The sequence below is a fragment of the Variovorax sp. YR634 genome, from assembly GCF_900106655.1.
Classification (GTDB): domain Bacteria; phylum Pseudomonadota; class Gammaproteobacteria; order Burkholderiales; family Burkholderiaceae_C; genus Variovorax.
The window spans coordinates 1-57,671 of record NZ_FNOL01000026.1 but is presented as its reverse complement, the minus strand read 5'-3'; the positions used below and the strand labels follow the sequence as shown (position 1 = coordinate 57,671).

Sequence of the window (57,671 nt, the reverse complement as noted above, 5' to 3'; positions counted from 1 at the left end):
TGTGGATGGCCTCGAGCCGCTTCACGATCACCTTCTGGCGCGACATCACGACCGCACCCTTGGCCAGCGTGGCCGTCACGATCATCGGCAGCATCTCGGGCGTGAGGCCGACCGCGATAGACAGCGCGAACAGCGCCGCCTCCCACCAGTCGCCCTTGGCAACGCCATTGATCACCAGCACCAGCGGCGCCATCACCAGCATGAAGCGGATCAGCACCCAGCTCACGCGGTTGATGCCTGCCTGGAACGCGCTGGTGCCGCGATCAGTGGCTGTCACGCGTTGCGCCAGCGCACCGAAGAATGTGCGATCGCCCGTGTGCACGATGAGCGCGGTAGCGGTGCCGCTGATCACGTTGGTGCCCATGAAGAGCAGGTTCTCGCGTTCGAGCACGCCCGCCGCGTGGTCGCCGCGATCGACGACGAATTTTTCCACCGGCATGGCCTCGCCCGTCAGCGCGGACTGGCTGATGAACAGGTCCTTGGCGGTGAGCAGTCGGCAATCGGCCGGGATCATGTCGCCGGCCGACAGCGCGATCACCTCGCCCGGCACCAGGTCGCGCATCGGCACTTCGACGCGCACCGTACCGGCGTGCGTGGTGTCGAAGCCCTCGTCGCCAGCGGCACCCGCCTTGTAGCCCGGCGCAGGCCGCAGCACGGTGGAGGTGTTGCTCACCATGGCCTTGAGCCGGTCGGCCGCCTTGTTGGAGCGCGACTCCTGCAGGAAGCGCAGCACCGTCGACAGCACCACCATGCTGCCGATCACGAGCGTGGCCTTCATGTCCTCGGTGACATAGGAGACCAGCGCCAGCACCGTCAGCAGCAGGTTGAACGGATTGCGGTAGCACTGCCACAGGTGCTGCCACCAGGGCAGCGGCTGCTCGTGGCGAACCTCGTTGCTGCCGAGGCGCTTGCGCAGCACTTGCGCATGGCCTTCGCTGAGGCCGCGCGGCGAACTGTTGAGCTTGAGCAGCATCTCGCCGGCATCGGTGCGCGAGGCGGTGCCCAGTGCCTTCGCGATGTCGGGCGGCATGCTGACGAAGGAGCCGGTGCCGACGGGCTTCGATCCCAGCAGCGTCTGCCAGCGCTCGAAGTGATGCAGCATGTGGCGGCTGCGCAGGAAGCTTTCGAAGAAAGACTTCAGGACGTTTTTCATGGGGTTCTCCTTCGGGGCGGCCGCCGCCCGCCCAGGGAGAACCTCCGGGCATCAATCAGCCAGGAGCAACCCTTTGCGAAGCGCGGCGGCGGGCCGCGTTGTTGTTGGTGCAATCGATCGAAGCGAAGGGGGCGCGCTACGGCGCAAATGAGAGGCTGGGTCCATCGTGTGCTCCCGGGTTGCTTGCAGGTTGAAAGAAGGGTTCGGAGCGCGGCTCAGCGGCGAGGCGCGCAGGCCGGCTGGAGCACCAGGAAGCTGCGGATGCGGCGCGTTGTCCAGAGCGCCGCGGCCTGGTCGAGCGAGGCATCGACGACGGGCGCGGCGTCAACTGCCGCAGGGTCGCGGGCAGGCGCGTGCGCCGACGGGCGAACGCGCTGCTGCTGTTCGTGCGGCTGACGACGAAGATGAAAGTGACGCATGACAAGGCTCCTTCGCAGTGAAGGGCCTCGTGCACGGACGCACGCAAGCTGACTGAAAAAGTCAGCGACGAAACGACGGGAATCGGGAGGAGGGAAACCGCTTGCCGATGAGGCAAGAGGGCCACGCTGTGTGCACACCGGCACGCAGCGCGGGAGAAGCCTGCGCTAGAGAGCCGGGTGTGTCACGCCTGCCGAGGCACGCGTCTTGTCACTGATCCAACTGGCACTGTCCACGCACGGGGCTCCGAAATGAAGATGCAGGATTGTTGCACTGCGGCACGAACAGCGTCAACCATTTTGGCCATGTCCCTCGATGCCAGTATGGTAGTTATCGCCTCACTGTTGCGGTTACGTCCAGCTTGTGCGGGCACCTGAGACGGTCGTGCAAACTGCGCGCCCTCACTTCACAGAACACCCGCGCTGACTTCATGCTGAATTCACTTCGCTTGAGCACACTGGCTTCGACAGCAGACGGCGCTGGTAGAGGCGAGGGAGGAATAAAACCGCTCAGGGAAGTGCCTCGATGCCGACTGCTGTCACCTTTCACGGTCTGCAGGACCATCAGACCAGATCGCTCGGGCGTGAAAAAGCCCGCTCGAAGCGGGCTTTGGGAATGTGGTCGTGAACTCTTACGCGGTCCACGCTACGGCAAATTCTTTTGCATGAAGTCATTATTGTTTTTCTCGTCGTAGTGACTTCGACGCGCTGGTGTGAGATTCAGCTTGCCTGGCCAGGCAGTGCTCAGGATCATTGAGCGAGGTCGCATTGTAGCCTCTCTACCGCATCCATCAGCCCGCGAAATCATCCAGCCGTTGTCGCATATGAAGAAACTGGCAATTCTGTTTATTTGCACCGGCAACATCTGCCGCTCCCCCACAGCCCACGTCCTGTTGATGCACAAGGCCCGCGCAGTGGGTTTCCACGTCGAAGTCGACAGTGCAGCCGTCTCCGACGAAGAGCGCGGCAATCCGCCCGATCCACGCTCCGTGGCCGAGGCCAAACGCCGCGGCATCGAGATGCACGCCCATTCCGCGCGGCAGGTCCGCAGGGCCGACTTCGAACGTTTCGACCTGATCATCGGCATGACTGCCCAGCACTGCGCCGCGCTGCGCCGGCTTGCGCCCGCAGGCACGGCCCACAAGGTGCACCTGTTCACCGAATTCGCCGAGGGCGTCGAAGGCGATGTGCCCGACCCCTGGTATGGCGGGCAACAGGCTTTTGTCGAAGTTTTCGACCTGATCGATCTTGGCGTCGATGGCCTGCTGACGAGGCTGGCCGCGCTTGCTACCAGCGCACCCGCACACCCAGCGACGCGTTGATCGAGCTCTTCAAGCGCGCCGCGCCGCCCGAGGCCCACAGCTTGCCCAGCTCCCCGTAGAGCGAGGTGCGCTCGCCGAGAGCGAGCGTCACGCCACCGGCCGCTTCGGTGCTGGTCGAGCCCGTTTCGCTGCGGATGGCCGTGCCGCCGCCGAAGTTCAGGAACTGCGTCACGTCGGCACCGCCGGAGGCGTGGAACACGTTGATGCGCCCATAGGGCTGCAGCGTCCCCGCGCCGGTGGCGATCTCGCCCTTGATGCGCACGCCTGCGCGCACGATGAGGCCGTCATGCGGGTCCTGTGTCACCGCGGCGCCGGAGATGCCCGTGTCGTCCATGCGCAGGCGCTGGTGAATGAGCTGCAACTGCGGTTCCACGATCCAGCCGCTGCCGATGCCGAAGGCCTTGCCCACCTCGATGGAGGCCAGCAGGCTCTTGCCCTTGCCCGAGCTGCCGAAGGTCGCGAACGGCTGCACGTTGTAGCGGTGCTGGCCGGCCTGCAGCACGGCATCGGCGTACCAGCCCTCGTCGCCGTGCCAGGTGGCGTAGGCGCCGAGGTAGCGGCTGCGCAGGTCGTTGGAACCCACGTCCAGCCCCTGGATGCCGCGCGCGAAGCCGTTCACGCGGATGTTGCCTTCGAGCTGGCCGACGTAGACGCCCACGTTCCAGCGGGTGTCGGCCCACAGGTCGGTGCCGGCCTGGAAGCCGTGGAGGCGACCCTTGCTCTGCGCGTTCGCGGTGCCGCGCTGGCTCGCGTCGATGTCGGCGCTGATCAGGCGGCCCCAGGCGCGGCGACCGCGAGCGCTGGCGCCGTCGGTGGCGAGCCGCGTGTCGTCGCCGCCGCGCAGGTGCAGGTTGCCCAGCATATCGAGGTTGCCTTGGCGCAGCTGTTGCGCCAGCGCGGCATACAGCGGCACTTCGATGCGGTAGGTAGGCAACCCGCCGATCCCGCCCGGCCCGCCCGGTGTTCCAGGAAGGCCGCCGGTGGTGGAGCGCAGGTACCAGTTCTCGCCGCTGCCGCTGGCATCCGCCGGATACAGCCGGTACTCGTAGGCGCCAGCGTCCACGTGGCCGCCGGCCAGCGAGAAGGCGTCCCTGGTGGTCTGTGCGGTGGTGGTCGCGCCGTTCAGGGCGCTGATCACCTCGATGCCGTTGCCGGTCGTCAGCGCGCCCAGTCCGCCGAGGTTGATGATCTGCACCGTGGTGCGCCCGCTCGCGGTCGCGCCGGCGCCGTCGAGCACCAGGCGGTCCGAGGGGCCGGTGGCATTGAGCACCGCGCCCAGTTGCAGGATGCCGTTGTTGCCCGTGTAGGGCCCAGTGACGGTGAGCGTGGTGCCCGGCGCGGCGCCGGCCAGCGAGACCGTGCCGCTGTTGGCCAGCGCGGCCACCGTCTGGCTGAAGCCGGCCAGGTCGAGCGTCGCACCCGCGGACACGCTGGTGGCGGAGGCAGGGCTCAACGCATTGGCCGCGCCCGCGCGCAGCGTGCCCGCGTCCACCTGCGTTGCACCGGTGTAGGTGTTAGCGGTGCCGGCCAGCGTCAGCGTGCCGCTGCCCTCCTTGACGAGCGCGCCGCCGCCGCTGACGGCGCCCGTGAGCGTGCCGTTGAAGGCACTGGTGTCGACCACCGCGCCGCCGCCGCCGGCGGCGAGCGTCACGTTGTTGGCGACCGTCAGGCCATCGGCCGCAAGACCGAGCGTGGTGCCGCCGGACATCGCAAGCGCGCCCGTGCCCAGTGCCGCATTGGCGCCCACGTCGATGCGGCCCTGTGTGAGCGATGTGCCGCCCGCATAGCTGTTCGCGCCGGTCAACGTGAAGGTGCCCGTGCCTTGCTTGATCAGGTCGCCGCTGCCGCTGAGCGTGCCGCCGAAGGTGGTGCTGGTGTTGTCGCCGCCGGTCGTGAGCGTTGCGCTGCCGAGCTGGAGTTCGCCGCCGGCCGCGCCGCCGCCGGACAGCGAGCCGATGGTCTGGTTGAAACCGTTCAGGTCCAGCGTTGCGCCCGCCGTGTTGGCCAGTGCGATCGGCGCGGTGGGATTCAGCAGGTCCGGCGCGCCGAAGCGCAGCGTGCCGGCTGCGACGGTGGTGGCGCCCGTGAGGGTGCTGGTGCCTGCGAGCGTCAGCGTGCCTGCGCCCGACTTGACCAGGCCGCCGCTGCCGCCGAGCGCGCCGCTGGCGGTGAAGTCCAGACCCGGATCGACGATCTCGATGCCGCCGCCCGCCGCGCCGATGTCCAGGTTGCGCGCGGTACCGGTGAACGCGGTGCCCGTCACCTGCAGGCGCCCGCCGTCCAGCGTCACATTGCCGGCGGCCGCGCCGAGGTTCACATCGGCGGAAACGGACAGCGTGCCGCCCTGTACCGCGGTGCCGCCGGTGTAGGTGTTGGTGCCGCCGAGAACCAGCGTGCCGTCGCCGGTCTTGGCGATGCCGGCCGTGCCCGCGACCGTGTTGTTCAGCGTGGCGGTGAAGCCGGCCGAGCCCGCGCCGCCGTCGCCGACGCGGATCTCCGCCTTCGCGCCGCCCCCTGCGCCCAGCAGCGTCAGCGCGTCGCCGGTCAGCGTGTAGCCGTTGCTCGCGAACTGCAGGCCGGTGGCCTGTACCGCGCCGCCGGTGTTGTCCACCGTCACGGTGCCCGGCGCGCCGGTGAAGATCGCGAAGCCCGGCTGCGGCTGCATCGGCAGCGAGATGTTGCCCACCGCATCGGTCCACACCGGCGAGGTGGTCGACCAAGTGCCGGTGCCGCCGCCCGACTGCGTCGGACTGGCCAGGCCATTGGCATTCCAGAAGTCCAGCGTCATGCCCGTGCTGTTGACGAGCGTGAAGCGCTTGTCGGCGCTGAGGTTCTGCAGGACCACCGTGGCGCCGCCGGGCACACCGCCCAGCGTCAGCGTGCCGCCGCCCGTGAGCGCGCCGCCGTAGTCCACGAGCCGGTACACACCGGGGCCGAAGCCGCCGGTGTCCGTCACGTTGATGGTGGTGTTGCCCGCGATGAGGAGGTTGCCGCCCACGCTCACGCTGTCGCTCTGGCCGGGCGTGGCGAAGTTGGCGCCGGGCGTGCCGAACTGATAGTCGAACACGCTGCCGTTGGCAAGCGACAGGCTGCCGCCGATGGTGAGCATGCCCATCGCGCCGGGGGTGCCCGGTGCCAGCACGGCAGTGTTGTTGAGCGTGACATCGCCACCGATGCGGCCATTGCCCGACAGCGTGGAGCCGTTCTGCATCGTGACCGCGCCGCTCCCGGTGGCGCTGCCGGTCGCGTTGCCCACCTGCAGCGTGCCGCTGGCGACCACGGTCGGCCCCGAGTAGGTGTTGGCGTTGTTCAGCGCCAGCGTGCCGGTGCTGCCCATCGAGATTCCCCCGGCGCCGCTGACCGTGCCGCCGAGCGTGATGTTCCTGGCGCCCGCGACACCCAGGTTGTCGTTGAGCACGACGTCGTTCGCCAGCGCCACGTCGGTGCTGGCGCTGAGCATCGCGGTGCTGGCCACCGTCAGCGCGCCGGTACCCAGGGCTGTGTTGTTGCCGACGCTGAGCGTGCCCGCCTGCAGGGTGACGCCGCCGCCGAAATTGTTGGCGTTGTTGAGTGCCAGCGTGCCGGTGCCGTTCTTGATGAGCGAGCCGGCGCCGCTCACCGTGCCGTCGAGCGTGAGGTCTGCTGCACCGCCCACCGTGAGCCCCGCGCCTGCCCCGAGCGTGACGGCGTTGGTCAGCGCGAGTGCACCGCCCGTGCTCGACAGCGTGGCGTTGCCCGTCACGCCGAGCGTGCCGGTGCCCAGCGAGGTGCTGGTGCCCAGCGCGAGCTGGCCGCCGGCCAGCGTCACGCCGCCGCCGAAGTTGTTGGCGCCCCCCAGCGTGACGGCGGCGGTGCCGTTGACCGCGAGCGCGCCCGCACCGCCGATGACGCCGCCCAGCGTGAGCGCATTCGCGCCACCCAGGCCCAGCGTGGCGCCGCCGTTCACCGTGACGTTGTTGCCCAGGGTAATGCCGGGTATGCCCGCGTTCAGGTTCGCGCTGCCGCTGACACCGAGCCCACCTGTGCCCAGCGCGAGGTTGTTGCCCACGCTGAGCGTGCCGCTGGCCAGGTTGACGCCGCCCAGAAGGCCGACGTTGGCGCCATTGAGGCCCAGCGTCGCCGTGCCGTTGTAGCCCAGCGCGCCGATGCCCGACACCAGCCCGCCGAGGGCGATGTTGTTGGCGCCGCCCACTGTCAGGCCCGCGTTGAGAACGACCGCGTTGCCCACGCTCACGTTCGCACTCGCATCGAGCGTGGCGGCGCCGTTGACCGTCAGCGCGCCCAGGCCCAGCGACGTGTTCGTGCCGATGCCCAGGCCGCCGGCCTGCAGGTTCACGCCGCCGGAGAAAGTGCTCGCGCCGCCCAGCGAGAGCTTGGCGGCACCGGTCTTGATGAGGCCGCCGAGGCCGCCGAGGGCGCCGTTGAGAGCCAGGTCGCTGCCGCTGCCGATGGTCAGGCCGGCATTGAGGTTGAAGTTGTTGGCAAGGCTCACGGCCGCGCCGGCCGTGAGCGAGCCGGCACCGCTGACCGTGACCGCCCCCGTGCCCAGCGCGAGGTTGTTGCCGACGGTGAGCGCGCCGCCGCCCAGGTTGAAGCCGCCGGCGAAGTTGTTCGCGCCGTTGAGCGTGAGTCCCGGCGCACCGGCCAGGCTCATGCCGCCCGCGCCACTGATCGTGCCGTTGAGCGTCAGCGCACCGCCTCCGCCACCCGCGCCGAAGTTCAGTGTGTTGTTGAGCACGACAGCGTTGCCGATCGTCACGCCGGCCACACCGGTCAGCGAACCGGCGCCATTGACGGTCAGCGCGCCCGAGCCGAGCGCGGAACTGTTGCCGAGGTCGATCGAGCCGGCCTGCAGCACGGTGCCGCCGCCGTAGTTGTTGCTGCCCGTCAGCGCCAGGGCGCCGCTGTTGAGCGTCAGGCTGCCGGCACCGGCAATGTTGCCGCCCAGAGTCAGGGCGCCCGCGCCGTTGAGCGACAGGGCGCCATTGAGCTGCACCGGGTTGGTGAGCGTGCCCGTGAAAGCGGTGTTCAGCGTGGCCGGACCACCGACCAGGAACAGGCCGGTGCCGAGCGAGCTGGCCGAGCCCAGCGTGAGCCCGCCCGCATTGAGCGCCAGCCCGCCGCTGAAGTTGTTGCTGCCGGACAGCGTCAGGGTGCCGGCCCCGTTCTTGATCAGCCCGCCCGCGCCGCTGATCGTGCCGCCGAGCGTCAGGCCGTTGGCGCCCTGCACGATCAGGCCGCCTGTCAGATTGACGTTCTGCGCCAGCGCCAGGCCCGGAAGCGACGCCTCGATGGCGCCGCCGTTGGCCGTCAGCGCCCCGGTGCCGAAGGCCAGCGGGTTGTCGAAGACCGAGAGACCGCCGTTGAGCGTGGTGGCGCCGCTCACCACCGCGCCGGTGAGCGTCCACGTCCCGCTGTTGACGGTCAGGTTCTCGAAGTTGAGGTACTGCAGGCCCGAGATGTTGCCGGTGCCGCCCGTGCCGGAGCCGGGTCCGGCGATGGTGTTCTGCAGCACGAGCGTGTCGCTTCCGCCGACGCCCGCATCGACCGTGCCCGTGGCGGCGAATGTGAGCAGGCCCGGTGGGAGGGTGAGCGTGGGAATGGCCACGGCAGGCAGCGGTATCAGTGGATTGCCGATCGACGACCCGGTCACCGCGACGAAGGTGTCGTTGCTGACTGTGGTGCCCAGCGAGACGCTGCCGTTGATGGTGCCCGCGTTGACGAAGGTGTTGCCGCCAGCGGTGGGACTCTCGAAAGCCACGCGGCCCGTGATCGTTCCGGTGTTCGTGAAGTTGACGTTGCCGCCGCCGTAGACGGCGACCGCGATCGAGTTGACCGGATCGAAAGCGCCCAGCACGCTCACGCCGATCGAGCCGCTGTTGTTGAACGTCGTGGTTCCGGCGTTGGCGATGACCGCCGCCGTGCCGAGCAGGCCGAAGGTGCCGTCGAAGGTGCCTTCGAGCGAGCCCGAGTTGTTCACCGTGACGTTGCTGCTGGTGGGCGCGATCAGGTTGCCGATGGTCAGGGCCCGCGCGAGCACGAGGGACCCCGCCGCATTCGCATCGATGGCACCCAGGTTGTTGAGCGTGATGTTGTTGCCCCCAAGGGCCATCGCGGTGCCGCCGGGCAGCGTGCTCATGATGCCGCCCGCCTGCACCGTCACGGCGAGGCCGTTCGCGTTGCTGAGAAAACTGTTCGGGTTCGGCGGCAGCGTGATCGGCACGCCGGTGCAACTCACCGTGTCGTTGTCGATGGGGGCTGCGGGTGTGCATGCCGCCGCCGCTTCGCCGCTGTGAAACTGCAGCGCCGCCAGCACCGCGAGGGCAGGGAGCACGCTGTGGCATACAGCACCGGTGCTGCCTCTTGTCCTTCCTGAACCACTGCGCTTCGTCAGTTCCGATGCGACCCGGAACTCCCCCGACCGATGATCAAAGATGACACGGTAGACATGGTTCACGGCTCGCCTCCAGCCTTGTAATGGCTGCGATTATTTGTATCGAGGCGTGTGAAATGAAAGGGTACTGAAAGGCTTCACGGAGCGCGAAGCCGCGGCGAATGAGGTCCAAGGAATTAACCGGCGGCGCTGGCCGGCGCTATGCGCAGAGTGCGCGAATGTCCGGCGGAATCGGTACCGCGCGGATGCCGCCGCCCTCGCGTTTCGCGGCGAAAATCCGCACCTCTTCGCATTCAAGGATCAGGTCTTCGCCGCGCGTCACGCGGTAGGTCTGCACGAAACTCTTGTCGCGCCACTCGGTGATGCGCACCGCAATCTGCAGCGTGTCCCCATAGCTCGCGGCCTTCACGAAGCGCGTGTGCGTGTCGACCAGCGGCGTGCCGATCACGCCCATCGTCTGGGCCGTTTCTTCCCAGCGCGGCACGCCGCACTCGGCAAAGAAGTGCCGCGATGCCGCATCGATCCAGCGGAAGAAGTTGGGAAACCAGACGATGCCGGCGGGGTCGCAATCGCCGAATTCGACGCGTGCGGTGTAGACGATTTCTTTGATGCTGCTCATCAGCCCATTCTCGTCGGCAGCCACAGGGCAATGATGGGGAAGGCGATCAGGATCACCAGCCGCACGATGTCGGTCACGATGAACGGCAGCACGCCCTTGAAGATGGTGGTGAAGCTCACGTCCTTCACCACGCTCTTGATGACGAACACGTTCATCCCCACCGGTGGATGGATGAGCCCCAGCTCCACCGTCATCACGATGATCACGCCGAACCAGATGGGGTCGAAGCCCAGGTGCACGATCACCGGGTAGATGATGGGCACGGTCAGGATGATCATCGCCATCGCATCCATCAGGCAGCCCAGCACCAGGTACATGAGCATGATGAGCGCGAGCACGCCGTAGCGGCCGATGCCCAGGCCGGTGAGAAATTCGGTGAGCTTCTGCGGGCTTTGCGTAATGGTGAGGAAGTAGCCGAACAGCAGCGCGCCGATCAGCACCGTGAACACCGCCGCAGCCGTGCGCGTGGCCGACAGCAGTGCCTCGCGGATCTTCGGGCCGTCGAGCTTGCGCCGCACCAGCCCGAGGATGAACGCGCCGCTCGCGCCCACGCCGCCCGCCTCTGTCGGCGTGAAGAAGCCGCCGTAGAGCCCGCCGATGACGAACACGAACAGCACCAGCGGCGCCCACACGTTCTTCAAATCCTTCAGGCGCTCCGACCACGGCTTGATCTCGCCGCCGGGCAGCCAGTCGGGCCGCAGTTTCACGATGATCGCGATGGTCAGCACGTACATGGCCATCGCGAGGATGCCGGGCACGATGCCCGCCATGAAGAGCTTGCCGATGTCCTGCTGCGTGAGGATGGCGTACACCGCCAGCACGGTCGAGGGCGGCAAGATCGCGCCCAGCGTGCCGCCCGCGGCAATCACGCCGGTGGAAAACGACTGCGGATAGTTGAAGCGCCGCATCTCCGGATACGCCACCGCCGAGAACGTGGCGGCCGTGGCTACCGACGAGCCGCAGATTGCCGCGAAGCCGCCGCACGCCACCACGGTGGCCACGCCGAGCCCGCCGCGCAGGTGGCCGATCATCGAGTTCGCGGCCTTGAAGAGCTCACGGCTCACGCCCGACACCGACACCAGCGCACCCATCAGCATGAACATGGGGATCACGCCGAAGGTGTAGTCGGTCACGGTGCGCATGGAGGTCTGGCCCACCAGCTTCAGCGCGGGACCGGGCCCGACGAGGTAGCTGTAGCCCACCACGCCGACCAGCCCCATCGCCATGCCGACCGGCACGCGCAACAACATCAAAACGAAGAGGGCGACGAAGCCCAGGATGGCAACTGCATCGGGGCTCATTCATCAGCCTTCTGTTCGGGGTGGATTTCTTCGAGCTGCTCGGGATGGAAGATCAGCCTGTAGGTGCGGATGGCGATCAGCAGCACCGCGCACACGTCGCCGGCCCAGGCCACCGCGTAGAAGGGCCAGGTCGGAATGTTGAGGTCGTAGGTCTGCACGTTGTCGACGTAGGTGCCGCGCACCTTGTCGAACAGCATGGCGGTCTGCACCGCCACCACGAACAGCAGCACCAGCGTGGCGAACACGTCGATCACGCGCTTCATGCGCGGGCCCGCAGCCGTCCACACGAGGTCGACCGTGATGTGGCCGCCGCGGTAGCTGGTGGCCGCGATGCCCCAGAAGATCAGGATGCCCAGCAGCATGCGGCCGAAATCGTATGCGTCGGGTATCGAGGTGTCGAAGAACTTGCGCAGCACCACGGCCACGAAGATGTTGAGCGCGACGATCCCCACGAAGATGGCGGCAAGCCATTCGATCGTGTTGATCGCGCGGTCCATATAGCTGGCGGACCGTGTAGCCATCGCTCAGAGCGCCGATTTGTATTTGACGAGGCTGGCCTTCAGTGCATCCATGATGGCCTTCGGGTCTTCACCCACCTTCTTCACGCTCTCGGCCCACTGCGCCTCCGAAGGCGCTGCCGCCTTGCGCCATGCATCGAGCTGCTCGGGCGTGAGCTTGTAGATCTCATGCCCCGACAGCGCCGCCATCTTGGCGTGCCCCGCAAACTCGAAGTCGGCCCACGGGCCGGCCACCTTCTGCGCCCATTCGCTGGTGCAGTGGTCGTCGATCACCTTCTTCTGCGCGGTGGACATGGCGTCGTACTTGCCCTTGTTCATCACCCACACGAAGGGCGTGACGTAGAGCGGTGCGTCCATGTGGTACTTCACCACCTTGTCGATGCCGAACAGGCCGATCGATCCCCACGGGAAGGTGATGGCGTCGGCCACGCCGCGCTCCAGCATGTCGCGCGACTCGGGCGCCGAGGCCTGCACGTTGGTGCCGCCCAGCGACGTGATGAGCTGGCCCACGGTGCTGGTGGCCGGGCGCACCTTCATGCCCTTGACGTCGGTGGGCACCGTGATCTTCTTGCGCGAGTGGAAGGTGCCCGGGTCATGCACGAACGCGAAGCAGTACTTCACGTCCTTCATTTCCTTGGCCGCGTAGTTGCGATACCAGGCGTCGATGGCAGCCGAGCCCTCCTTGCCGTTGGCGAACAGGAAGGGCAGCGACGCGCCCGCCATCACCGGGAAGCGCCCCGGTTGGTAGCCGGGGTTCACGTACGAGAAGTCGGCGATGCCGTCGCGCGCCATGTCGTAGTGGTCGAAGGCCTTGCCGAGCTGTTCCGACGGAAACAGGATGGCGGTGATGGTGCCGCCCGATTCCTTCTTGATGTCGTCGGCCCAGGCCTGCAGCGCGGGGTTGAGCGGGTGCTGCGCGGGCACCCAGCTCGACAGCTTGAGCTGCACGGGCTTGTCCTGCGCCTGCACGGCGGGCGTGCCCGCGACGAGCGCGGCGCAGGCTGCGAGCAGGGCAAGGGGCTGGATGCGGCGAGCGACGCGTTGCGGGCGTGGTTTGCCGAGGCGGCGGGGGCGGTGCGTGGTTTGCATGGTCTCCTTCGTTATGGGTAGCGTGTGAAATCGTCGGGTCCGGTGAGCCTAGGCAGGCGCGCGTGCGGGGTAAATGGAGGGTTTCCCGCGCGTGCTTTCCGGAGTTCGTTGTGTGGAGCCGTTCTGTTCGTCGAGCGAACGCGGCGTGGGCCGGTCGACATGGCGCGGCCCGAGCTCGCGTGCATGCGCGGCGCCGAGCAGCGTCATCGTGCGTTCGGTCTCCTGCGCGAGCAGTTGCAGCACCGACAGCGCGCCTCGCTCGCCGTCGCAGGCCAGTCCGTAGATGGGCGGGCGGCCGACGAGGACCGCACGCGCGCCCAGTGCGAGCGCCTTCACGACATCGCTTCCACGCCGGATGCCTCCATCCATGAGCACGGGGATGCGCCCGCCGACTGCATCGGCGATGGCGGGCAGCGCCGCGATGCTGGCCGGTGCCGCATCGAGCTGGCGTCCACCGTGGTTCGAGACCACGATGCCGTCCGCGCCATGCCGCACCGCGCGCCGCGCGTCTTCCGCGCCGAGCAGGCCCTTGACGAGCAGCGGGCCGTCCCAGAGCTTGCGCAGCCACGCGAGGCTTTCCCATGTCAGCGTGCGGTCCATGGTGCGCGAGAGCAGCGCGGCCTGCGTCTGCGCTGAGACCGGTGCGTCGTCGTCATCTGGCAGCAGATTCGCGAACTGCGGCATGCCACCGCGCGCCAGGCGCAGCAGCCATGCGGGGTGCCGCGCCATGTCGAACACCGTGCCGGGCGTGAGGCGCATCGGCACGCGGAAGCCGTGCCGCAGGTCGCGTTCGCGCAAGCCGCCGACGGGCACATCCACCGTGAGCACCAGCGCCTCGAAGTTGGCTGCGCGCGCGCGGCGCACGATGCGCTCGGCGATGGCGCGCTCGCCCATCACATAGAGCTGCATCCACAGCGTGGCGTCGGGGGCGGCGGTGCGCACGTCCTCGATGCGGGTGTTCGATGCGGTCGAGAGGATGAAGGGCACGCGCGCGGCCTGCGCGGCGCTGGCCAGCAGGGCATCGGCGCGCGGGCGCACAAGGCCGGCCAGCCCGATGGGCGCGACCGCGAAAGGCGCACGCCAGCGTCGGTCGAAGAGTTCGATACCGATGTCCATCGCATGCGTGTCGCGCAGGCACTCCGGAATCAGCGGCAGTGCTTCGAGCGCATCGCGGTTGCGCCGCAGGCAGCGTTCGTCCTCCGCGCCGCCGTCGACATAGTCGAACACCAGGCGCGGCAGCACGCGCCGTGCGCGGCGGCGGTAGTCCTCGACGTTGAGCAGCTGCGTCATCGTGGGCGCCTTCCGTCTCAGGCGCCGCCGGTCGGCTTGCGCTTCATCCAGCGGATGGGCTGGGCCTTGATGGGGCGTGCGGGCGCGCCATGTTCGACCAGTGCGGCATCGAGCGCCTTGCCCGCGTCGTCAGCCAGTGCGGCCGTGCGCGCGGCGGCCACGGCCAGCGCGCGATCGGCCGGCGCCACGCCGGGCTGTGCGGCGAGGTGGTCGGTCACGTGCAGCAGGTTGTCCTTGCCGCGTTCGTTGGTGCTGCCGTAGCCCTTGATGAGCCGCCCGCACAGCGCGAGTTCGTGGCCCAGCGTCCAGGCTTCGCGCGTGCCGGCTTCCACGGCGGCGAGCCAGCGTTCGATGAGCGCCTGTTCCTCGGCGAAGCGGCTGCCGCGGCGGCGCAGCCAGCGCAGCGAGGCCAGCAGCCGCAGCGAGGCCATGCCGAACACCGAATGACTGCCCACCTTCAGCGGCAGCGCCCACGGCGCGAGGCCGCGCGCCTGCCGGCCCCGGTCCCATGCCGTCACGCGGCGCGAGAGCGAAGGAGGCAGCAGCGCCGCGAACTCGGCGGCACCTGGCTTGAAGTGGTCGTAGACCTTCACGATGTCTTCATCGCCGGCCCGCACCTCCTGCCGCACCCGCTGTGCGCGGCTCGCGCGGCCCTTGAGCGCGGCCACGCGCACGATGTCGTCGAAGGCCATCCACAGCGCGAGCCAGCGCGCGGCCTCGCGGGTGATGGCAAAGCCATGTGCACCGGCCGGATCGGCGGCGCGCTCTGCGTCCAGCACGCGGCCCAGGCGTTCGGCATAGAGCGCGGCGTAGGCGGCGTCCTGGTAGTCGAGCACGCGGGCGTGGCCGAGCGTGAGCATGTCGTGCACGGCCGGCGGAAAGCGCCGCGCGAGGTCGGCGGGCAGGGCGCTGGCTGGCGGTGGTGCGTCGCTCGTGTCTCCGGCCAGCACGCTGCTGACGAAGGCGGCCTGTGCGCGCGGGGCGCTCACCGCGTCGAAGGCTGCCGCGAAGCCCCGCAGGCTGGCGGCGGCCATCTTGCCGAGCTTGTCCGGCGCGCTCGTGTCGCCGCCGCGCACAACGTGCTCGTAGGCCTCGCGCGGGAACGGAAGCAGCCCGCTGCCCGCGATGGCGCCGAGCATCACCGCGCTGACCACCGTGCCGCTGTCGCGCGCGATGGCGTTCATGTCGAACACATGGTGCTCGCGGCTGAAGGCCTTCACCACGTCGAGAAGTCGTTGCGCGTCGGTGCGGCCATCACCGGGCTCCATGCGCTCGGCCGTCGTGAAGATGCGAGCCGACGAACTGATGACCAGCGTGCGCAGCGGCGCGCTCATGCCGTTGCCGATCTGCCGCGCGGTTTCCAGCAGCTCCGACGAGACGATCGCGTCGAGCGCGCCCGGCACCGGGCTCAGGCTGAACACGGGGCGCTTGCCGCCGAGCTGCGCGAGCGGCACCGGGAACACTTCGAGGTAGTAGGTGGTGGCGCCCGTGCGCTGTGCCACGCCGGGAATCGACGTGCTCTGCGCCGCGTAGCCGGCGTGGCGTGCGATGTCGACCAGCCATTCGGTCAGCACGCCGCCGCCTTCGCCGCCGAGGGCGCAGACGAGCAGGGTGAGGGGGCGGTTCTGTTCCATGCCTTCGCTCCTCACGCCGGTTGCAGCGCGCGAACGACCGCACCGCGCAGCCCGTGCAGCAGTCGCTCATGCCACTTCGGGTTCTGCACCACCTCGGCCCGGTAGAAGCTCGGGCACAGCGTGGCCGCATGCGCATTCGCGCCGCACAGCCCGCAGCCCACGCAGCCGTCGATCACGGTGGCGACAGGGTCCACCTTCAGCGGATCGGGGTTGTCCTTGAGCGTGAGCGTCGGGCAGCCCGACAGGCGGATGCAGGCGTGGTCGCCGTTGCACACGTCCTCGTCGACGCCGTACTTCACGCGCACCACGCGCTCGCCCTTCTTCAGCAACCCGGCAATCCACGGCTTGATGCGGCGCTGGCGCTCCAGCTGGCATTCGCCCTCGGCGATCACCACCTTCAGGCCGTTGAAATCGCTGGTGAGCGCCTCGGTCAGCGTCTTGCGCATGCGCTCCACGTCGTAGGTGGTGACGGTGCGCATCCACTTCACGCCCAGGCCCTTGAGCGTGTCTTCTATGGTCTGGTTCTTGTCGACCAGGCTCTGCTGCTTGTCGACGGCGCGCTCCTTGATCTCGTCGTCGGGCGTCGAGATGATGTCCTGCGTGCCGGTGGCCGAGGTGTAGCCGTTCTTGAAGATCAGCAGCACCGCGTCGTCGCCGTTGAACAGCGCGCTCTGCACGCCCGTGAGCAGGCCGTTGTGCCAGAAGCCGCCGTCGCCCATTATCGACAGCGTGCGGCGGTTCATCATCGGCGCCACGCCCGCGCGGCTCGCCAGGCTCATGCCGTAGCCCAGGATCGAGTGGCCCATCGAGAAGGGCTCGAAGGTGCCGAAGGCGTGGCAGCCGATGTCAGCCGCGATGTGCACCGGGCCGGTCTGCTGCTGCGCGAGCTTCAACGCCGAGAACACGGGTCGTTCGGGGCAGCCGATGCAGAAGCTCGGCGGCCGGTTGGGCAGCGGCGCGCTCAGGCTGCGCGCAACGGCTTCGCGGCGCTCGCGGTTGCCGGCCAGCCAGGCCTGCGCCGAAGACGAGGCTTCGCTTGCCTCGATGTACTTCGCGGCAAAGGTGCCGATGCCGCCCGAGAGCACCTCGACGCCGTACTCGCCCGCCGACGGCAGCATGTCCTTGCCGTGCAGCGGCGTCTGGATGTCGCGCCGGCGCAGCAGGGTGGCGATGTCCTGCTCGATGTACTCGGGCTGGCCTTCTTCCACCACAAGCACCGCGCGCTTGCCTACGCAGAAGTCGGCGACTTGTTCAGGTACCAGCGGGTAGGTGACGTTGAGCACGAGGATCGGGATGTCCGTCTCGCCGAAGGCATCGGCCAGCCCCTGCTGTTGCAGGCTGCGGATCAGTGCGTTGTAGAGCCCGCCCTGCACAACGATGCCAAGGTCGGCGTGGCGCCGGCCCGGTATCAGTTCGTTGAGGCCGTGCTCGACGATGTAGCGCCGCGCTGCCGGAATGCGCTCGTCGCCCTTGAGCTTCTCGTGCCGGAAGGTGACGGGTGGATGTGCGAGCCGCATGTAGTCGAAGCCCGCCGGCTCCGTCATCAGCGCGCGGGTCGAAATGGCGGGCGCCATGTTGTCCTTGCATTCGAAGCTGCCGCGCACATGGCAGGTGCGGATGCGCAGCTCCATCAGGCAGGGCATGTTCGAGCTTTCGGAGAGGCGGAAGCCTTCTTCCACCATGCGCACCATCACGCCGAGGTCGGGCCGCGGGTCGAGCAGGCACATGCTCGACTTGAGCGCGTAGGCATGCGTGCGCTCCTGGATCACGCTGGCGCCTTCGCCGTAGTCCTCGCCCACCACGATCAGCACGCCGCCGGTCACGCCCGGCGAGGACAGGTTCGACAGCGCATCGGCCGCCACGTTGGTGCCGACGATGGACTTCCACGTGACCGCGCCGCGCAGCGGGTAGTGAATGGACGCGCCGAGCATTGCCGCGGCCGAGGCCTCGTTGGAGCAGGCCTCCACGTGCACGCCCAGCTCATCCATGTAGGCCTTGCCCTGGACCATCACGTCGAGCAGGTGCGACACCGGCGCGCCCTGGTAGCCGCCGACGTAGGCCACGCCCGATTGCAACAGGCCCTTGGTGATCGCGAGGATGCCCTCGCCGTGAAAGGTGTCGCCTGCGCCGAGGCGCAGCATTTCCACTTCCTTGCTGAATGAGACTTCCAAGAGATTCGGCTCCGATGTTCGTTGGGGGGGAGGGTTCGGGGTGCGCAGTGCCGGCACCGTGCATCCGCCGGTGCTGCACGCCGGAAGAGGGCGTTTATTTGGGAGGCGGCTTGGGCGCCGCGCCGGGAAAGCGCGCCACGTAGTAGGCGAGGGTGTCCAGGTCTTCCGGTGGAACGCGGCCCACCGCTTCGCCCATGGCCTGCGTGTAGCCCGGGCGCTTGCCGGTGCGGAAGCCTTGCAGGGACAGTTGCAGATAGTCCTCGTGCTGCTGTGCGATGCGCGGCACCTGCTGGCCGCCGCTCAGGTCGGCGCCGTGGCAGAGCAGGCAGCGATGTTCCTGCGCCAGCACCTGGCCGCGCGCCATGCGCGCCGCGTCGGCCGGCGCGGCAGGCGGCGGGGGAGGCACCGCGGGCAGGGTGGCGATGAAATCGGAGAAGCCGCGCAGGTCCTCGTCCTTCATGGTCTTCGCCACCGCCGTCATCGCGGGGTTGTCGCGCCGGCCTTCACGGAAGAGATACAGCTGCGTGATCGCATAGAACGAATGCTGCCCCGCGAGCACCGGCGTGCCTGCCATGTCGCTGCGGCCATTGGCGCCGTGGCACGAGGCGCAGAGCTCGGCGTAGCGCTGGGCGTAGCCGCCCTTTGTCGCCTGCGTGCCCTGTGCACCGGCCGACGATGCTGCCGCCGCCATGATCATTGCCGCCATCGCGTGTCGAAAGAGAAGGCCCGCTGGTGTCATCGGCCGCCGTAGCTGATGCGGTAGATAGCGCCGGCGTGGTCGTCGCTCACGAGCATCGAGCCGTCCTCCAGCACCAGGAAGTCCACCGGCCGGCCGAGGTAGGTGTTGTTCTCGACGAAGCCGGTCATGAAGGGCTCGACCTTCGCGCCGCCTTTGCCGTCCGGCCAGGCGACCGCGATGTCGGCGTACTTGACGGTGCGGTTCCACGGGCCGTGGCGTGCGATGAACATGGCGCCGCGGTACTTGGCCGGGAACATCTTTCCCTTGTAGAAGGTGAGGCCCAGCGCGGCGGCGTGCGGGCCGAGCAGCGCGGCGGGCTTCACGTAGTCGTTGCAGCTCTTGCCCCAGCCGAATTCGGAGTCGGCGATGTTGCCCTGGTGGCAGTACGGGTAGCCGAAGTGCTGGTCGGGCCTGGTCACCACGTTCAGCTCGTCGTTCGGCAGGTCTTCGCTGAGCCAGTCGCGGCCGTTGTCGGTGAACCAGAGGTTGCCGGTCTTGGGATCGAAGTCGAAGCCCACGGTGTTGCGCACGCCGCGCGCCACGGTCTCGATGCCGCTGCCGTCGGGGTTCATGCGGAAGATGCGCGCGTGTGCGTCGTCGGGCTCGCACAGGTTGCAGGGCGCGCCGACCGCGTAGTAGAGCTTGTCGTCGTGCATGCGCAGGTAGCGCCAGCTGTGGTCCTGCCCGCCGGGCAGCTTGTCGTTGAGAACCACGGGCGTGCCGGGGTTGTCCAGCTTGTCCTCGATGCCGTCGTAGCGAACGATCTGCTTGTGGGTCGCGAGGTAGAGCGCTCCTTTGTAGAACTCGATGCCGGTGGCGAACTCGGTCTTGTCGATGATGGTCCTGGGCTTGCGGTCGCCCTTCTCGGCAATTGCATAGACCTTGTTGCCCACGAAGAGCGTGCTCACGAACACAGTGCCCTTGGCGCCCTGGCGCAGCTCGCGCGCGTCGAGCACGCCCGAGGCCCAGGTCTCGACCTTGAAGCCGGGCGGCAGCTTGAACTTGGCCGTGGGCAACTGGTCGGCCGCGGTCGGAATCGGGAAGGAGGGCACCGGCGCCATGCGCGTGGCGGCTTCGTTCTTCGGCCTGCCCTTGGCCCAGCCCGGCTCTTCGGTGGGCGGCTGCTGGGCCCATGCGGTAACGGCTGCGCAGAGAAGGGCGGCGAGCGCCGCATGCGCGCGGAACGCGCCGAATGCACGAATCGGGGCCATGTCTTGTCTCCTTCTTGTCGTGGGGCTGTCCGGTCGCGGGGGCGATCCGGAAAGCGCCCGCCAGTGTGCGTGGCGCTGCTGCAGCGTTCAATAAAATAATCGAGCTAAGTAATATGAACGGCATGCATATGGAAACGCTCGACCTCAACCTGCTGCGGCTGTTCGACGCGGTCTACCGCGAGCGCAACGTGAGCCGCGCCGCCGAATCGCTGGGCCTCACGCAGCCGGCAGCCAGCCACGGCCTGGGCCGCCTGCGGCTGCTGCTTGCCGATGCGCTCTTCACCCGCGCCCCCGGCGGCGTGGCGCCAACGCCGCGCGCCGACCGGCTGGCGGTGGCCGTGCAGGCGGCGCTGAGCGTGCTGGAAGAAGCGCTACACGAGTCCGACCACTTCGAGCCGCTGGTGTCGCGCAAGACCTTCCGCATTCACATGAGCGACATCGGCGAGGGGCGCTTCCTGCCGGCGCTGATGGCGCGACTGCGCGAGTTGTCGCCTGGGGTGAGGGTCGAGACCATGCCGCTGGCGCCGGGCGACATCGCCACCGGCCTCGACGGCGGCAAGGTCGATTTCGCCTTCGGCTTCCTGCCGCGCGTGAAGGACACCCAGAGCACGCAGCTGCTGAAGGACCGCTACATCGTGCTGCTGCGAAAGGATCATCCCTTCGTGAAGCGGCGGCGCAGCGGGCAGGCGTTGCTCGAGGCCCTGCAGGAACTCGAGTACGTGGCGGTGCGTACGCATGCCGACACGCTGCGCATCCTGCAGCTGCTGAACCTCGAAGACCGGCTGCGGCTGACTACCGAGCACTTCATGGTGCTGCCGGCGATCGTGCGTGCTACCGATCTGGCGGTGGTGATGCCGCGCAACATTGCGCGCGGCTTTGCTGAGGAGGGGGGGTATGCCATCGTCGAGCCGCCGTTTCCGCTGCGCGACTTCACGGTGTCGCTGCACTGGAGCAAGCGCTTCGAGGCCGATCCGGGGAACCGGTGGCTCAGGCAGGTCATCGTCGAGCTGTTCTCGGAGAAGCCGTGAATTCGTGAGTTGGCGCGCGGTTATTCTTGGGTGGCCGCCGCCTCTGCGCCTCCCGTTGCCCTGATTGCTTTCGAATGTTCGTTTTGCTTCCCCTTTCCCCCGCACTCTGAAGACGCAGCCGGTGCAAGAAGTTCTTTCCCAGGCCGGCCCCGTGCTGGTCTTCATGGCCTGCGTGGCGCTCGCCACCTATGCGCAGAACCTGACCGGTTTTGCATTCAGCCTCATCCTGCTCGGGCTGGTGTCGGTGTTCCATATCGCCAGCGTGAGCGACACCGCCAACGCCGCCACGGTGCTGAGCCTGATCAATGCGTGGACGTATTTCCGCGCCCGGCCCGGCGTGGTGCCCTGGCAGCTGATGAAGCCGGCGCTCAATGGCAGCACGGTAGGCGTGATCGTGGGCCTGATGCTGCTCACATGGCTCAGTGGCGGGGCGGTCAACTGGCTGCGCGGGCTGCTGGGCGTGTCGATCCTGGGCTGCGCCGTGCTGCTGGTGCTGCAGGGCAAGCCGCTGCCGGTGGTGTCGGGGCGCACGAGCTTTGCCGTCATCGGCGGGTTGTCCGGTGTGCTGGGCGGGCTGTTCTCGAGCTCGGGGCCGCCCATCGTCTTCCATATGTACCGCCAGCCGCTGGATCGCGAGCTGGTGCGCCGCGCGCTGCTGCTGATGTTCGCGTTCAACTCGCTCGTGCGGCTGGTGATCGTGGTGCCGACGGGCCACTTCTCGTGGCATGCGGCGCTGCTCGCCGGGTGCGCGATGCCGGTGGTCTACGGGGTGACGCGTGTGCACCACCGGTTGCCGAACAAGCTGCGGCCGCGTACGCTGAAGTGGCTGGTCGGCGGCTTGCTCGCGGCGGCGGGCTCGACGCTGATCGCCTCCGCGTGGGTGGCCATCGCGCACGGCTGACCACCGCCTGGGCCACGGCACTGCCCGGTGTGTGGCCCGGTAATTGCAGAGCATGCGCAAGGGTTTCCCCGTACGTGGCATACCGACCCCCACATACGCGTTATGGGCCCCTCCGTATGCACGACGCCGAACAAGCCGCTAACGTCCATGACTGACCCACGACGGGTCCCCCACGAGCCCAAAAGCATGAGCACCGACAGCAGCAGTAGCAGCCAGATTCACCCGATCCGCTTTTTCCATCGCGGAAAGATCGTCGACGTCACCGGCGTCCACCCGACCCGTTCCGTGCTCGACTGGCTGCGCGAGGACGCCCGCTGCACCGGCACCAAGGAAGGCTGCAACGAAGGCGACTGCGGCGCCTGCACCGTCGTCATCGGCGAACTCGCAACCGACCCGAACGCCCCGGGCGCCGTTGGCGGCCTGAACCTGCAGACGGTCAACGCCTGCATCCAGTTTCTTCCCACGCTGCACGGCAAGGCCCTGTTCACGGTCGAAGACCTCAAGGCGCAGACCCAGTGCCAGGCCAAGGCACAGGACAGCAACATCGGCAAGAAGCACCCCGTGCACACGCTGCACCCGGTCCAGCAGGCCATGGTCGACTGCCACGGCTCCCAGTGCGGCTTCTGCACGCCCGGCTTCGTGATGTCGCTGTGGGCCACCTACGAGCACCACCAGGCCGAAGGCACGCAGCCCACCCGCCAGCAGCTGGCCGACGACCTCTCCGGCAACCTGTGCCGCTGCACCGGCTACCGGCCGATCCTCGATGCCGGCCAGCGCATGTTCGACCTGCCTTCGGTTCGCCTCGACACCCAGCCCGTGGTCGCAGCGCTCACCGCCCTGCAGAACGACGGCCTGGACCTGAACTACGCCGCCCCGCTCGGCGCCCGCATCGACCACTTCCACGCCCCCAAGACCCTGGCCCAGCTCGCCGCGCTGCGCGAACAGAAGCCACGCGCCCAGCTGCTGGCCGGTTCGACCGACGTCGGCCTCTGGGTCAACAAGCAGTTCCGCGACCTGGGCGACATCATCTACGTGGGCGACGTGGCCGAAATGAAGACGATCGAAGACCGCCCGAACAATGCAGGTGGCGAGCTCTACATCGGCGCAGGCGCCTCGCTCGAATCCGCCTTCGCCGCACTGGTCGAGCGCGTGCCCAGCCTGGCCGAGGTGTGGCTGCGCTTCGCCTCGCCGCCGATCCGCCACGCCGGCACCATGGGCGGTAACGTGGCCAACGGCTCGCCCATCGGCGATTCGCCACCCGTGCTGATGGCGCTCGACGCGCAGATCGAGCTGCGCCGCGGCGATGTGGTGCGCCGCATGCCGCTGCCCGAGTTCTATCTGGACTACATGAAGAACCAGCTGCAGCCCGGCGAATTCGTCCAGGGGCTGGCCGTTCCGCATGCCGCGCTGCGCCGCCAGATTCGCGCCTACAAGATCAGCAAGCGCTTCGACTGCGACATCTCGGCGCTGTGCGCGGGCTTTGCCATCGAGCTCGAAGCCGGCAGCGACACGGTGAAGGCCGTGCGCCTGGCCTTCGGCGGCATGGCCGCCACCGTCAAGCGCGCCGCGAACGCCGAGGCTGCTTTGCTCGGCAAGCCGTGGACGCAGGCCAGCGTGGCCACTGCCAAGCTGGCGCTTGCGCAAGACTTCAAACCGCTGTCGGACATGCGCGCGTCGGCCGACTACCGGCTGCAGGTGGCGCAGAACCTCATTCAGCGCCTCTGGCTCGAAACCCGCGCCGAAGACGCCCTGTCGCTGGAAGAAACCAGCGTCTGGAGCGTGATGCCCCACGCGACCCCGGCCACTGCCGCAGGAGTCTGACCATGAACAAGCCCATCGACGCCCGCCTGCTGCAGCCCTCCGAGGCCTTTGCCGACTACCTGACCAACACCGCCGCCCGCATCGACGTGGGCGCTGAAGCGCTGGCGCACGAGCGCGGCATGCGCGTGGGCATCAGCCGGCCGCACGAATCGGCGCACCTGCACGTTGCCGGCGAAGCGACCTACATCGACGACATTCCCGAGCTCACCGGCACGCTGCATTGCGCGCTGGGCCTGTCGCCGGCCGCCAATGGCCGCGTCACGGCGCTGTCGCTCGACGCCATTCGCGCCATGCCGGGTGTGGTCGCGGTCATCACGGCTGACGACATTCCGGGCACCAACGACTGCGGCTCGATCATTCACGACGACCCGATCCTGCTGCCCGTGAACGACGGCGGCGAGATCCGCTACCTCGGCCAGCCGGTGTTCGCCGTGATCGCCGAAACCCGCGCTGACGCGCGCCGCGCCGCCGCGAAGGCCAAGGACGCGCTGACCATCGAGGCCCAGCCGCCCGTGCTCACGCCGCAGGCCGCGCACGAACGCGGCCAGTACGTGGTGCCGCCGATGCACATCGTGCGCAGCGGCGGTGCCGCCAACGAAGGCGACGAGGTAGCGGTGCGCACCGCCATCGCCAACGCGCCGCATCGCCACAAGGCCACGCTCGACGTGGGCGGGCAGGAACAGTTCTATCTCGAAGGCCAGATCAGCTACGCCATTCCGAAGGAAGGCGGCGCGCTGCACATCCATTGCTCCACGCAGCACCCGAGCGAGATGCAGCACCTGGTGGCGCATGCGATGCACCTGCAGTCGAACGAAGTGCATGTGGAATGCCGGCGCATGGGCGGCGGCTTTGGCGGCAAGGAGTCGCAGTCGGCACTGTTCGCCTGCGTGGCGGCCATTGCGGCGCGGCAGCTGCAGCGCCCCGTGAAGCTGCGGCTCGACCGCGACGACGACTTCATGGTCACGGGCCGGCGTCACTGCTTCTGGTACGAGTACGAAGTCGGCTACGACGACGAAGGCCGCATCCTCGGCGCAGAGATCACGATGGTCTCGCGCGCCGGCCACTCGGCCGACCTGTCGGGCCCGGTGATGACGCGTGCGCTGTGCCACTTCGACAACGCCTACTGGCTGCCCAACGTGGCCATGCACGGCTTCTCGGGCAAGACGAACACGCAGAGCAACACGGCCTTCCGCGGCTTCGGCGGTCCGCAGGGCGCGATTGCCATCGAGAACATCATGGACTCGGTGGCCCGCGAGCTGAAGCGCGACCCGCTCGACGTGCGGCGCGTCAACTTCTACGGCAAGGCGGAGAACAACGTCACGCCGTATCGCCAGACCGTCACCGACAACATCGTCCACGAACTCGTGGCCGAGCTGGAAGCCAGCAGCGACTACCGCGCGCGGCGCGAAGACATCGCGGCCTTCAACAAGAAGAGCACGGTGCTCAAGCGCGGCCTGGCACTGGCACCGCTGAAGTTTGGCATCTCGTTCAACGTGAAGCACTTCAACCAGGCCGGCGCGCTGGTGCATGTGTACACCGACGGCTCGATCCTCGTGAACCACGGCGGAACCGAGATGGGGCAGGGCCTCAACACCAAGGTGGCGCAGGTGGTGGCGCACGAGCTGGGCGTGAGCTTCGAGCGCGTGCGCGTCACGGCGACCGACACGACCAAGGTGGCCAACACCTCGGCCACTGCCGCGTCGACCGGCGCCGACCTGAATGGCAAGGCCGCGCAGGACGCAGCCCGCCAGATTCGCGAGCGCCTGGCCGAGAGTGCGTCCGAGCGCCATGGTGGCAAGGCCAGCGAAGTGCGCTTTGCCAACGACAAGGTCGAGGTCAACGGCCGCACGCTGGCTTTCAGCACCGTGGTGGGCGAGGCGTACCTCGACCGCAAGCAGCTGTGGTCCGACGGCTTCTACGCCACGCCCGGCCTGAGCTGGGACAAGGACAAGATGCAGGGCCGCCCGTTCTACTACTACGCCTACGGCGCGGCGGTGAGCGAGGTGATCGTCGACACGCTCACCGGCGAGTGGAAGCTGCTGCGCGCCGACATCCTGCACGACGCGGGCAAGTCGCTGAATCCGGCGGTGGACATCGGCCAGGTCGAAGGTGCCTTCATCCAGGGCATGGGCTGGCTCACCACTGAAGAGCTGGTGTGGCACCCGCAAAGCGGCAAGCTCACCACGCACGCGCCCAGCACCTACAAGATTCCGACCGCCAACGACTGCCCGCCCGTGTTCAACGTGCGCCTGTTCGAAGGCCAGAATTTCGAAGACTCCATTCACCGCAGCAAGGCCGTGGGAGAACCGCCGCTGCTGCTGCCGTTCTCGGTGTTCTTCGCGATCCGCGATGCGGTGTCGGCGGCCGGTGGGCACAGGGTCGATCCGCCGCTGAAGGCGCCGGCCACCAGCGAGTCGATCCTCCGAGCCATCACCGCCGTGCAGGCGGTGGAACCCGCATCGGCCGAATGACAGCGGGCCGTGCTCGCACGGTCCGAGCTTCACTTCCACACCCGGTTTCGCCAAATGCTGCGCTGTATAACTGTTCGCACAGACAAGAAAGGTGTGAACAGCCATGAGAGACCAGGCGCTTTTCGACAAGATCGATCTTCATTTGATCCGGGTGCTTCACACCGTGCTGACCGACCGCAGCGTCTCGCGCGCAGCCATCCGCCTGGGCATGTACCAGCCGGCCGTCTCGGCCGCGCTGAAGCGCCTGCGCGAGCTGTCGGGCGATCCGCTCCTGGTGCGCTCGGGCTCGGGCATGGTGCCCACCGACGCGGGGCTGCGCATGATCGAGCCGGCTGCGAGCATTCTTCGCGCGGCCGAGATGCTGTTCTCGGATGCGCGGGGCTTCGAGCCGCAGTCGGCGGCCACCACCTTCCGCATCGCGGCCAGCGACTACATGGACCCGCTGTTCCTGCCCATGCTGGTGGCGCAGGTCAAGCGCGACGCACCGCTGTGCCAGATCGAGATCCACGCGCTCTCGCCCGACTCGGACTACCACGGCCACCTGGCACTCGGCCAGGTCGATCTGGTGATCGGCAACTGGCTCAAGCCACCGGAAGACCTGCACATGGCGCGGCTCTTCGGCGACGAGGTGGTGTCGCTGGTCAACAAGGACCATCCGGCGGTGCGCCGCGGCTGGGATCTGGAGACATGGCTAGCGGCAGAGCACATCGCGCCCACGCCCATGCACCCGGGCGGGCGCGGCATCATCGACCAGATGCTCGACGAGCTGGGTCGGCAGCGCAACATCACGGCGCGCTGCGCGCACTTCAGCCTCATTCCGGACATGGTGGCGTCGAGCCTGCTGGTGCTGACCACCGGGCGCCAGTACTGCGAGCGTTTTGCGTCGCGGCTGCCGCTGAAGATTCTCGATTGCCCCGTGGCGCTGCCGCGCCTCATGTACTACCAGCTCTGGCACGAACGCACCCATTCGTCGAGCTCTGCGCGCTGGCTGCGCGAATGCATCAAGGACGTGGCGGCTTCGCTGCGGCCCCCGGCTTCCGCCATACCCGGTGTATCTGGCGCCGCGGCGCGCCCGCCTGCCGCCCCTGAAACCCCGGATCCCTGAGAAAACCCCGTTCGCGCCGGCGTCGTGAGCGGGGGAACGATGAAAACCGCCACTACAACAGCTGGAGACAAGCGAAATGAGTACGTTGGAACAGGCGCCGAAAGGCGCCGAGCCCCGCATCCCGGGGCATGTCGAGTCCGCGCGTCCGCGTGCGGCTGTGGGCAGCGCAAGCGGCTCGGGCCTGCTTGAACGCATGTTCAAGCTCAGTGCGCACAACACCACCGTGCGCACCGAGGTCATCGCGGGGCTCACTACCTTCCTGACGATGGCCTACATCATCTTCGTGAACCCGTCGATCCTCGGGGACGCGGGCATGCCGAAGGGCGCGGTCTTCGTCGCCACCTGCCTCATTGCGGCGCTGGGCACGCTCATCATGGGCCTGTACGCCAACTACCCGATTGCCATGGCGCCGGGCATGGGCCTGAACGCCTACTTCGCCTACGTGGTGGTGCTGGGCATGGGCTACACGTGGCAGGTTGCGCTGGGCGCGGTGTTCATCTCGGGCTGCCTGTTCCTGATCGTCACGGTCACGGGGTTGCGGGAGCTTTTCATACAGGGCATACCGCAGTCGTTGCGAACTGCGATCACCGTGGGCATCGGCATGTTCCTGGCGCTCATCGCGCTGAAGAGCGCCGGCGTGGTGGCAGCATCGCCCGCCACTTTCGTCACGCTGGGCGACCTGCACTCGGCACCGGTGGTGCTGGCGACGCTGGGCTTTCTCATCATCGTGGCGCTCGACAAGCTCAAGGTGCGCGGCGCGATCCTGATCGGCATCGTCACGGTGACGGTGCTGTCGTTCTTCTTCGGCGGCAACAAGTTCCATGGCGTGTTCGATGCGCCGCCGTCCATCGCGCCCACCTTCATGCAGCTCGACATCCTGGGCGCGCTCAAGGGCGGCATCCTGAACGTGGTGCTGGTGTTCTTCCTGGTCGAGATGTTCGACGCCACCGGCACGCTGATGGGCGTGGCCAAACGCGCCGGCCTGCTGGTGCCGGGCAAGATGGAGCGCATGAACAAGGCGCTGCTGGCCGACAGCGGCGCGATCTTCGCCGGCTCGCTGCTCGGCACGTCGAGCACCACGGCCTACGTGGAAAGCGCTGCGGGCGTGCAAGCGGGTGGGCGCACCGGCCTCACGGCCGTGGTGGTGGCGCTGCTGTTCCTGGCCTGCCTGATGATCTCGCCGCTGGCGGGCTCGGTGCCGGCCTATGCCACCGCGCCGGCGCTGCTCTTCGTGGGCTGCCTGATGCTGCGCGACCTGGTCGAGCTCGACTGGGAAGACACCACCGAGGTGATCCCCGCCGCGGTGACCGCGCTGACGATGCCCTTCACCTACTCGATCGCCAACGGCCTGGCCTTCGGCTTCATCACGTACGCCGTGCTGAAGCTCTGCACCGGCCGGGCACGGGAAGTGCATGCGATGGTCTGGGTCATCGCCGCCGTGTTCCTGTTCAAGTTCGCCTATATCGGCGGACACTGATGCAATGAACTGAGCGAAGCGCCGTCGGGCGCCGATGGTCGCGGGAGCACGCTATTAAACTGATAGCTGTTCCCGCTTTGTTGCAGTTGAACGAGACAAATCCACGAAACCCGGCATGACAACCCCCAGACTCCAGCTCGCGAACATCACCAAGCGGTATCCCGCGGTGGTGGCGAACAGCGACATCTCCCTGGCCGTGCAGCCCGGCGAAATCCACGCCGTGCTCGGCGAGAACGGCGCCGGCAAGTCGACCCTGATGAAGATCATCTACGGGTCGGTCAAGCCCGACGAGGGCACCGTGATGTTCGACGGCCACGTCGTCAACCTGCGCAACCCGCAGCAGGCGAGGGCGCTGGGCATCAGCATGGTGTTTCAGCACTTCAGCCTGTTCGACACGCTCACCGTGGCCGAGAACGTCTGGCTGGGGCTCGACAAGTCGCTGCAACTGGCCGAGGTTGCGCGCAGCATCACCGCCAAGGCGAGCGAGTACGGGCTCGACATCGACCCCTCGCGCCCGGTGCACACGCTGTCGGTGGGCGAGATGCAACGGGTGGAGATCATCCGCGCGCTGCTCACCAACCCCAAGCTGCTGATCCTCGATGAGCCGACCTCGGTGCTCACGCCGCAGGCGGTCATCAAGCTCTTCCATGTGCTGAACAAGCTGGCCTCCGAGGGTTGCAGCATCCTCTACATCAGCCACAAGCTGCACGAGATCCAGGAGCTGTGCAGCGCCTGCACCGTGCTGCGTGGCGGCAAGGTGACGGGGGTGTGCAATCCGCAGAACGAGAGCACGCAGTCGCTGTCGCGGCTGATGATCGGCAGCGAGCCGCCGCCGCTGCAGCACCGGCCGGTGCATGCAGGCGCTGTGGCTTTGCGCGTCGACGGGCTGTCGCTGGCGCGCGAAGACCAGTTCGGCATGGACCTCGAGGGCATCTCGTTCGAGGTTCGCGCGGGCGAGGTCGTCGGTATTGCAGGCGTCTCGGGCAACGGCCAGCGCGAACTGCTCTACACGCTCTCGGGCGAGGACGTGCGCGCCGAGGCTTCGATGGTCCGGGTGTTCGACAAGCCGGCCGGCCGGCTGCGCCCGCGCTCGCGTCGTGCGCTCGGCCTGCACTTCGTGCCCGAAGAGCGGCTGGGCCGCGGCGCGGTGCCCACGCTGGGGCTCGCGCACAACCTGCTGCTCACGCGCAGCGATGCGGTGGGCCGGGGCGGGTGGATCCGCACCGGCGCGCTCGAGCGCCAGGCCAAGGCCATCATCGAGCGCTTCAAGGTCAAGGCCGGCGGGCCGCGCGCAGCGGCGCGTTCGCTCTCGGGCGGCAATCTGCAGAAGTTCATCGTCGGCCGCGAGATCGACGCCAACCCGAAGCTCTTCATCGTCTCGCAGCCGACCTGGGGCGTGGACGTGGGCGCGGCTGCGCTGATCCACGCGGAGATCCTTGCGCTGCGTGACGCGGGTTGTGCCGTGCTGGTCATCAGCGAGGAGCTCGACGAGCTGTTCAACATCTGCGACCGGCTGCACGTGATCGCCAAGGGGCGGCTGTCGCCTTCCATTGACCGCGCGGCCGCCACGCTGCCGCAGATCGGCGAATGGATGAGCGGCTTGTGGCAGACCTCTGGCAACAATGTCGGCCAGAAGGCGGAGGCCGCCCATGCTTAAGCTCGAACCCCGCCCGGAGCTGTCGCGCTTCTGGAGCTATGCCTCGCCGATCCTGGCGCTGCTGATTACCGTGCTGATCGGCGTGGCGCTGTTCGCTGCACTCGGCAAGGACCCGGTCAAGGGCCTGCTGGTGTTCTTCTATGAACCCATCAAGAGCGGCTACGCCATCGGCGAGCTGATGGTCAAGGCGACACCGCTGCTCATCATCGCGCTCGGGCTGGCCGTGTGCTTCCGCTCGAACGTGTGGAACATCGGTGCCGAAGGGCAGTTCGTGTTCGGTGCCATCGCGGCGGGCGGCGTGGCGCTGCTGGCCGACAAGACCACGGGGCAGTGGATCGTGGTGGCCATTTTGCTGGCCGGCATCCTTGGCGGCATGGTGTGGGCGGGCATCGTCGCGTTCCTGCGCGACAAGTACAACGCCAACGAAATCCTGGTGAGCCTGATGCTGGTCTACGTGGCCACGCTGTTGCTGGGTTACATGGTCTATGGGCCATGGAAAGACCCGAACGGCTACAACTTCCCGCAGACCAAGACTTTCGAGGCAGTCACGCAGATTCCGCGCTTGTTCAAGGGCTCGCGCGTGAGCATCGGACTGGTCATCGCGCTGGTGGGAGCGGGGGCGCTGTGGGTGTTCCTGTTTCGCACGCGGGCGGGCTTCGCGCAGCAGGTCGGCGGGCTGGCACCGGCGGCCTCGCGTTATGCGGGCTTCTCGGCGCGGCGCGCGGTGTGGATTGCGCTGCTGACTTCGGGCGGCGCGGCCGGCCTGGCAGGTGCGCTCGAAGTGGCCGGGCCGCTCGGCCAGCTCACACCCTATGTGCCGGCGGGCTACGGCTTCGCGGCCATCATCGTGGCCTTCGTCGGGCGGTTGCATCCGGTGGGCATGATCTTCTCGGCCATCCTGATGAGCATGTTCTATATCGGCGGCGAGCTTGCGCAGTCGCGGCTGGGCCTGCCCAAGTCGCTGACCGGTGTGTTCCAGGGGCTGCTGCTGTTCACGCTGCTGGCTTGCGACACGCTCATTGCGTACCGCATCCGGCGCAAGGCGGCCGCGAAGGCCGCCACCATGACCACCGCCTCGCTGCAGGCCAGCACGCCGATCACCGCACCCGTCGCGCGTGCCACCGAAGGGAGCCACTGAACATGGAAAGCTACGCACTCCTGCTCGGCTCCACGCTGAGCGCGGGCACCGTGCTCGCCATCGCGGCGCTGGGCCTGCTCATCAACGAGAAGGCCGGTATCGTCAACCTCGGCGCCGAGGGAATGATGCTGTGCGCAGCGATCGCCGGCTTCGCAACGGTCGTCACCACGCACAACCCCTGGCTCGGCTTCCTGGCCGGCATGGCGGCGGGCGCCTTGCTCGCAGCCTTCTTCGGCGTGCTGGTGATCTGGCTCAACACCAACCAGTACGCAACGGGCCTGGCGCTGAGCCTGTTCGGCGTCGGCTTCTCTGCCTTTGCCGGCATCAACTTCGTGCAGGCCAAGTTGCCGGAAAGCACGTCGTACGCGATCCCCGTGTTGAGCGACATTCCGCTCGTTGGCCCCGCATTGTTCCGCCATCACCCGATGGTGTATTTCGCGGTGGTGCTGACCCTGGCGTTGATCTGGTTCCTGTACCGCACGCGTGCCGGCCTGGTGCTGCGCTCGGTCGGCGAATCGCCCGAGTCGGCGCATGCGCTGGGCTACCCGGTGCGGCGCATCCGCTTCATGGCGGTGATTGCGGGCGGCTCGCTGTGCGGGCTCGCGGGCGCGTATCTGTCGACCGTGTATACGCCGCTGTGGGTCGAGGGCATGGTGGCCGGCCGCGGCTGGATCGCGCTGGCGCTCACCACCTTCGCCACCTGGCGGCCGGTTCGCGTGCTGCTGGGTGCGTATCTTTTCGGCGGCGTGTCGATGCTGGGCTTTCATTTGCAGAGCAGCGGCGTCGACGTGCCCTCGCAGTTCCTCAGCATGCTGCAGTACATCGCGCCTATCGTGGTGCTGGCGCTGATCTCGCGCAACCCGGCCTTCATCCGCGCCAACATGCCGGCTTCCATCGGGAAACCGTTCTACCCCGGCTCATAATCGCGTTTCGTTTTCCGCCAACCTGTCCTTTTGAGGATTTCCGACAATGAATGATCTGAACAAGCGCTCCCTGCTCAAGCTGGCCGCTCTCACTGCGGTCGCTTCGGCGGCCCTGATCGGCTGCGGCAAGAAAGAAGAAGCGGCAGCACCGGCCGCGGCGCCCGCGCCGGCCCCGGCACCTGCTGCGGCCGCTCCGGCTCCGGCAGCGCCGCTGAACATCGCATTCGCCTACGTCGGACCGGTGGGCGACGGCGGCTGGACCTTCGCGCACGACAACGCCCGCAAGGCGCTCGAGAAGGAATTCGGCGACAAGATCAAGACCACCTTCGTCGAAAGCGTGCCCGAGGGCGCCGACGCAGAGCGCGTGTTCCGCGACATGGTCGGCCAGGGCAACAAGCTGATCTTCGGCACCACCTTCGGCTACATGGAGCCCATGCTCAAGGTCGCGGCCGACAGCAAGGAAGTGAAGTTCGAGCACGCCACCGGCTACAAGACCTCGGACAACATGCGCACCTACGACAGCCGCACGTACGAGGGCGCGTACATGGCAGGCGTCATTGCCGGCGCCATGACCAAGAGCAACACGCTGGGCGTGGTCGGCTCGGTGCCGATTCCCGAAGTGCTGCGCAACATCAACAGCTTCACGCTGGGCGCGCAGTCGGTCAACCCGAAGATCACGACCAAGGTCGTGTGGGTGAACGAGTGGTTCAGCCCGCCCAAGGAAACCGAAGCCGCCACCGCCCTCATCAACGGCGGCGCCGACGTGCTGTTCCAGAACACCGACTCGCCGGCCGTGCTCAAGACCGCACAGGAAAAGGGCAAGCGCGCCTTCGGCTGGGATTCGGACATGACCGCCTACGGTCCCAAGGCCCACCTGGCCTCGGCCACCATCAACTGGGCCCCGTACTACATCAAGGCCACCCAGGAAGCGCTGGACGGCAAATGGGCCACCGGCCAGAGCTGGTGGGGCGTGAAGGAAGGCGCCATCGACCTCGTGTCGATCGCCGAAGACGTGCCGGCCGAAACCAAGGCCAAGGTCGAGGCGGTGAAGAAGGGCCTGAAGGACGGCAGCTTCGTGATCTGGAAGGGCCCGATCCTCGGCCAGGACGGCAAGGAAGTGGTCGCCAAGGACGCAGTGGCCGACGACAAGTTCCTGTCGGGCGTGAACTTCTACGTCAAGGGCGTCGAAGGCAAGGTGCCGGGCGGCGACAAGAAATAAGCTCGCCCCCAGGCTTCGCGCACTTCGTGTCGCTACGCCAACCCCCTACCGGGGGCGACACCTGAGGCCCGGCGGAGCCGGTTCCTCGGTGTCCGCGAATCGGCCACGTTCGCGAGCGAGGGCGCTTATACATTCAAAAGTTCTAACCTCCCGCGCGTTGCGCGGGTTTTCTTTTTTGGGGCGACCCAGTTGAAAAGTCCTCGCGTCCGCTACAGTAACAATTAGTGTCTAATTCGCGTTCCTGCCGCAGCGCAGATCGCGGCCGCAGCACGCTCCGGAGGACTCTCAACGATCCATCACGACGAGACTGAAATGCAGGATGCCGTCACCAACCCCACGCACGCAGTGTCGCAATCATCATTGCCGAATCCGTTGGAGATTCCGGGCTACGAGTTGCTTGAGGAGCTAGGCGCCGGCGGCTATGGCACCGTGTATCGCGCGCTGCAGAAGAACACGGGCACCGTGGTCGCAATCAAGGTCGTGAAGCTGCAGGTCGGCAGCCAGCGCGTTGCACGTTTCCACCGCGAGACGAAGCTCTGCGCCTCGCTGCACCACCCGCACATCGTCCAGTTGCTCGACAAGGGCGAGCAGGGCCCATGCGTCTATGGCGTCTTCGAGTACGTGCCGGGCGAAACGCTCACCAGCCTGATCCGGCGCAAGGGCGCGCTGACGGCCACCGAAACCGCTCACCTGATGGCGGAAGTGCTGGACGCGCTGGACTGCGCGCACAGCGCGGGCATCGTGCACCGCGACCTGAAGCCCGACAACGTGATGGTCACGTTCACCGGCGCCGTCCCGCATGCGAAGGTGCTCGACTTCGGCATCAGCACCGTAATTCCCTCGAACAGGGGCGCCGAGTTCCCTACGCTCACGATGACCGACGAGTCTCTGGGCACGCCGGCCTACAGCGCGCCCGAGCAACTGCGCGGCGAGCCGCCCGGCGTCAAGTCCGATATCTACGCCTGGGGGCTGATGTTCATCGAGTGCCTGACGGGCGTGCCCGCTATTCGAGGCGCATCGGCGGCAGAAATTCTTCACCAGCAACTGAGCCCGCAAGAGGTGCCGCTGCCGGCGGAAATCGCCAGCCATCCGGTGGCCTCCGTGTTGCGCCAGGCATTGAGGAAAAAGGCGGCCGACCGCAGCGATTCAGCAGCCACGCTGCTGGCCGAACTCGGGCGCCTGCGGCTTGACGACCTGGTGGGCGTGCTGCGATCGGCGAAGCAGGCGCAAGACGAAGCTCTCAGCCACACCGTGGCCACCACGCGCGGGTTTTCCGAAAAGCGGCAGCTCACCGTGCTGTGCTGCAGCGTCTCCGTCTGGCCGGACGCCGGCGCGGACGAAGAGGGCATCGACGACGCCTTGCCCTCCGACATTGAAAACCTGGAGCTGCTGCAGCGCAACGAGCTCACCCTGTTCGCGGAAACCGCCACGCGGCGCGGCGGATTGCTGGCGGGCACGCTGGGCGACCGGATGATCGTGCTGTTCGGCTATCCGCACGCCAGCGACACCGATGCGCGGCAGGCCGGCATGACGGCGCTGGAGCTGATCGACCTGAGCCGCGAGCGCTCGGCCGCCATCGAGCAGGCGCACGGCGTGCACCTGGGCATTCGCATGGGCATGCACACCGGCATGGCGGTGGTGGCCGCCGGAGAAATCCCGTCGGGCCATGCCGTCAACGTCGCGGTGCGGCTCGAGGGCGTGGCCGATACCGGCACGCTGCTGGCAAGCGAAAGCAGCTACCGGCTGCTGGGCCGCCATGCGCGCTTCGACAAGGCCGGCAACGTGACCCTGCCGGGGCAGTCCGGCGGCATCCAGACCTACCGCCTGGGCGGCGAACAGCAGGCGCCCGCGCCGCATGGATCCGTGGAGCAGGCACTGCACAACGCGTGCATCGGACGCGAGCCCGAACTGCAACAGTTGCGCGCCGCATGGGCGCAGGCCCGGCAAGGCCACGGCGGCGCGGTGTGGGTCCGCGGCGAGCCCGGCATCGGCAAGTCGTGCCTTGCCGACGTGCTGCGCGAGCAGGTGGCGCGGGAAGGCTGGCAGACCGTCAGCGCGCAGTGCCAGCCCGAGAACCAGAACAACGCGCTGACGCCGTTCCTGACGCTGCTGCGCCAGCGCCTCGAAGCCGCGCCGGACGCAACCACGCCCGACGCCCGGCGCGAGCGGCTGCGCGAGGCCCTGCAGGCCGCCGGCTGCGACGCCGAAGCGGTACTGCCGATCTTCTGCGCGTGGCTGTCTCTCCCACTGGGCGATCGCGCACCCAGCCAGGTGTCTCCCGCGATGCAGAAGGGATTGCTGCTGCAGTCGACCGCACAGTGGCTGCTGCACATGGCCGAGGCGGCGCCGCTGCTGCTCCTGCTCGAAGACGTGCACTGGGCCGACCCCACCAGCATCGAGTTCGTCGAGCAGTTGGTTGCCCAATTGCCGCAGCAGCGCGTGCTGCTGGTGCTGACCGCGCGGCCCGAATGGGTGAAGCCGCCGGCGCTGCAGGCCGAGTGCATCGAGGTGCGTCGGCTCGAAGACGCGCAGGCTGCCGAACTGGCCCGGCAGGCGCTGGCGCCGAGGGTCGCCGCGCAGCAGGTGATCGACAACGTGGTCGCGCGCACCGACGGCGTGCCGCTGTTCATCCAGGAAATGGCGCGCATGCTGCTCGACGCCTACCTGGTGGAACAGGAGGGCGTCTGGGTCTTCAAGGACACGGCGCAGCCGGCTGCCATTCCGGTCACGCTGCGCGACTCTCTGGTCAGCCGCTTCGACCGGCTGGGCTCCGTCAAGGGCCTGCTGCAGCTGGCAGCCACCATCGGGCGGCAGTTCGATGCCGAATTGCTGTGCGCCTGTTCGGGCAAGTCGCCCGAAGCGATGGACAAGGACATGGCCGTGCTGCTCGACGCGGGGCTCGTGGCCCCGGCCGGACCGCCGGGCGCCTTCATCTTCCGCCACGCGCTGATCCGCGACACCGCCTACGAATGCATGCTCGACGCGCAGCGCCGGCAACAGCACCGCAACGTCGCGCAGACGCTGCTGAGCAGCCAGCCTCAGCGCGTGGCCAGCGAGCCGGGCAGCGTGGCCCAGCACTGGGCCGATGCGGGCGAGCATGCGGAGGCCGTCGCGCTGGCCGTGCGGCAGCTGCTCATTACCCAGCACCGCTCGCTGAACGACGAAACCATTGCCTATGCCCAGCACATCGACGGCTGGATGGCGCACCTGGACAGCGCCGCGCAGCGCGAGGCGCGGCTCGACGTGAACAGCTACGTCACGCAGGCCATGATGAACAAGTACGGCTGGGCGCATGCGCAGGTGGTGGACCGCATCGCCCTGTCGCAAGAGCTGCTCTCCGACGACGTGGCGCGCGAGAAGCAGGTGCAGCACCTGTGGACGCTGATCACCTTCCACCACGTCGCGAGCAATCGCGCCGAGGTGCAGCAGCTGAGCAACCGGCTGCTCGACCACGCCACCCAGCAGCAGGACGAGGGCGTGTTCGTCGCGGCGCAAACGTACCTCGGGCTCGCGCACTATTCCGACGGCTATTTCGAGCGCGCCGAGCAGTCGCTGACGGACGGCATCGAGCGCTACAGCCCCGAGGGGCATGCGCACCATGCCGCCTACTTCGGCTTCGACACCCGCGTGTGGGCGACCACGGGGCGCGCACTCGTGCGCTGGTTCGCGGGCCACGACGCGGCCGCGCGCGCCGACGCCACCAATGCCGTGCGCTGGGCTCGCGAGATGTCGCACATTCCGTCGCTGAGCATGGCCCTGCTGTACCAGAGCCTTGGCCATCAGGGCCGCAACGACAAGGCGCGGGCGCTGGTGAGCACGGGCGAGCTGCTCGGCATTACCGAGCGCTACGGCCTGCCGGCGTTCCAGGGCTATGCGGCAATCATCCGCTGCTGGGCCACCGGCGACGTCGACAGCATCGCGCAGGCCGACGCCTGGATACAGGCGCTGTGGGGCATGGGCTGCCGCTATTGCCAGACCTACTACCGCGCCTTTGCCGCCGACACGCTGGCCGCCAATGGCCGCTGGGGCGAGGCGCTGGAGCGGATCGACGAGTGCCTGCGCCTGGCGGACGAGCTCAAGGAAGGGCTCTACAGGTCCGAGCTCCATCTGCAGAAGGCCCGTTACCTGCAGGCCTCGGGCGGCGAACACGACGCAGTGGCCGAGTGCTTCTCGCAGGCCGCCAACGTCGCGCGCGAGGGTGCGAAGTACAGAACCGAATACGAAGCCCTGGCGGCGTTGCAGGCACTGGCACCCGCCGGGCACAACGTGGCTGGACGCCTCAAGGAGCTGGCCGACCTGCGGCCGGAACTGTCGTCGCGCATGCCCGTGCATGCGCCTGTTTCTCGAACCATGTCTTGAACCAAGGATGAAGTCACCATGACCTTTCAAAGCCAAGCTGCCGACCCATTGCTCGAATTCCGCCTTGCCTACCTGCGCGGCATTGCCAAATCGTGGCAAGACGACGCCTATCGCGCAAAGCTGCTCGGCGCGTCGGACATCCAGCAGATGCTGCACGACGACTTCGGCCTGCCGACGCAGTGGCCGCTGCTCGACATCTCGCTCTTCCAGGACCCCAATCCGGACATGCGCGCCGCATGGAAGCCGATGCTGACGTCCGGCTGGGTCGGCCCTGACGATTCCTTCGTCATCGTGCTGCCGCAGGCACCGTCGTCGCAGCCTACGGAGGCCCTGGCCGCTTACTACCAGCTGTTCCCGGACTTCATGGGCCCTGCTGCCGCCTTCGAAACGCCGACCGGCCTCATTGGTGGCGCGCTGCCCACCGGCCTCGGCATTCCTGGCGGCGGCGACGGTTCGTTGCTGGCGTTCGGTGGCGTGGTGCTGCGTGCGGTCGCCCTCGCATGGCAATCGCCGGAGTTCCTCTTCGACCTGACGCGCGACCCCGACGCCGACAAGGCGCCCGTGCTGAGCCAATGGCTGGGCTACAACAACCCGTTCAACTTCAAGATCCTGTTCACGACCAACTCCGCCTTCACGTGGGACGCGGCGAAGGGCGAATGGAACCTGAAGAACGCCAACGACTCGTTGATCAAGAACGGCATCCGTCTCAACTACCCGACTGCTCCGGTGGAAGTGGAGCTGCGGCCGATCGCGCTCACCTCGTACAACAACACGGGCCCGGCCTATCCCTTCACCTGCTGAGTCCGCTGCCGAACAGGGGCAGGCCACGGGCGTGCTGCAAGGCGCCTCGGCCACGCTCCTGCTGACGCTGGCCGCGCGTGCGGACTCCGGCAGCGTGGCCGAGGCGTCGGTGTTTTCCGATCCCGAGGCGCGGCGCATCGCGGCGTCGCTGCCTTTCGATCTGTCGGCCTATGCGACGGACGCGGCATTCGTCAGGAGCGTTGTCCTGCGCGCCGCACTGTTCGACCGCTACGCGGCCGAGTTCCTCGCAGCCCACCCTACCGGCCTGTGCATCACGCTCGGCGCGGGGCTGTGCACCCGGCGCAGCCGCCTCGGGGCGGCCGTGACGGCGGATTCCCGCTGGCTGAACATCGATCTGCCGGAGGCCATCGCCCTGCGGGCGCAGCATGTGGTGCGCCACGAGAGCGAGAGCGACCTTGCGTGCTCGGTACTCGACGACGCGTGGTTCGACGTCGCCGGCCTGCCCGGCGAGCGGCCCGTGCTCGCAATGCTGGAGGGCGTCTGCCCGTATCTGCCGCAGGCGCCGTTGGAGGCGCTTTTGCGCCGGTTGGCCGGGCGCTTCGAACACAGCACGGCGCCATGTGTCGTCGTGCTCGACCACGTGCATCCAGTGTTCGCGCGCATGCCCATGGAAGTGGGCGGCATGCGGCTGCCGGTGGTGTCGGGCTTCGAGGATGGCGCCCGCATCGCAGGCCTGCATCCGTCGATGCGGGTGCTGTCCGAAGACCATATCTACGCGCAATTCTCGGAACAGCATCGGCTGTTCGAGGCGGCGTTCCGGGCCACGACGGGGGCCTGGCCCTACGCCGTCGTGCGCCTCGCGCTGGGCCTGAAAGACGATGAGTAGCGCTGCGGCGGCGCCGGATTTCTTCGGCGAGGTTTTCCGTTGGCACGACAAGTACCTGCCGCCGGTGGTGCTGCAGGACCGCCTGCTGCTGCCCAGCGAGAACGACCTGTCGGTGCTCGGCTCGCCGGGTGTCATGGCCGTCGAGCGCGTGCTGCGCGAGGGCGTCAGCCTCGCCACCTATTGCCGCACCGAAGGCGCGGCCGCACTGCTCGCGCAGATGCTGCATGCGCTCGAGGCGTTGACGCGCCAGGGGCTCGTGCGACCCGTTGCGATGGACGGCGGCCCGTACCTCGTGCCCGATTTTTCTGCGGTGCATGTGCGCATGGCCCTCTCCGACCACGTGGATGTCATCGCGCTGTCGAACGCGGTGAGCGGCGACGCGGCAAGCGGCTGGGCGCAGGCGTTCGCCGACACCGGCCTCACCCTCGTTTTTTGCGACGACTACCTCGACCCCCGGCTCGGCACCATCGATGCGCAGCAGCGCGCCTCGGATCGTCCCTGGCTGCTGGTCAAGCCCACCGGCGAACAGGCCATGGCCGGCCCATTCTTCAGGCCGGGCGCGGCGACGGTCGGCCCCTGCTGGCATTGCCTCGCGCACCGCTGGCTGAGGAACCGGCCGGCGCGTGCATGGTGGCAGGCGCGGCATGGCACCCCGGGCAGCGGCCTGCCGGTGCGGGCAGGTGACCGGCTCGTCGCCGAGCGCCTCGGCCAGTTGCTGCCCATAGCGCAGCAGATCGCCACGCATGCGGACGCACAGGTGCGGACGCTGGATTCGCCGCAGCCGCATTCCGTCGCCGCCCGCCCCCAGTGCCCGCACTGCGGAACGCCGGGGCTCGTGGTGCAGCGGCAGCGCGAGCGCATCGTGCTGGAGTCTGGCCCGCCCATCGCCCGGCGCGATGGCGGCTGGCGCACGGTGCCGGCCTCGGTCACGGTGGCGCGGCTGGCGCCACACGTCAGCCCGCTGTGCGGGGTGATCGCGCAGATCGCGCCGCTGAACGCCGAATCCGAGGGCGCGCTGACGGTCTATCGCAGCGAAATCTTCAGGACGCCGCCGCCCGGCGACGATCTTTTGCCCGGCGCGCTGACCCAGATCTGCCTTGGCAAGGGCATGTCGATGGACCAGTCCCGCGCCAGCGCGTTGTGCGAGGCGGTCGAGCGCTATGCCGCCTTCCATCAGGGCGACGAAGCCTCGGTCGTGGCCTTCGCCGCCGACCTCGATGCGCGCTGCATCCAGCCGCAGGCGCTGGCGCTCTTCAGCGACCGGCAGCGCGAGCGATTCGACACGGCGCAGAAGCCTCCGCATGCCGTGGCGTCGTCCGTGTCGTCCGGGCCCGCATGGTGGACGCCTGCCTGGTCGCTCACGGCCGATGAACGCTGCTACCTGCCGCTGGCCTTCTGCTTTGCCCATGCGCCGGCGCAAAGCCAGTGCCACGTCAGCTGGACATCGAACGGCTGCGCCGCCGGGAACACGCGCGAGGAAGCCATCCTGCAGGGCTTTCTCGAACTGGTGGAGCGCGATGCCGCCGCCATCTGGTGGTACGGCGAAGTTCCCAGGCCGGCCATCGACCTCGGCGGCCTGTCCGACGAAATCCGCCAGCGCGTCGAACGCACCTGCGGCCCGCAATGGGAGCGCTGGGTGCTCGACATCACCCACGATTTCGGCATTCCGGTGGCGGTTGCCATCGGCCGGCATCTGCAGACGGGCGCGTGGGCCATCGGCTTCGGCTGCAGCCCCGACCGTGCGCTGGCCTGCGAGCGCGCGCTCACCGAAATGAGCCAGCTGATCGCGGCCGGCAAGACCTTCGCGATGCAGCGTGCCGCCGGGGAAGCCAGGGAAGAAGGCCCGCCGCGCTTTCTCATGCCGTCGGGCGCGGGCAACGTCGTGCCGGCGCCAGCCGCGCGCACGGACATCGCAGAGGAGATCCGGCGCTGCGTTGCCATTGCCGCTGCGCTCGGCCTGGAAACCATCGTCCTGGACCACACGCGCCCCGACATTCCCCTGCACACTGTGAAGGTGGTCGTGCCGGGGCTATGCCACATCTGGCCGGAGCTGGGCAATCCGCGCCTGTACCGCGTTCCAGTCGCCATGGGATGGCGCGACACTCCGGTGTGCGAAAGCGACCTGAATCCGCAGGCGCTGTACGTCTGATACGGTCCGATTTCAAGAGAAGGAGAAAAGGGAAAGCCGATGGCCATTTTCAGGAACAAGCTCGACGAGCGCGCCATCATGCTGCGACCCGTGCACGCCTTCGGCCGCCGCGCCTCGGCGTGCCAGACGGTGCTGAAGGCAGCGGACGTGTCGCAGGTCCATGCGATGGTGCGATGGAACAGGCACACATGGGAAATCGTCGACCAGAGCCGCAACGGCACCACCGTGAACGGCGAGCGGCTGCCCAGCGGCCGCTGGACTGCCTTGCCCGTGGGCGCCGAAGTCCGCATGGGCGTGGGCGATGAAACGGCCTGGACCGTGGTCGACCTGGCACCGCCGGTCACCTGCCTTTTTCCTGTCGACGGAGGCGTTGCCCCGCTGGCGCTGGGCCTGCGCGAGAACCTGCTGCCGGACGAGCACCAGCCCGAAGTGAACGTGTATTTCCAGGACGGCAGATGGATGCTCGAGCACATCGACGGCATCGAGCCCCTGAGCGACGGTGCCATGGTCCGCACCGCGGTTCGCACGTGGGAGTTCGTGCTGTGCGACGACCTGGCGTTCACTTCCGAGAACCCGATCACGCCGTCGGCGCCGGACTCGGCATCTGCGGATGTCGCGCTGCACTTCAACGTCAGCCAGAACGAGGAGCACACGAGCCTGAGCCTGGTGGCGGAAGGCAAGTCGGTGTCGCTCGGCGAACGCATCCATCACTACACCCTCGTCACGCTCGCGCGCGTGCGCCAGAAAGACGCGCAAAGAGGAATCGCGCCGCAGAGCCAGGGCTGGATCGGGCTGGACGAACTGTCGCGCATGCTGGGCGTGGAGCCCTCTTACGTGAACATCCAGATCTTTCGCGCCAAGCACCAGATCCTCAATGCATTGCCGCCCCATCTGGCCGAGCCGCCGCTGGTCGAGCGGCGTCGTGGGACCGTGCGGCTGGGCAACTATCCCTTCGAGATCCAGGGCGGTGCACAGCCTGTGTAATCGTCTGTAATTCCATTCGACCCCTGCGCTCCCTAGAGTGACGTCAAGTTCGGTGCCGCCGTCGCGGCATGAACTGGCTGATCAACCACTTCCGGGAAGTTGTCATGGGAATGATCTATTCCGTCACGGTCAACAACCATGCGAGCCATTCGGCTTATTTCATGGTGTTCCAGAACGACCCGACGCAATGGGCGCCGAATGCCCTGTCGCTGGCCTGGTTCGCCAGGTTCTCGAACCCGAGCCCGACTTCGCGCGTCAAGTTCCAGTGGAGCATCGACACCGGCTTCTCCTGGGCCGAGACGGGCGAGCTGCAGCCCGGCATCCAGTTCATCGCCACTGAAACCTACGACCCCAGCGGCCTGAACAACAAGATCACGCTGGACTACAACGGCGCCTACCGGTTCGTGAACCCCACCCAGGGGCCCGACCAATCCCGCTTCTATCTCGCCGAATCGCCCAGCATCCCGATGAGGTCCGCGGCCGCCGTGGGCGTGACCATGGGGGGCAGCACGGTGTATGCGGCGCAGGCGCGCCCCAACCAGAACCTGGCCTTCTCGCCGCGGCCCAAGTACTTCATCGCCTACGGTGACTACGAGGAAGGCGGCGTGATCGACGTCAGCACGGTCAACAACCCGCTGGAGCTGCCATTCCCGGCAGGCGTCTACGCGTTGACCACCACGCTGAACGCAGACGGTACCTGGGACCAGCCGGAGAGCCTGGCCCATTCCAATGCGAGCCGCCTGCGACTGCTCGCGGCCTGAAATTCCAAGCCTGTCACACAACGTGCGCCTCCGCCGAGGATGACGACCATGAGAAAGCCACGCCATGTTGCAATACCCCATGCCGCTGAGGCAGCCATCACCGCTGAAGTTCCGGAGTCCGGCGATGCACTCGCAAACCGCCGTTGAAAGAGTCGCCATGCGGCGCGTGTTCCTGGTGCCCCCAGGTGCCCGCCCGGAGGATCCCGGCGTCGACTGCCTGCCCATGGACGAAGAGGTCTGGGAGCGCGGCTACACGCTCGTGATCGACGAAGTCAAGCGCGGCCTGCTGCAGGACTTCTGGAAGAACTACTACGGCGCCTCCGCCGAAATGGCGATGTCCGGCGACCGGCTGATGGAGTTCCGCAAGGACATCATGGCGATCACGCCGGACTGCCTGTGCGAGCCGACCGTGTTCCGCTTTCTCGTGCAGCTGACCCGCATGTGCGTGCGGGCGTACAGCGTGCAGGGCAGCCTGCAGGTCGTCGCCGACTGACTAGGATTGCGCCGCCTGGAGCTGCGCCGCCATCTTCTGGTGAATGAGGTTCACCGCCTTCAGGGGGCGCAGCATCACCTTGAACTCGGTGATCCTGCCTGCGTCGTTCCACTTCATCATGTCGACGCCGTTGATCTGGATGCCGTCCAGCTCCAGCGCGAATTCGAGCACGGCGTCGTTCGCGGACCGGAGCTCGCGCACATAGCGGAAGCTCTCGTTGAAGAAGACCTGGAACGCCGCGGCCAGGTACTTCTGCGTGATGGCTTTCCCGACCTGGGGCTTGTGCACCACCGGCGAGTGGAAGACGGCCTCGTCGTCCAGCAGGGCGTCGAGCCCCGCCACGTCGCGTTCCTTGACGAGCCGGTGCCAGGTGGCGAGGGTGTCGATGGCCATGGTTCTCCTGAGGCTGTGAGTGAAGATGCCCGGCATTTGACGCACCCGCGTGCGACATGGCAAGGCTTCCCCCGCGCCTTGGCGACTCGACTCCCTCAGACGGCAGACGCCGCGGCAGCCCTCGTACCGCGACGGTCGAAGACCGGCGGCGTCTTGACGATCGAAGTCAGCGCGGGTTCGGCCATGCGCAACGAGGCCAGGTCGGGCCGCGGGCGGCGCAGCTGCGCGTGGGCCGAGAAGGCTTCCTCCATCGCCCGCGCTGCGCCCAGCACCTGGTGGTCGGCGCGAAAGCCGCCCACCACCTGCAGCCCGAAGGGCATGCCCGCATGGTCGAGTCCGCAGGGCAGCGAAATGGCCGGGTGCGTGGTGAGCGTGACCACGTAGGTCAGCGCCAGCCAGCGGTAGTAGTTGGCCTGCTGCTCTCCGTTGATGTGGCCGGCATACAGCTGCGTCCACGGAAAGGGCGACACCGGCGTGGTGGGCGACAGCACCAGGTCGTAGTCGGCGAAGGTCGTCTGAAAGCGCTTGATGAGCCGCGTCTGCTCGGCCTGCGCCCAGGCGCTGTCGAGCAGGCTCATGCGCGCGCCCATCTCGTAGTTCGCGCGCGGGTTGGGTCCCAGGCTGGCGGGGTCGCGCTCGTAGGCCGCCTGCATGCCTGCCACGAAGGCTTCGGCACGCAGCACGTCGAAGCAGCGGTGCGCCTCGCCCATGTCGAACTCGACCTTGTCGCAGCGGCGGAACAGGTGCCGCATGGCTTCGATCTTCTGCCGGAAGGTGGCGCGGATGCCGTCGTCCACGGCGCAGGTGCCGAAGTCTTCGGTCCACGCCACGCGCAGGCCGGCCAGGTCGACCAGCGCGGGCGCCAGAAAAGACATCGGGTCGAGCGGATAGCTCAGCGGGTCGCCCGTGTGCATGCCGGCGGATGCCGCCATCTGCAGGCAGGCGTCTTCCACCGTCCGGCCCATGGGGCCGACGACCGAAATGGGCGTCCAGCCCAATGGCTTGCGCACGCTGGGCACGATGCCCGGCGACGGCCGGAAGCCCACCACGCCGCACTTGGCCGCCGGAATGCGGAGCGACCCGCCGGTGTCGGAGCCGGTGCACACGGGCAGCATGTCGCAGGCCAGCGCAGCCGCCGAGCCGCCCGAGGAGCCGCCGGCATTCAGGTTCGGATTGAAGGGGTTGCCCGTGGCGCCCCACACGTCGTTGCGCGAGTTGGCGCCCGCGCCCATCTCGGGCACGTTGGTCTTGCCCGCCACGATGGCGCCCGCGCGGCGCAGGCGGGCCACCAGCTCGATGTCTTCCGTGGGCACGTGGTCGCGGTAGATCGCCGAGCCCCAGGTCGTGAGCAGGCCTTCGGTGGGCTCCAGGTCTTTCACGCCCAGCGGAAGGCCGTGCAGCAGGCCGAGCGCATCGCCGCGCATCACGGCGCTTTCGGCCACCATGGCTTCGTTGCGCGCGCGCTCGAAACAGGTTGCGGTCACCGCGTTGACGAAGGGGTTCACGCGCTCGATGCGCGCGATGCATGCTTCAAGGAGCTCGACGGGCGAGATGGCCTTGCTGCCGATGAGCCGGCGCAGTTCGACGGCGGATTTTTCGACGAGCTCGGTGCTGGTGTCGCGGGATGTGTTGTTCGTCGGGTTCATCAGTCGGCTGTGATGTTTGCGCGAGCCGCAACGGCACGCATCAAGGGCAGTTCGCGGTTGATCAGCTCACTCGACGCGGTACTGCTGCTGAACGCCGGCTCCAGCCCCTGGCCCAGCAGCTTGGTACGCGTTTCGGGGTCGGCGATGGTCGCGGCCAGCGCCTTCTCAAGCTTGGCCTTCACGTCGGCGGGCACGCCCTTCGGGACGGCGATCATCAGCCACGAGTCCATGTCGACGCTGGCATAACCGCTCTCGGCGAAGGTGGGCACGTCGGGCAGCAGGGCGGAGCGCTTCGCAGTCGTCAGCGCAATGGCCTTGATCTTTCCGCTCTTGAGCTGCGGGATCGCCGCGCTCACCGTGTCGATGCTGAACGGAATCTGGCCTCCCATCAGGTCGGTCATTGCGGGCGCGCTGCCCTTGTAGGGGATGTGCGTCATCTTCAGGCCAGTGGCATGCAGCATGGTTTCGCCGGCGAACTGCGCGGTGGTGCCGGTGCCGAAGGAGCCGTACGAATACTTGCCCGGCGAGGCCTTCACGTAATCGACGAACTGCTTCACCGTCTGCACAGGCACCTCGCTGTTCGCCAGCAGGATCAGCGCGACGCGACCCGCGATGCCGATGGGGTCGAAGCTCTTCACCGGGTCGTAGGGCAGGGTGGCGCGGATCGCGGGGTTGACAGTGAACGTCGAGCCCGAGCTGATCAGCAGCGTGTAGCCGTCGGGCGCGGCCTTCGACACATAGCTTGCGCCGACCACCGTGCCGGCGCCCGCGCGGTTCTCGATGATGACGGGCTGGCCGAGCTCCTTGCCCAGACGTTGCGCGATCACGCGCCCGTTGACGTCCGTCGCCCCACCCGGCGGGAACGGAATGACCAGCGTGATCGGGCGCGAGGGAAAGTCCGCCGCGGCGGCGGGCGCGGTCAGCGGCAGGGCGCCAAGTGCGAGGCCACATACCAGTGCCATGCGCGCCATGAGCGGGAGACGGTTCATCGGGAACTCCTGGATTTCGACGGGGATTTCGATGGGGATCGGGAGAGGGCGGGTTCATCCTAGGAGCGTCATGCCGGTGTCACAAGCGCAATGTTTAGAATTCTGCGTTGCCGAATCGGCAATCCACGCAATTCGTTTCGGGCCACGCCACAGGAGAAATTCATGCAGCTTCGTGCCTTGCAGGAGACCGCGGTGCGCTACTTTCTCGAGGTCGTGAAAACCGGCTCCGTGAAGGAGGCAGCGCTCAAGCTCAACGTGGCGCCCTCGGCGGTGAGCCGGCAGGTGGCGCGGCTGGAGCGCGAACTCGACACCCTGCTGTTCGAGCGCCATGCGCGCGGCATGGTGCCCAATGCCGCGGGCGAGCTGCTGGCGGCACACGCCAAGCGGGCGCAACAAGACATCGAGCGGGTCACGAACGACATCGCCGGCCTGCGCGGCCTGCGCAGCGGCCATGTGCGCGTGGCGAGCACCGAGGGCTTTGCCTTTGACTTCATTCCCAGGCTGATCGCGGACTTCCGCCGCAAGCACGAGGGCATCCGCTTTCACCTGGAGGTCTGCTCGCCCACCGATATTTCGAGCCAGGTGCGCGACGGCGAGGCCGACGTAGGCATCACCCTGAGCGCTGCGCCCGAGCCCGGCATCGAGATCCAGCTGCGGTACCCCAGCCCCATCCTCGCCGTGATGGCCAGGGACCACCCATTGGCGCAGCAACGGCAGCTGTCGCTGCGCCAGGTGGTCGCGTATCCGCTGGGGCTGCCGCAGGAAGACAGCTCCATACGCCGCCTGCTCGACGCAAGCTGCGCCCGGCAGGGGCTGCGCTATTCACAGGCCATGTCCAGCAACCACGCGAATGCGCTGCTGAGCTTTGCAGCGGCCGGCGGCGGCAGCATCGCCTTCTACGGCCCGCTGTCGATACGCACGCTGCTGCAGAGCAAGGCGCTGGTCGCCCTCCCCGTGAAAGACCGCGAAATGAACGAGCGGCACCTGGAGATAGAGACCATGGCGGGCCGCTCGCTGCCCGATGCCGCGAAAGCCTTCGTGCGGCATCTGGTGGAGGCCGTCAAGGCCAGCGGATAGGCCTTGGGGTTGCGCCGCCTTCAGCGGGCATCAGGCCGGTTTCAGCTATCCGCGCCGTTCGAGCGCAGCCTTGATGAGCGAGGGGTAAGGCGGCCGCGATTGCGGCGTGGCTGCAAAGCGCTGGCCGGCGATGTCGATTTCGTACTCGCCGTGCATTGCCTCTTCCCTCGTCAGTGGTTCGGCGCTGCGTGCGTAGCCCATCACCACCATCCGCTCCAGTACCGCGCTGTAAGCCGTGGAGGTCAGCTCGCCGACGGCCTTGCCGTTGCGCAGGATCGGTTCGCCGCCCCATGCGAAGGCCTGCGGGTCGTCCAGCGTGAACATCATCAGCCGCTTGGAGAGCCGTTCGGGTGTGATCTTCGCGAGCGCGGCCTGTCCGATGAAGGCAACCGGCTTGTCCAGCTGGACCGCGAATTCCAGGCCCGCCTCGAACGGGTTTTCGTCCGGACCAAGTTCGAGGCCGAAGGCCCGGCGCCCGGCCTCGATGCGCAAGGCGTCGATCGTGTAGTAGCCGCCGTCGCGAAGGCCCAGGTCGGCGCCCGCGTCGAACAGCGTGTCGTACACATGCACCGCCATCTCAGTCGGGATGTACAGCTCCCATCCCGGACCGCCGACGTACGAGACCTTGGCCGCGAGTGCGCGCGCGTAGCCGACATCGATCTCGATCACTGCCGATTGCGGAAACGCCTCCTTGCCCAGGTCCTGCGGCGTGACCCGGGACAGCAGCTGCTGCGCCTTCGGGCCGGTCACCGTGAGGGTGCAGTAGCTGGAGGTCACGTCCGTCACCGTCACATGCTCGTGCGCATGCAGGTGGCGCCTGATGTGGCCGATGTCGCGGCAGGGTTGAGCGGAACCGGTGATGATCAGGAAGCAGTCTGCCGCCAGCCGCATCACCGTGAGGTCGCTCTCGAAGCCGCCGCGTTCGTTGAGCAGCGCGGTGTAGACCATGCTTGCAGGCCGGATCGCCACATCGTTGGCGCACAGGCGCTGCAGCAGCAGCTCGGCGTCGCGGCCCTGCACCATGAGCTTGCCGAACGAGGTCTGGTCGAAGACAACCACGTCTCGCCGCACCGCCATCTGCTCTTCGATGCAGGCATCCAGCCAGTCGGGGCGGCCGAAGCCGTAGCGGGCGTGCGCCTCGTGCCCCGGCAATGCGAACCAGCTCGCGCGCTCCCATCCCAGCTTGCTGCCGAAGGCGGCGCCCTTGGCCTTGAGCCGGTCGTACAGCGGCGAGCGGCGCAGCGGTCGTCCGGACTCCAGCTCGTGGCGCGGCCAGCGCATTGCGTAGTGCAGCCCGAGCGCTTCCACCGTGCGGTCCTTCAGCCAGCGCTTGTTGCTGTTGAAGGGCGCGAAGCGGCGGATGTCCACGTCGAGCAGATCGGCCGGCGCGGCGCCGCCGACGATCCATTCGGCGATCAGCTTGCCCGCGCCGCCCGCGTTGGCGATGCCGGCCGAGTTGAAGCCGGCGGCCACGAAATAGCCGCGCACCTCGGGCGCTTCGCCGAGGATGAAGTTGCCGTCCGGCGTGAAGCTCTCGGGGCCGTTCAGGAACAGCTTGATCTCGGTGGTCTCCAGCGCCGGCGTGCGGTGCACCGCTTCGTCGAGCAGGATCTGGAACTGGTCCATGTCGTCCGGCAGCAGCTGGAACTCGAACTTCGACGGGATGCCGTCCATGCCCCAGGGCTTGGCCACCGGCTCGAAGCCGCCCATCACCAGGCCGCCGACTTCTTCCTTGTAGTAGATGTAGCCGTCGGGGTCGCGCAGCACCGGCAGGTCCCGGTGGACGCCTTCGATCTCCTTGGTGACCAGGTAGAAGTGCTCGGCCGAATGCAGCGGAATGTTGACGCCCGACATCTTGCCCAGCTCGCGCGCCCATTGGCCGGCGCAGTTGAGAAAGCTCTCGCAGCGCACCGTGCCCTGGCTGGTCTCGACGCCGACGATGCGGCCGTTCTCGATGATCGTGCCGGTGATCTGCACGCCCTCGAAAATTTTCGCGCCGCGGTTGCGCGCGCCCTTGGCCAGCGATTGCGTGAGGTCGGTCGGGTTCGCCTTGCCGTCGCCGGGCAGCCAGACTGCGCCCACGAGATCGTCGATGCGCATCAGCGGCCACAACTCCAGCGCTTCGGCCGGCGTGATGAACTCGGCCTCGATGCCGAAGCTGCGGGCCGTGGCGATGGTCCGTCGCAGAAGCGTCATGCGCTCGGGCGTTCGGGCGACCGTGATGCTGCCGCACTGTTTCCAGCCGGTGGCCAGGCTCGTCTCGGCTTCGAGCGAGGCATACAGGTCGATGCCGTAGCGGCTCATCTTCGTCATGCTGCGGTTCGCGCGCAGCTGGCCGACCAGCCCGGCGGCATGCCAGGTCGTGCCGCAGGTGAGCTGGCCTTGTTCGAGCACGATCACGTCGGTGCAGCCGAGCTGGGTGAGGTGGTAGGCCGCGCTGCAGCCGGCAATGCCGCCGCCCGCAATGACGACCTGCGCATGGGAGGGAAGTGGCGTCGCCATGATGTGTCGGAGGACTCGTTGATTGAGGGAGGGTTACTTGAAGACCACCGTCTTGTTGCGATGGACCAGGATCCGGTCTTCCAGGTGGAGGCGCACGCTGCGCGACAGCACGCTCTTTTCGATGTCCTTGCCGAGCCGCACCATCTCCTCGATCGAGTTGCCGTGGTCGATGTCGATCACGCCCTGGTCGATGATCGGGCCGGCGTCGAGCTCGGCCGTCACGTAGTGGCTGGTTGCGCCGGTCATCTTCACGCCGCGCTCGAAGGCCTGGTGGTAGGGCTTGCCGCCGACGAAGGCCGGCAGGAAGCTGTGGTGGATATTGATGATGCGGTTGCGCAGGCGCTGGGTCATGTCGTCCGACAGCACCTGCATGTAGCGCGCGAGCACCATGAAGTCGCCGCTGAACTCGCGGAACAGCCGCTCCACTTCGGCGTAGGCCTGCGTCTTGGTGTCGGGCGTCACCGGCACGTGGAAGAACGGGATGCCGTGCCACTCGACGAAGGATCGCAGGTCGTTGTGATTGGAGATCACGCACGGAATTTCGCAGTGCAAGTCCTTGTTGCGCCAGCGGTGCAGCAGGTCGTTCAGGCAGTGGTCGAGCTTGCTCACCAGCACCAGCATGCGTTTCTTCACCGAGCTGTCGGAAACGCTCCACTCCATATCGAACTGCTTGGCGACCGGCGCGAAGCGTTCGCGCAGTTCGTCCAGGTAGAAGGGCAGCGTGTCGGCCTGGATCTCCACCCGCATGTAGAAGCGGTTGTGCAGCGCGTCACCGTGCTGTGCGGCTTGGGTGATCAGGCCGCCGTGGCTTGCGATGAAGCTGCCCACGCCCGCCACGATGCCCGTGCGGTCCGGGCAGGTGAGGGTGAGGATGTAGCGGCGTGGCGTTTCGTCGCCCATTGCCGTGCCTTCAGGCGGCAACGGGTGCGGTGACGCGCCTGATGCCCATGGCCTTGAGCGTCTCGCCGATGGCGGCCACGGCGCCCGGAATGCCCGCCTCGCCGAAGTGGCCCATGCAGCCGACGCGGAAGGTCTCCACCTGCGTGAGCTTGCCGGGGTAGAGGATGTAGCCGCGCTTCTTCACCTCCTGGTAGAAGGTCTTGAAGTCGTAGTTGGCATCGTCGGGCGCGTGGAAGGTGACGATGATCGGCGCCTGGATGGCGGACTCCAGGAAGCTGCGGATGCCCAGCGAAGCCAGGCCTTCGATCAGCGCCTTGCAGTTGCGCGCATATCGCCCGCCGCGCGCCGCAAGGCCGCCTTCCTCGATGTACTGCGCGATGGCGGTGTCGAGCGCGGCGACCACGTGCGTAGGCGGCGTGAAGCGCCACTGCGTGGTCTTCTCCATGTACACCCACTGGTCGTACAGGTCCATGCTCAGCGAGTGGCAGTTGCCTTCGCACTTCTCGAGCGTGCTGCGCTTGATGACGACGAAACCCATGCCCGGCACGCCTTCGAGGCATTTGCCCGAAGCGGCGACGACCGCATCGAAGGGCGTCTTGCGCGCATCGATCTCCAGCGCGCCGAAGGAGCTCATGGCGTCGATGATCAGCCCGCGGCCGTGCCTGGCGACAACCACCGCGATCTCGTGCAGGGGGTTGAGTACGCCGGCGCCGGTTTCGCAGTGCACCACCGCGACGTGGGTGATGCCTGGGTCGGCCGCGAGCGCCCGGTCAACGTCGGCCGGCGAGACCTGCTTTTCTTCCGTGTAGTCGATGGTGGTCAGCTTGCGGCCGAGCACCTTGCAGATCTTGGCGAGCCGCTGGCAGTACGCGCCATTGCTCGGCACCAGCACGTGGCCGTCGCGCGGCACGACGGTGCCGATGGCAGCTTCCACCGAGAAGGTCCCGCTGCCCTGCAGCGGAACGCACTCGTGCGTGCCGGTGCCGTGCACGATCTCCAGCACATGCTTGCGGATGCGTGCGGTGATCTGGTTGAAGTCGGCGTCCCACGATCCCCAGTCGCGCAGCATCGCCTGCCGCGTGCGGTCCGAAGTGGTCAGGGGGCCGGGCGTGAGAAGAATGGGGTAGGGGGCTTGACTCATGATGTCTCCAGGCAGGGAAAGGAATGAGAGGACGGGGAAGACAGAGAGGCCGCCGTTCAACCGCGGCTCAGGTTGCGCCAGGCCTGCGTGCGCGACAGCAGCACGCGCGTCAGCAGCGAGTAGGCGATGCACACGATGGTCGAGGTGACGACGATCAGGCTGGCCAGCGCCGCGGCCGGGCCGATGTCGCCGGCGTCGTCCAGATGCATGATCGCGACCGAGGCCAGGATGGTCTCCGGCGTGTAGAGAAAGATGGCGCACGACAGGCTGGCCATCGACACCACGAAGAAGTAGCGCCCGATGTCCAGGATCGCCGGCAGGCACACCGGCACCGTCACGCGCAGGAAGGTCTTGAAGAACGGCACCTTGAGCGAGGCCGACACGGCTTCGAACTCGTTGTCGATCTGCTTGAGCGCCGTCACGGCCGTGAGATGGCTCGAGGTGTAGTAGTGCACCACCATCGAGATGATCAGGATCGCCATCGTCTGGTAGAGAAAGTTCAGCGGGTTGGCCGGATGGTTGAAGAACATCACGTAGCCCAGCCCGAGCACAAGGCCCGGCACCGCCATCGACAGCACCGCCATCAGATGCATGCCCTTGCGCATCAGGCCGAGGTTGCGCGTCTTCTCGATCAGGTAGGCGCCCACGAAGACGATCAGCGAGCCGGCCACGGCGGTGGCCATGGCAACGATCAGGCTGTTGCCGTAGGCCGCGGCCATGTCGCTTTCGACCAGTACGAAGTGGTAGTGCTTGAGCGTGAGCGAAAGGTCGTAGGGCCACAGCGAGATCAGCGAGGTGTAGATCGCCATGCCGATGGTGGCCAGCAGCAGCCCGCACACGACCGCACAGAACAGCATCAGCAGCGGATCGGCGAGCTTGCGGCGCTTGGGGCTGTAGGGCACCGAGCGCGCCGTGAGCTGCGCCTTCAGCTTGCGCCGCACCACGTAGTCGATCACGAAGGAAATGATCGAGGGAAGCAACAGCAGCATGCCCACCACCGCGCCGATGGAGAAGTTGTGCTGCCCGACTACCTGCTTGAACACATCGACCGACAGCACGTTGAAGTTGCCGCCGATCACCTTGGGCGCGCCGAAGTCGCTCACGACGTAGGTGAAGACAACGGTCGCCGCGCTGATGAGGCCGTACTTGCACGAGGGCAGCGTGATGGTCATGAACTGGCGCAACGGCCGCGTGCGCAGCGCGGTGGCCGCCTCGTACAGCCGGCCGTCGGCGAGCGACAGCGCGGTGACCAGGATCATCAGCGCGTGCGGAAAGGTGTTGTAGACCTCGGCCAGGATGATGCCGGGCGCACCGTAGATCGACGCGCCGCCCAGCAGGAACTTGAGAGCCCCCTGGTTGCCGAACCACTGCACGAAGGAAATGGCCGACAGCAGCGAGGGCGCCAGCAGCGGAATCAACGCGATGAGGCGGAACACCGCTTTCAGCGGCGCCGGCATGCAGCTGCGCGTGAGCGCGTAGGCAAAGACGAAGGCGGTGGGCACCGAGATCATCACCACCGCCGCCGAGACCCACACCGAATTCCACGCCGCGCGCAGCAGGCTCGGCGTCTGGAAGTAGGTGATGAAGTGGGCGAGGCCGACGAAGCGGCCGTCCTTGTCCTGCACCGCATGGGCCAGGATGGTCGCCAGCGGTGCGATCAGGAACACGAAGAGCATTGCCATCACCACGAACAGGATGACCCGGGCAATGGTCTCGTCGCGGCTCCAGCGCATGGCCGGTCGCGCGGCGAACGAAGGGCGAGGGTGTGCCAGCGTGTTCATGGCTTCGGGCTGCGTGCGGAGAAGGCGCGGATGCGGTTGGCGCGCAGCGCGATGTCGATGGTGTTGCCTTCGCGGATGTCGAGGTCGTGCAGCTGGTTGAGCGAGAAGTGCAGGCCGAGCGTTTGTCCGTGCAGCGCATCGGCCGTCACTTCGGCGATGCACAGGCCACCGAGGAATTCGACCTTGGTGACCAGCGCCTGCAGGCGGTTGGCCGTGTCGTCGCCCAGGTGCTCGACCGCGCGGTCTTCGGGGCGCAGGTAGAGGTTGACGGCTTCGCCGGGCTCGAAGGCACCGTCGCAGGCATCGCACTGCAGTTCCATGTCGCCCACCTTGAAGCGATGGTTGCCCAGCGCCACCGCACGCAGCACGTTGACCTTGCCGACGAAATCGGCCACGAAGGGCGTGGCCGGCTGTTCGTAGACTTCCATCGGCGTGCCGACCTGCTCGATCACGCCGTGGTTCATGACCACGATGCGGTCGGCCATCGACAGCGCCTCTTCCTGGTCATGCGTGACCATGATGGTCGTGATGCCGACCTGCTTCTGCAGCCGGCGGATTTCGCCGCGCAGGCGGATGCGCTCCAGCGCATCGAGCGCCGACAGCGGCTCATCGAGCAGCAGCAGACCGGGGCGCGTGGCGAGCGCGCGGGCCAGTGCCACGCGTTGCTGCTGGCCGCCCGAAAGCTGGCTCGGGTATTTGTTGCCCGAGGTCGGCAGGCCGACGAGCTTCAGCAGCTCTTCGACTCGCACCTTGATCTCACCCCGTTTGGCGCGGCTGTTGACCAGCCCGTAGCCGACGTTCTCGGCAATCGACAGGTTGGGAAAGAGCGCATACGACTGGAAGACGATGCCGTAGTCGCGCCGGTCCGGCGGCAGCCACGAGACGTCCTTGCCGTTCTGCAGGATCTGCCCGGCGGTCTGCGTTTCCAGCCCCGCGATGATGCGCAGCAGCGTGGTCTTGCCGCAGCCCGAGGGGCCCAGAAAGCACAGCATCTCGCCCGGGTTCACGCGCAGGTGCACGTCGCGCAGCGCACTGAAGGATTCGAAGTCCTTGCGAACGCCGACGATCTCGAGCGCTGCAGGAGCGCTAGCAGGCACCGGGCTGGCAATGAACTTGGTGTCGGTCATATCCATTTTTCGCACTCGTCGTTGGCGGGCGTCACCACTGCGGCAGCGCCCGCGGATTGAAAGTCGTGGGGAATGCCGTCGGGCCTACTTGGGTTCAGCCTTGCCTTCGTAGCGCTTGCTCCATTCCGCCAGGATGCGCTCGCGGTTCTTCGCTGCCCAGTTGATGTCGTTCTTGGCGAGCAGCTTTTCGTAGTTGTCCGGAATGCCTTCTAGCTTCGAGGCCACGCCGGGGTAGGCCACTACCGCCCACCATGTGGAGGTGATCTGGTTGGCCTCCTTGCTGGCCATCCAGTCGGCGAAGCGCTTGGCCTGTTCCGTCTTCTTGCTCGTCTTCATGATGCTGGTGGCCTCGATGTCCCAGCCCAGGCCTTCCTTCGGGAAGATCAGGTCGACGGGTGCGCCCGACTTCTTGACCTGATGCGCGCGGAACTCGAACGAGATGCCGATGGGGAACTCACCCGCGCCGGCCTGCTTGCAGGGCTTGGAGCCCGAGTGCACGTACTGGGCGATGTTCTGGTGCAGCGCGTCCATGTACTTCCAGCCTTCGGCGTCGCCCATGTTCTGCAGCCATGACGACACGTCGAGATAACCGGTGCCGCTGGAGGCCGGGTGCGGCATCGAGATGGTGCCCTTGTAGACAGGCTTGGCCAGGTCCTTCCAGCTCTCGGGCTTGGGCAGGCCGAGCTTCTGGGCTTCGACGCGGTTGAAGCAGATGGTTGCGGCCCAGACGTCCATGCCGACCCAGGCCGGCGGGCGGGCGCTGTCGGAGTAGGCGGGGTTCAGGTCCTTGAAGCCCTTGGGCTCGTAGGGCAGGAGCATGCCTTCCTGCTGCAGCAGCGCGAGGCTGCTGGCAGCCAGGCCGGCCACCACATCGGCCTGCGGGTTGGCTTTTTCGGCCAGCAGCTTGGCGGTGACGATGCCGGTGGAGTCGCGCACCCACTTCACTTCGATGTCGGGGTTGGCTTTTTCGAAGGCGTCCTTGTAGAGCTTCATGGCGTCGGTCTCGAGCGCCGTGTAGACCAGGAGCGGAGTCTTCTGCGCCCAGGCGGCGCCGCCGGCCATGAGGCCTAGCGCCGCAACGCACAGGGCCGCCGTGAGACGGCGCGTGCTTTGTTTCATCGTCATCTGTTTCTCCTGAAGTGGCTTGCTGTCACAGGGGGTGAGTGAGTGGCGGGCTCCGGCGCGTGGCGTTCCAAGGTCCGGTGAACGCAATGTAGATTGCTGATTGAAGACTGTCAATAAAAAATTGTTGACAGTTTTCAATCCTCGGGGAAAATACGCCCCATGGTCACCACCAATCACTCCGCCGCCCTCGCGTTTCTCCAGTCCAGCTCGCTGCCGATGCTGATGCAGGAAGAAATCGAGCGTTTGATCATGACCGGCGAGCTCCCCGTGGGCAGCCGCATCAACGAGAGCGAACTCTCGCAGCGCTTCAACACCAGCCGCGGCCCTATCCGCGAGGCGTTGCGTGCGCTGGAAGAGGCCGGCCTCGTGCGCAACGAAAAGAACCGTGGGGTCTTCGTGCGCGAGATTGCGTTCGAGGAAGCCGACGAAATCTACGAACTGCGCGAGGCGCTGGAAGAAATCATCGGCCGGCGCGTGGCGCTCGCCATCAAGCCCGACGCGGTCGAGCGCCTGCGCGCCATGCTCGATGCAATGCGCTCGGCAGCCCAGGCGCAGGACGTGGAGCAATACGCGCAGCTCAACCTGCAGTTCCACGAGATCCTGCTCGACACGGCCGGCAGCAAGAAGCTCACCGAAACCTACAAGCGCCTGGTCAAGGAGCTGCACCTTTTCAGAATGCGTGCGCTCGACAGCGGCGGCGGCCTGCGCGTGTCGGCCGACGAGCACCGCGACATCGTCGACGCCATTGCCAGCGGCGACCCCGACACGGCAGGGCGCGCGCTGCGCCAGCACGTCGCGGGCAGCCGCGCGCGCATGCACAAGGCCTTCGGCCGCGCCGATTCCGACGCGGCGACCGCATCGAACAACCCACCCCAAAAGGAAGTCTGAAATGACACCGGAGACACTCGAAGTCAATGCCCGCAGCTACCGCTGGATGAGCCGCCCCGTCGTGGTGGTGTGCGTCGATGGCTGCGAGCCTGCGTACCTGGATGCCGCCAT

The 57,671-nt window shown here is 67.5% G+C and carries 41 protein-coding genes (1 of these 41 running past the window's edge); 20 read left to right on the top strand and 21 right to left on the bottom strand.

The window, feature by feature from the left end; all coding sequences use genetic code 11:
• On the bottom strand, positions 1 to 1,153 hold the start of the coding sequence (mgtA, locus tag BLV60_RS29495; protein ID WP_093058855.1) for a magnesium-translocating P-type ATPase. It extends 1,616 nt beyond the left edge of the window; the window shows 1,153 of its 2,769 coding nt (coding positions 1–1,153); the start codon lies at positions 1,151 to 1,153; its stop codon lies beyond the left edge, outside the window.
• Between the two features lie 215 nt (positions 1,154 to 1,368).
• Complete coding sequence (locus BLV60_RS29490) at positions 1,369 to 1,572, bottom strand: hypothetical protein (RefSeq protein ID WP_093058854.1); 204 nt, start codon at positions 1,570 to 1,572, stop codon at positions 1,369 to 1,371.
• An 821-nt stretch (positions 1,573 to 2,393) separates the two neighbouring features.
• Between BLV60_RS29490 and BLV60_RS29485 the strand changes: the two genes are divergently transcribed.
• The gene (locus tag BLV60_RS29485; RefSeq protein ID WP_093058853.1) at positions 2,394 to 2,891 is read left to right on the top strand and encodes a low molecular weight protein-tyrosine-phosphatase; all 498 of its coding nucleotides are present in this window, start codon (positions 2,394 to 2,396) and stop codon (positions 2,889 to 2,891) included.
• Here BLV60_RS29485 and BLV60_RS29480 read toward each other — a convergent pair.
• From BLV60_RS29480 to BLV60_RS29435, 10 genes are all read right to left on the bottom strand, one after another.
• On the bottom strand, positions 2,857 to 9,348 hold the full coding sequence (locus BLV60_RS29480; protein ID WP_256329628.1) for an autotransporter outer membrane beta-barrel domain-containing protein: 6,492 nt from the start codon (positions 9,346 to 9,348) through the stop codon (positions 2,857 to 2,859). The two genes, BLV60_RS29485 and BLV60_RS29480, sit on opposite strands and share 35 nt — an antisense overlap.
• 136 nt (positions 9,349 to 9,484) lie before the next feature.
• On the bottom strand, positions 9,485 to 9,904 hold the full coding sequence (locus BLV60_RS29475; RefSeq protein WP_093058890.1) for an acyl-CoA thioesterase: 420 nt from the start codon (positions 9,902 to 9,904) through the stop codon (positions 9,485 to 9,487).
• A complete protein-coding gene (locus BLV60_RS29470; RefSeq protein WP_093058852.1) occupies positions 9,904 to 11,205 on the bottom strand; it encodes a TRAP transporter large permease in 1,302 nt (433 codons plus the stop codon). Before BLV60_RS29470 ends, BLV60_RS29475 begins: the two co-directional genes overlap by 1 nt.
• Complete coding sequence (locus tag BLV60_RS29465) at positions 11,202 to 11,726, bottom strand: TRAP transporter small permease (protein ID WP_256216979.1); 525 nt, start codon at positions 11,724 to 11,726, stop codon at positions 11,202 to 11,204. The genes BLV60_RS29470 and BLV60_RS29465 overlap by 4 nt, the downstream gene beginning before the upstream one ends.
• A 3-nt stretch (positions 11,727 to 11,729) precedes the next feature.
• The gene (locus BLV60_RS29460; RefSeq protein ID WP_256216980.1) at positions 11,730 to 12,812 is read right to left on the bottom strand and encodes a TRAP transporter substrate-binding protein; all 1,083 of its coding nucleotides are present in this window, start codon (positions 12,810 to 12,812) and stop codon (positions 11,730 to 11,732) included.
• Between the two features lie 48 nt (positions 12,813 to 12,860).
• Entirely contained in the window at positions 12,861 to 14,102 is a 1,242-nt protein-coding gene (locus BLV60_RS29455; protein WP_093058850.1) for an alpha-hydroxy acid oxidase, read from the bottom strand.
• 17 nt (positions 14,103 to 14,119) lie between these two features.
• Positions 14,120 to 15,736, bottom strand: coding sequence for an indolepyruvate oxidoreductase subunit beta family protein (locus BLV60_RS29450; protein WP_093058849.1), 1,617 nt, complete (start codon positions 15,734 to 15,736; stop codon positions 14,120 to 14,122).
• Between the two features lie 11 nt (positions 15,737 to 15,747).
• Entirely contained in the window at positions 15,748 to 17,907 is a 2,160-nt protein-coding gene (locus tag BLV60_RS29445) for a thiamine pyrophosphate-dependent enzyme (protein ID WP_093058848.1), read from the bottom strand.
• A gap of 94 nt (positions 17,908 to 18,001) precedes the next feature.
• Positions 18,002 to 18,613 carry a c-type cytochrome gene (locus BLV60_RS29440; RefSeq protein ID WP_093058847.1) on the bottom strand — a complete coding sequence of 204 codons (612 nt, stop codon included), beginning with the start codon at positions 18,611 to 18,613 and terminating at the stop codon, positions 18,002 to 18,004.
• A gap of 29 nt (positions 18,614 to 18,642) precedes the next feature.
• Entirely contained in the window at positions 18,643 to 19,857 is a 1,215-nt protein-coding gene (locus BLV60_RS29435; protein ID WP_218132256.1) for a PQQ-dependent sugar dehydrogenase, read from the bottom strand.
• A gap of 122 nt (positions 19,858 to 19,979) precedes the next feature.
• Between BLV60_RS29435 and BLV60_RS29430 the strand changes: the two genes are divergently transcribed.
• From BLV60_RS29430 to BLV60_RS29350, 17 genes are all read left to right on the top strand, one after another.
• Complete coding sequence (locus tag BLV60_RS29430) at positions 19,980 to 20,885, top strand: LysR family transcriptional regulator (RefSeq protein ID WP_371127415.1); 906 nt, start codon at positions 19,980 to 19,982, stop codon at positions 20,883 to 20,885.
• A 121-nt stretch (positions 20,886 to 21,006) separates the two neighbouring features.
• Positions 21,007 to 21,786, top strand: coding sequence for a sulfite exporter TauE/SafE family protein (locus BLV60_RS29425; RefSeq protein WP_093058845.1), 780 nt, complete (start codon positions 21,007 to 21,009; stop codon positions 21,784 to 21,786).
• A 186-nt stretch (positions 21,787 to 21,972) separates the two neighbouring features.
• Entirely contained in the window at positions 21,973 to 23,607 is a 1,635-nt protein-coding gene (gene xdhA / locus BLV60_RS29420; RefSeq protein WP_093058844.1) for a xanthine dehydrogenase small subunit, read from the top strand.
• Between the two features lie 2 nt (positions 23,608 to 23,609).
• On the top strand, positions 23,610 to 26,078 hold the full coding sequence (xdhB, locus tag BLV60_RS29415) for a xanthine dehydrogenase molybdopterin binding subunit (RefSeq protein ID WP_093058843.1): 2,469 nt from the start codon (positions 23,610 to 23,612) through the stop codon (positions 26,076 to 26,078).
• A 103-nt stretch (positions 26,079 to 26,181) separates the two neighbouring features.
• The gene (locus BLV60_RS29410; RefSeq protein ID WP_093058842.1) at positions 26,182 to 27,183 is read left to right on the top strand and encodes a LysR family transcriptional regulator; all 1,002 of its coding nucleotides are present in this window, start codon (positions 26,182 to 26,184) and stop codon (positions 27,181 to 27,183) included.
• Positions 27,184 to 27,259: 76 nt separating this feature from the next.
• Positions 27,260 to 28,660, top strand: coding sequence for an NCS2 family permease (locus tag BLV60_RS29405; protein WP_093058841.1), 1,401 nt, complete (start codon positions 27,260 to 27,262; stop codon positions 28,658 to 28,660).
• A gap of 115 nt (positions 28,661 to 28,775) precedes the next feature.
• Positions 28,776 to 30,317 carry an ABC transporter ATP-binding protein gene (locus BLV60_RS29400; RefSeq protein WP_093058840.1) on the top strand — a complete coding sequence of 514 codons (1,542 nt, stop codon included), beginning with the start codon at positions 28,776 to 28,778 and terminating at the stop codon, positions 30,315 to 30,317.
• Positions 30,310 to 31,455 carry an ABC transporter permease gene (locus tag BLV60_RS29395; protein WP_093058839.1) on the top strand — a complete coding sequence of 382 codons (1,146 nt, stop codon included), beginning with the start codon at positions 30,310 to 30,312 and terminating at the stop codon, positions 31,453 to 31,455. The genes BLV60_RS29400 and BLV60_RS29395 overlap by 8 nt, the downstream gene beginning before the upstream one ends.
• A 2-nt stretch (positions 31,456 to 31,457) precedes the next feature.
• Complete coding sequence (locus BLV60_RS29390; protein ID WP_093058838.1) at positions 31,458 to 32,378, top strand: ABC transporter permease; 921 nt, start codon at positions 31,458 to 31,460, stop codon at positions 32,376 to 32,378.
• A 46-nt stretch (positions 32,379 to 32,424) separates the two neighbouring features.
• On the top strand, positions 32,425 to 33,597 hold the full coding sequence (locus BLV60_RS29385) for a BMP family ABC transporter substrate-binding protein (protein WP_093058837.1): 1,173 nt from the start codon (positions 32,425 to 32,427) through the stop codon (positions 33,595 to 33,597).
• 312 nt (positions 33,598 to 33,909) lie between these two features.
• Entirely contained in the window at positions 33,910 to 37,956 is a 4,047-nt protein-coding gene (locus BLV60_RS29380) for a TOMM system kinase/cyclase fusion protein (RefSeq protein WP_093058836.1), read from the top strand.
• An 18-nt stretch (positions 37,957 to 37,974) separates the two neighbouring features.
• Positions 37,975 to 38,757 carry a BMA_0021/BMA_0022 family TOMM bacteriocin gene (locus BLV60_RS29375; protein WP_093058835.1) on the top strand — a complete coding sequence of 261 codons (783 nt, stop codon included), beginning with the start codon at positions 37,975 to 37,977 and terminating at the stop codon, positions 38,755 to 38,757.
• A gap of 31 nt (positions 38,758 to 38,788) precedes the next feature.
• The gene (locus BLV60_RS29370; protein WP_256329627.1) at positions 38,789 to 39,604 is read left to right on the top strand and encodes a class I SAM-dependent methyltransferase; all 816 of its coding nucleotides are present in this window, start codon (positions 38,789 to 38,791) and stop codon (positions 39,602 to 39,604) included.
• Positions 39,597 to 41,753, top strand: a complete 2,157-nt coding sequence (locus tag BLV60_RS29365) for a TOMM precursor leader peptide-binding protein (RefSeq protein WP_093058834.1) — start codon at positions 39,597 to 39,599, stop codon at positions 41,751 to 41,753. Before BLV60_RS29370 ends, BLV60_RS29365 begins: the two co-directional genes overlap by 8 nt.
• Before the next feature lie 39 nt (positions 41,754 to 41,792).
• Entirely contained in the window at positions 41,793 to 42,737 is a 945-nt protein-coding gene (locus BLV60_RS29360; RefSeq protein ID WP_093058833.1) for an FHA domain-containing protein, read from the top strand.
• A 68-nt stretch (positions 42,738 to 42,805) separates the two neighbouring features.
• Entirely contained in the window at positions 42,806 to 43,498 is a 693-nt protein-coding gene (locus tag BLV60_RS29355) for a hypothetical protein (RefSeq protein ID WP_256329626.1), read from the top strand.
• A 124-nt stretch (positions 43,499 to 43,622) separates the two neighbouring features.
• The gene (locus BLV60_RS29350; protein ID WP_256216981.1) at positions 43,623 to 43,991 is read left to right on the top strand and encodes a hypothetical protein; all 369 of its coding nucleotides are present in this window, start codon (positions 43,623 to 43,625) and stop codon (positions 43,989 to 43,991) included.
• Here the strand turns inward: BLV60_RS29350 and BLV60_RS29345 are convergent, their stop codons facing one another.
• The 3 genes from BLV60_RS29345 to BLV60_RS29335 form a co-directional block, all read right to left on the bottom strand.
• Entirely contained in the window at positions 43,992 to 44,384 is a 393-nt protein-coding gene (locus BLV60_RS29345; protein ID WP_093058832.1) for a nuclear transport factor 2 family protein, read from the bottom strand.
• Positions 44,385 to 44,479: 95 nt separating this feature from the next.
• Positions 44,480 to 46,030, bottom strand: a complete 1,551-nt coding sequence (locus BLV60_RS29340; protein ID WP_093058831.1) for an amidase — start codon at positions 46,028 to 46,030, stop codon at positions 44,480 to 44,482.
• Positions 46,030 to 47,019: a Bug family tripartite tricarboxylate transporter substrate binding protein gene (locus BLV60_RS29335; RefSeq protein WP_093058830.1), complete on the bottom strand. Its 990-nt coding sequence runs from the start codon at positions 47,017 to 47,019 to the stop codon at positions 46,030 to 46,032. The genes BLV60_RS29340 and BLV60_RS29335 overlap by 1 nt, the downstream gene beginning before the upstream one ends.
• 162 nt (positions 47,020 to 47,181) lie before the next feature.
• On the opposite strand from BLV60_RS29335, the gene BLV60_RS29330 reads away from it, so the two are divergent.
• A complete protein-coding gene (locus BLV60_RS29330; RefSeq protein WP_093058829.1) occupies positions 47,182 to 48,096 on the top strand; it encodes a LysR family transcriptional regulator in 915 nt (304 codons plus the stop codon).
• 45 nt (positions 48,097 to 48,141) lie between these two features.
• Here BLV60_RS29330 and BLV60_RS29325 read toward each other — a convergent pair whose 3' ends face one another.
• From BLV60_RS29325 to BLV60_RS29300, 6 genes are all read right to left on the bottom strand, one after another.
• A complete protein-coding gene (locus tag BLV60_RS29325; protein WP_093058828.1) occupies positions 48,142 to 50,598 on the bottom strand; it encodes a GcvT family protein in 2,457 nt (818 codons plus the stop codon).
• Between the two features lie 33 nt (positions 50,599 to 50,631).
• Positions 50,632 to 51,498, bottom strand: a complete 867-nt coding sequence (purU, locus tag BLV60_RS29320) for a formyltetrahydrofolate deformylase (protein ID WP_093058884.1) — start codon at positions 51,496 to 51,498, stop codon at positions 50,632 to 50,634.
• Between the two features lie 10 nt (positions 51,499 to 51,508).
• The gene (locus BLV60_RS29315) at positions 51,509 to 52,639 is read right to left on the bottom strand and encodes a 2-aminoethylphosphonate--pyruvate transaminase (RefSeq protein ID WP_093058827.1); all 1,131 of its coding nucleotides are present in this window, start codon (positions 52,637 to 52,639) and stop codon (positions 51,509 to 51,511) included.
• Between the two features lie 56 nt (positions 52,640 to 52,695).
• Positions 52,696 to 54,420: a putative 2-aminoethylphosphonate ABC transporter permease subunit gene (locus BLV60_RS29310; RefSeq protein ID WP_093058826.1), complete on the bottom strand. Its 1,725-nt coding sequence runs from the start codon at positions 54,418 to 54,420 to the stop codon at positions 52,696 to 52,698.
• Positions 54,417 to 55,553 (bottom strand): putative 2-aminoethylphosphonate ABC transporter ATP-binding protein, encoded by a 1,137-nt coding sequence (locus tag BLV60_RS29305; protein WP_093058825.1) that lies wholly within the window; start codon positions 55,551 to 55,553, stop codon positions 54,417 to 54,419. Before BLV60_RS29305 ends, BLV60_RS29310 begins: the two co-directional genes overlap by 4 nt.
• A 78-nt stretch (positions 55,554 to 55,631) precedes the next feature.
• Positions 55,632 to 56,672, bottom strand: a complete 1,041-nt coding sequence (locus BLV60_RS29300; protein WP_093058824.1) for a putative 2-aminoethylphosphonate ABC transporter substrate-binding protein — start codon at positions 56,670 to 56,672, stop codon at positions 55,632 to 55,634.
• 159 nt (positions 56,673 to 56,831) lie between these two features.
• On the opposite strand from BLV60_RS29300, the gene BLV60_RS29295 reads away from it, so the two are divergent.
• The gene (locus tag BLV60_RS29295) at positions 56,832 to 57,560 is read left to right on the top strand and encodes a phosphonate utilization associated transcriptional regulator (protein WP_093058823.1); all 729 of its coding nucleotides are present in this window, start codon (positions 56,832 to 56,834) and stop codon (positions 57,558 to 57,560) included.
• Positions 57,561 to 57,671 lie beyond the last annotated feature (111 nt).

What these genes read in the sequence shown, in the direction of transcription:
- BLV60_RS29490 (WP_093058854.1), bottom strand. Translation starts at nt 1,572, where the DNA reads ATGCGTCACTTTCATCTTCGTCGTCAGCCGCACGAACAGCAGCAGCGC.
- BLV60_RS29485 (WP_093058853.1), top strand. Translation starts at nt 2,394, where the DNA reads ATGAAGAAACTGGCAATTCTGTTTATTTGCACCGGCAACATCTGCCGC.
- BLV60_RS29475 (WP_093058890.1), bottom strand. Translation starts at nt 9,904, where the DNA reads ATGAGCAGCATCAAAGAAATCGTCTACACCGCACGCGTCGAATTCGGC.
- BLV60_RS29470 (WP_093058852.1), bottom strand. Translation starts at nt 11,205, where the DNA reads ATGAGCCCCGATGCAGTTGCCATCCTGGGCTTCGTCGCCCTCTTCGTT.
- BLV60_RS29465 (WP_256216979.1), bottom strand. Translation starts at nt 11,726, where the DNA reads ATGGCTACACGGTCCGCCAGCTATATGGACCGCGCGATCAACACGATC.
- BLV60_RS29460 (WP_256216980.1), bottom strand. Translation starts at nt 12,812, where the DNA reads ATGCAAACCACGCACCGCCCCCGCCGCCTCGGCAAACCACGCCCGCAA.
- BLV60_RS29455 (WP_093058850.1), bottom strand. Translation starts at nt 14,102, where the DNA reads ATGACGCAGCTGCTCAACGTCGAGGACTACCGCCGCCGCGCACGGCGC.
- BLV60_RS29450 (WP_093058849.1), bottom strand. Translation starts at nt 15,736, where the DNA reads ATGGAACAGAACCGCCCCCTCACCCTGCTCGTCTGCGCCCTCGGCGGC.
- BLV60_RS29440 (WP_093058847.1), bottom strand. Translation starts at nt 18,613, where the DNA reads ATGGCGGCAATGATCATGGCGGCGGCAGCATCGTCGGCCGGTGCACAG.
- BLV60_RS29435 (WP_218132256.1), bottom strand. Translation starts at nt 19,857, where the DNA reads ATGGCCCCGATTCGTGCATTCGGCGCGTTCCGCGCGCATGCGGCGCTC.
- BLV60_RS29430 (WP_371127415.1), top strand. Translation starts at nt 19,980, where the DNA reads ATGCATATGGAAACGCTCGACCTCAACCTGCTGCGGCTGTTCGACGCG.
- xdhA (WP_093058844.1), top strand. Translation starts at nt 21,973, where the DNA reads ATGAGCACCGACAGCAGCAGTAGCAGCCAGATTCACCCGATCCGCTTT.
- xdhB (WP_093058843.1), top strand. Translation starts at nt 23,610, where the DNA reads ATGAACAAGCCCATCGACGCCCGCCTGCTGCAGCCCTCCGAGGCCTTT.
- BLV60_RS29410 (WP_093058842.1), top strand. Translation starts at nt 26,182, where the DNA reads ATGAGAGACCAGGCGCTTTTCGACAAGATCGATCTTCATTTGATCCGG.
- BLV60_RS29405 (WP_093058841.1), top strand. Translation starts at nt 27,260, where the DNA reads ATGAGTACGTTGGAACAGGCGCCGAAAGGCGCCGAGCCCCGCATCCCG.
- BLV60_RS29400 (WP_093058840.1), top strand. Translation starts at nt 28,776, where the DNA reads ATGACAACCCCCAGACTCCAGCTCGCGAACATCACCAAGCGGTATCCC.
- BLV60_RS29395 (WP_093058839.1), top strand. Translation starts at nt 30,310, where the DNA reads ATGCTTAAGCTCGAACCCCGCCCGGAGCTGTCGCGCTTCTGGAGCTAT.
- BLV60_RS29390 (WP_093058838.1), top strand. Translation starts at nt 31,458, where the DNA reads ATGGAAAGCTACGCACTCCTGCTCGGCTCCACGCTGAGCGCGGGCACC.
- BLV60_RS29385 (WP_093058837.1), top strand. Translation starts at nt 32,425, where the DNA reads ATGAATGATCTGAACAAGCGCTCCCTGCTCAAGCTGGCCGCTCTCACT.
- BLV60_RS29380 (WP_093058836.1), top strand. Translation starts at nt 33,910, where the DNA reads ATGCAGGATGCCGTCACCAACCCCACGCACGCAGTGTCGCAATCATCA.
- BLV60_RS29375 (WP_093058835.1), top strand. Translation starts at nt 37,975, where the DNA reads ATGACCTTTCAAAGCCAAGCTGCCGACCCATTGCTCGAATTCCGCCTT.
- BLV60_RS29365 (WP_093058834.1), top strand. Translation starts at nt 39,597, where the DNA reads ATGAGTAGCGCTGCGGCGGCGCCGGATTTCTTCGGCGAGGTTTTCCGT.
- BLV60_RS29360 (WP_093058833.1), top strand. Translation starts at nt 41,793, where the DNA reads ATGGCCATTTTCAGGAACAAGCTCGACGAGCGCGCCATCATGCTGCGA.
- BLV60_RS29355 (WP_256329626.1), top strand. Translation starts at nt 42,806, where the DNA reads ATGAACTGGCTGATCAACCACTTCCGGGAAGTTGTCATGGGAATGATC.
- BLV60_RS29350 (WP_256216981.1), top strand. Translation starts at nt 43,623, where the DNA reads ATGCACTCGCAAACCGCCGTTGAAAGAGTCGCCATGCGGCGCGTGTTC.
- BLV60_RS29345 (WP_093058832.1), bottom strand. Translation starts at nt 44,384, where the DNA reads ATGGCCATCGACACCCTCGCCACCTGGCACCGGCTCGTCAAGGAACGC.
- BLV60_RS29340 (WP_093058831.1), bottom strand. Translation starts at nt 46,030, where the DNA reads ATGAACCCGACGAACAACACATCCCGCGACACCAGCACCGAGCTCGTC.
- BLV60_RS29335 (WP_093058830.1), bottom strand. Translation starts at nt 47,019, where the DNA reads ATGAACCGTCTCCCGCTCATGGCGCGCATGGCACTGGTATGTGGCCTC.
- BLV60_RS29330 (WP_093058829.1), top strand. Translation starts at nt 47,182, where the DNA reads ATGCAGCTTCGTGCCTTGCAGGAGACCGCGGTGCGCTACTTTCTCGAG.
- BLV60_RS29325 (WP_093058828.1), bottom strand. Translation starts at nt 50,598, where the DNA reads ATGGCGACGCCACTTCCCTCCCATGCGCAGGTCGTCATTGCGGGCGGC.
- purU (WP_093058884.1), bottom strand. Translation starts at nt 51,498, where the DNA reads ATGGGCGACGAAACGCCACGCCGCTACATCCTCACCCTCACCTGCCCG.
- BLV60_RS29315 (WP_093058827.1), bottom strand. Translation starts at nt 52,639, where the DNA reads ATGAGTCAAGCCCCCTACCCCATTCTTCTCACGCCCGGCCCCCTGACC.
- BLV60_RS29310 (WP_093058826.1), bottom strand. Translation starts at nt 54,420, where the DNA reads ATGAACACGCTGGCACACCCTCGCCCTTCGTTCGCCGCGCGACCGGCC.
- BLV60_RS29305 (WP_093058825.1), bottom strand. Translation starts at nt 55,553, where the DNA reads ATGGATATGACCGACACCAAGTTCATTGCCAGCCCGGTGCCTGCTAGC.
- BLV60_RS29300 (WP_093058824.1), bottom strand. Translation starts at nt 56,672, where the DNA reads ATGACGATGAAACAAAGCACGCGCCGTCTCACGGCGGCCCTGTGCGTT.
- BLV60_RS29295 (WP_093058823.1), top strand. Translation starts at nt 56,832, where the DNA reads ATGGTCACCACCAATCACTCCGCCGCCCTCGCGTTTCTCCAGTCCAGC.